Here is a 44,606-nt window from a genome sequence, read left to right on the forward strand (position 1 = left end):
GGAGCGAACTTGTTCGCGAGACGGCAGGCCTGACACACCGGGTAACCCGCCTCGCCAACAAGTTGGCTCCTACAGGGATTGGTCTTCAGCCGATCCAAAGCACGCAAACCCCGCCAAGCCTGCAGGAGCGAACTTGTTCGCGAGTCGTTAGGCCTGACACGCCGGGCAATCTGCCTCGCCAACAAGTTGGCTCCTACAGGGGTTGGTCTTCAGCCGATCCAAAGCACGCAAACACCGCCAAACCTGTAGGAGCGAACTTGTTCGCGAGACGGCAGGCCTGACACGCCGGGCAATCCGCCTCGCCAACAAGTTGGCTCCTACAGGGGTTGGTGTTTAGCCGATCCAAAGCACGCAAACACCGCTGAATCTGTAGGAGCGAACTTGTTCGCGAGACGTTAGGCCTGACACGCCGGGAGCACGCCTCGCCAACAAGTTGGCTCCTACAGGGATTGGTCTTCAGCCGATCCAAAGCACGCAAACCCTGCCAAACCAGTAGGAGTGAACTTGTTCGCGAGACGTTAGGCCTGACACGCCGGGCAATCCGCCTCGCCAACAAGTTGGCTCCTACAGGGGTTGGTGTTTAGCCGATCCAAAGCACGCAAACACCGCTGAATCTGTAGGAGCGAACTTGTTCGCGAGACGTCAGGCCTGACACGCCGGGAGCACGCCTCGCCAACAAGTTGGCTCCTACGAGGGCTTCAGAGCGCCAATACCATTCTCCGCTCATACGCCAAGCGCCCGCGATACGCGGTGCCGTTGTCAATCCAGCCCAGTTTGAGATAGAGCTGCATGGCCGCCTGATTCTCCGGGTCTACCGACAACATCAATTGTCGGGCATCCGGCCAGAAGGAATGTACCAGGCCCGGCAAACTGCGCAGACAATATTTGCCCAAGCCACGACCTTGCCATTCCACGTCGATCATCAACGCATGCAGCGTGACCGCATCGGCGTCTGCCCACGGTGGCAACAACCGTCCGCGCTTGAGCAGGAAAAAACCACGGGGCATATCGTCCACCAACAAGGCGAATCCACGAACGTGATCTTCGCACGCCGACACCAGCGTATTCAGCGCACCGAAAATATCCCCGGCGAACATCTTCTGCGCTTGGGGCAGTTCCAGCAATTCCAGCTCCTGGCGCTGAACTGCCCTTAGCGTCTTGTGATCCACTACTTCCAACTTCATCGCTTTGCGGCCTTCACTCTGTGCGCAGGCCGCATTATGACGTTCTGAGGCACTCATGTCGTAGCCGCCGCACTTATGGACTGCTGTGGCGGGCCGCCAATCCACCCATGGCGGGTGCGGCACCGCCGTCCGGGGACGCCAAAGTCCGGCAAACCCCCGGCACACAAGTGCTTGAGCCCTATCAAATTTTATTCCGAACGCAACGGTTGTAACTTCGTGTGAGACCGGTACAATGGCGCGGCTCGCCGACTGGCGAGTGTCGTTATGGTGACCCCATCGGTCCCCCCGCAACGATTACCCGTGAACCTGGTCAGATCCGGAAGGAAGCAGCCACAGCGGGAACATTGTGTGCCGGGGTGTGGCTGGTGGGGTTGCCTCCTATCTCTAAGTCCTTGATTTTTCAAGGATTTATCAGTAAAAAATCTCGAAGTGTGACAGCGTTTAAGTACACCTAAGTGGTGCACGTCACCGAGGATCATAGCTTGCCACGCCCTCGTGCTCCAAGTCCTTCCATCCATGCTTTGCGCTCATAATCACCCTTACACCCTCCGTGCTTTCCCTGAAGTAAGCTAGAAGCATGTGTCGTCTACACTTTGGTGGTGGTATCGTTGAGCCATCATTGATCTGGAAAGGGAGGCTGCATGAAAAGGGGACTGATTTTGGCTGCTGTGGCGGCATTGGCACTTTCAGGGAATGCTTTTGCTCGCGGAAGCAGTTTCGGCGGGCATACTTCGTACAAATCTAGTTATTCTTACGGGGGTCGTTCTGATCATACTATCAGTGGATATACGCGAAGCAATGGAACCTACGTCCGACCTTCCCATGCTACAAATCCGGATAACACTAGGAATAATAACTATAGTACGAAGGGGAATCTGAATCCGTACACCGGAAAATATGGCACCAAGCCTCGTGATTGATGATGTGATCAAGTTTTCATGTATCTGTCTGGAGGGGATTCAAATCCCTATCTCTCCGCCATACAAATGAAAGCCCCGTAGATCAAGGTCTACGGGGTTTTTTTGTTTTCTGATTGTACTACTCTGTTGTACTCCTGCCTGCTCGTTACTCAGTGTAGAAAATCGGCGAGGCAGTCGAGCCCTGCATGATCTGGATTGAGTGAGTGCAATCGCTGCGAGCCACGTAACTCTCGCTGCTTCGGGCGATCGCCTTCGCGTTACTGGCGTAGTAAATCCAGTACCACTGCCCCGAATTGTCTTTCTTCTCCCAATAGCATGGATATGTAACGTCTGCCATGTTGGTGTTTCCCTTCGCCCATTATTTGAGTCCGTAAGGTTAGCTGGGGTCGGGGGAATGGCAAGGTGCTACCACCATTCCTACATGGAAGCGTTCAGCTTTCAATGTGGATGCACGTCGCAGCGGGGCACTCGCCAGCAGCATCCCTATCACCCTGCCGTGGCACCCGAATCTCGGCCAGCGTAAGCTCCTACTAACGGTAAGGGTGATATGACGCGATGATCAAAGACTACTTGAGGGAAGAATTCGACAGGTTTGCTTCGAAGGTGGCGCAGCTGCATCAGCACAAGGCTCAAGTCAACAAGATATACACCGAGCAACACCAGTCGATCCAGAAGTTTCACGGCCAGCTTCCAGACTGGGCGCTTGAATCTCAATACGGGATCAAGCACTACTTTCATTTCAGGTCGCCATCAACCGGCGAAGACCTCTCGCATGATTCCCCGCCATTATCTCTGGAGGATCGGCTTGAGTTAAACGCGCTTCAGAAATTGAAAACTTATCAGTGGCTGCTTGTGGAAGCATACGAAGCCTTTGAAGACTTCCTTGAAAGGGCATACGCATACTGTGGCCTTGCTGGGATTAGCATATGGGTGCGTCCAGTCAAATGGAGTCACGAGGGTTCCAATGACATCAAGCACTACCACCAACTTCCTACACCCAAGGACCGGAAACCGTATGCACAGCTTCAGGCATTCCGGCGGGCGTCGAAGCATTTCGAGCGTTATGAATCCGAGAACCCAACAGGGGCGAATTACCGGGTGATACTTGTGCTGATCGAGAAGTTGAGGCACTTCATCGTGCACGATGGAGGTTACTACAACGACGCCGGTACTCTCGCAGGCAAGGTACAGCGAGAATTGCCGGGCATGGACATAAAAAGCGTGATGGGGTTCGTGAACTCATTCTTCATACCACACGCCCACAGCCAGATTGTGGACTTGCTGGAATACCCAGCAGACCCTAAAGCGGATAAGCCGTTAGGCACGTTCCATGACCCGATGCTTGGGTTCTTCAGGAACCTCATTGAGTATGGCCTTCTGATTTTCGAAACGATCCAAATGCAGCGTGAAGCCGAAAAGCGATAAGAAGGTGACTTTATGGCGAAAACCACCGCCGCCCGGAGAGACCTTGCATTCTTCGAACTACTTCGAATTTGGCTAGCAGAAATAATGGCCGGGGCGGTAGTCGGTCTGAACACGCCTCAAGGATGCGCAGCTTGAAAACACTATTAGTGGTGGCATTGGTTGGGATGTTCTGTAGCGGATCGGTCGTCGCTGGCTTCACTGGCGGGAATGCTCTGCTCGCACAGTGCCAAGGCGTGCTTCCTTATGTGGCTGGCGACGAAATCAAGGGTGGCCCAACTATGGCTGAAGGAATGTGCGTAGGACTCGTTGAAGGGGTTCTGAAAACAATGCAGAGCTTGAATAGCCACCTTCCGAACGAGTTTAAAACATGCTTTCCTGAAAGGTCTGTAACACTAGGCGAGGCAGTACAGGCAGTAGTCGATTACTTGCGGACTACCGAACTCAGGGACACTGATGACGCCACTTTAGCGATGTTTGCCATCCAAGATGCTTATCCCTGCAAGTGACATGGCATTCTCCAGACGAAAACGCAAATCCCGAGCCGCGAGAGTCATGCACTTGAGGGTGTTCTACGATTCAGCTCTAGGAAAAATAATGGCAGGGGCAAGACATTCCGAAGCCGGGGGTATCACGACAGGCTCTTAACGCGAACGCGGCCACCTTGTTTTAAAAGCTGGGAAAAATGGAAATAAGAGACGGACATCTTACGCACGGACTGCCTTCTGTGGCTGTCTGGGAGGCTCTTGGAGAGGCGATCTGGAGCGAGTGTATCAGCGTGGCTTGTAAGTGGAGTCAGGCGGTCTGTGACGGGGCGCTGTGATGACACGAAGCTGATAGCATGAGAAAGTCCGCTCAATGGCGGGCTACAAACGTTGGGGTACTGAGCCTATCGAACGACCGTGGCTTCTCGACCACCGAAAGGAAGGAAGCACCCGCCTGCGGTCTTCATAAGAAATCGCACCTTAAGCTGACTACCCTTCGAGAGGTCATATCCTGCCCGCTTGTCTGCAAAGTCGACCTGAAGATCTTGGGTGCCTACGCCGTCCACATTCAAGGAAACCTCATCTGACTCCAACAAAGCGATTTGGCCCTTCCAGGTCATCCAGTGATTCTTGTATTTCGCGTTAAATATGTCGTCTTTCTTCTGGTCGCTGTAGGTGCTCTTGCACCCGATTTCTTGGTTAACTTCAGCATACGTCGCTGCGCTTTCGGGATACTGTGCGGTAGACGGGGCGGTTGCTGTCGAGGTGGCTGGGGTTGACTATGCCTTTGATAACGACATAGGCAAGACCTATTGCGAGAATAATTCCGATAGTCCTTTTCGCTGACACAGCTCTTTCCTTGAAAGTGATGGAGAGGGCGTATGGTGGGAGGATGGCATGGCGAGCGTCCAGTACGTGGCGTAAGCTCTGGTGAATACAGCCACTGCATCAAGGACGTGGTATGACAAAACTTCAGGTGCAAAAGACCGCCAAGAAGAACATTCACATTCACAACGACATCTCCAACACGGCTCACTACCTCAAGACTCGAATCGAGGAAAAGGAGGCGGCAGAGGACCGACAAGGTATCGCTCTCGACATCACTGCCTGTCTCGTCATGTTGGCGTTCACTTTTGAATCGCGCCTTAACTTCATTGGCGAACAGAAGATGGCGGATTTTAAGGAACGGCGGTGGTTCGACAAAAAGGTTGAGAATGTGTTGAAGGCGCTGGGATTGGAACCTGACTTTTCAGCACGTCCGTACTCTTCCATCAAAGAGTTGAAAAACTTCCGTGACACCATTGCACATGGCAAGCCGGACACCATCGAGGTAGATGAAACGGTGGACTTTGAACCGGGGAAGAACTATGACGATTTCGATCTTCGAGGCGAGTGGGAGGCATTTTTAACCGTCGACTTCGTGAGGCAATGTTCCGACGACATCGACCAAATCTGGAGCGAATGGATTGCGACTGCTGAAATTGAATTGCATCAAACTCTGACCTACGGCGAATACAGCATTTCACTGATAGAAAAACCTACGGTCTTTGGTGGCTGATCGAGTTGTGTTGGGGAAGGCGACATAATGACCGGAGGTGTGTATGAATAGTGAAATTACTTGCAGTAAATGTGGCTCCATCTACAAGCTCACAGGAGAAAAATTCCCTGTACGAGATCCGGGCTCTATAGATTGCAGCGTCTGCGGTGAAGAGTTGAAACGCTGGAGCGGGTCTACAGACTGGACTACGGAACTCATTGAAAAGCACGAGAAGCACTTGCAGAAGTAGCCAAGACAGCAGGGAGAGCAACGCGTGAAGGAAACAATTTACAGCTTCTACTTGATTGCAGACGCACAAGAAAGGGTAGGCTTTCTCGGACATATACGCTACGAAGTTGATGGCACGGATGAAGACAAACTTGCGTACCTGAAAGCTTCGGTAGAGCGGGATTATCAAAAGGCAACACTAACGAAAGCTCCAGTAGGTTTGACAATCGGTGCATATACTGCACGCTGTCGCTTGGGTGCAGCGCTTGAACTATTCGAGCATGTATTTGAGCCGCACGAAACACGTACACCACTCTATGGAATCACAATAATTCTCGACGGACAGCCCTCGATAAATTATGTCTCGGATCACGCTCCGCTAGATATGGATGACGTGAATAAGGAGATGGGAGAAAAAAGCGTCATGGATGATTGGCTGGCAAAATATACAAGAGACAATACATTTCACTATGCCGATCTTATTAACGACGATTTTTTGTTGGCCTACAAACTCCTTTTCAATAACAAGCACTATGCATCTGCTGCCAAGCTATTCATGTCCTGTATCGACAGCATTGCACATGTTGAATATGGTTACGACAAGAAACCCTCAGAGCGTGCCGTGTTTAGCAGATGGCTTGACGCTTATGTTGACTTGAAGCCTATAGGCGTCACCGCCGACGAACTTTGGGAGATGAGAAATGGAATGTTGCATATGTCGAATCTCGATTCAAACAAGGTATTAAAGAAAAAGGCTCGACGAATTTCAATATCGATAGGAAACGTACCAGAGGAAGCACAAGGTGTAGGCGACACCTATTATTTCAATCTCCATCCATTCTATCTTGCTGTATGCGAAGGGATAGGCAAGTGGCTTCAAACATATGCGGATGACTACGATAAATTTCTGATATTCATTGAGCGATGGGATAGAACGATATCTGATTCAAGGATGGCGCTCTACGATCCTGGCAGATAGCACGAAGGCATCTGGAAATTATCCCACCCCCCGAATTTTTTTTGATGCGCTTCGATAGTCGTTTGGTTTTTTGGCTGGAAATATAATCTGGCGACCTACCACACCCGCTTAGCCTGACACGGGTGGCCCATTTAAAAGCTGACCATTTATAGAAATAACCTTGACGTTATCAAAACACAGAGACGACAAAACCCCGCATAGGCGAGGCTCTAGGGCGTTGTGTAAACTTTGTGGGGAGTCGTGGAAGTTATGCAGCGTTCGATTCTTTCTTGATCCTGTACACCGTAGCGACACCACAGTCAGCTTGCTTGGCGATCATCTCGGCGGACATGGTTGGATACTTTCGCATCAGCGCCTGCACCTCTGCCCACTTGGCAGCATTCCGCCCCCTACCCGATGGAGTCCAACTAGGATCAGCTGCCTTCTTGTTTTCCAGACCCTGCTTGATGCGTTCCACACGCTTCTCTTGATCGAGTCGTGCCATAGTTGCCATGAGGTCAATCAGCATGTTGTTGATCACATCCATGATTTGCCCAGTGATTCCTTTTGCTTCAACCAGCATGTGACTGGTTGGCAAATCAGCTACAACCAGACGCAACCCCTTGGCCTTGATCGTCGCTTTGAGAGTGTCCCAGTCAGCCTGTGAGAGGCGACTCAGGCGGTCTACAGACTCGACCAATAGCACGTCTCCACTCTCGGCAGTATCGAGCAAGGTAAGCAGCTCAGGACGGTTGAGCTTGGTCCCACTGATGTTCTCGGCATACACGCCAACGATGTTCAATCCCTTTTCACCAGCGAACAACTCCAAGGCAACTTTTGCACGGTTGGCGTCTTGGTCTTTGGTCGATGCACGGAGGTAAAGGTGGGTATTCATGGTTTGCTATCCTTTGTCATTCAATCTGATAGTAAAATGATAAACTACTCATATGGCTTTCTACAATAGTCTATTGATAGCGATTTCCTGACGGCTATCGCACTACCGGATAGGTCTACTTCATTGATAGCGACTGGAGGCTATTCACCAAGATGAGAGCGGCAGGATATTCACGGATGTAACGCTGTTCTTGTGTTTATGGGCACGGGTGTTCGTGCTCTGGCTGAATGATGGCTCAACCTCTGGAGCAATCAGAGAGATTTCCGCACCCACCGGGTTGTAACCATAACGGCCAAGAAACCCAGTACCCTTGGACGGCATAGCATGACATTCTCGACGGTGAGCGAGGAGATGCCAGCAAGCGAATTGGAGATACAAAATGCGCATGGTAGTGGATAGCAACCAACTTCAGAGTCCTCAGCTGAGAACCTTCCTTGAAGCCTCGACCTCAAATCGAGCGGTGCTAACAGACTATTCAGCAATGGAAGCTCTCCAAGGCGATGCGGTCAAGAGTATATGCAATGCCATGAGGATACTGGGGGACTACTCTAAGCAAGTGATTGTCCTTCGAAACACACAGCTGATCTGTCAACTCAGCGGTAGAGCTGCTGGGCTGCAAAGGCGCTTGATCCACGGTTGCCAGACATCTGGTTTTCCTGACTACATCCGCAAGCTCAACGAGGCAGAACGCGGCCACGCTCCTTTAATAGAGGAGATCAGGAAGATGGCTGTGGACGCCAGTGGGCAACTACACAGGATGCTTGCTGATGCAGCGGACTTAGCACAGATCTTTGATAGCCTCGCAATCGACTTCGACAAAGAAGAGCGTCGGAAGATACGAGACGGCGAGCGATTCACTGCAAAGATGGTAGACACATTGATCAAGGCAGTTATGCAGGTCTCCATGACACTATTCAGAAGCGATCCTCGGTCGCCACGAGTGCCGGTATTCAGGGAACTGCACAACACGTTCATTTTCCGAAACTCCCTGTGCTGCTACCTTCTCGCCCTCGAGTGGGCTGCTACTGGTGGTGCCAAGACTGCAAAGGATCATAAAATACGAAATGATATGGTGGACTCTCATTTTGTTACTTACGCAACCTACTTTGATGGGCTGCTGACAGATGACGCGAAAGCATTGCGGCTCTACAAAAGGGCAAAGGAAATTTTAGCGGCAGCGTTTGGTTAGCTTGATCAAACCGCATTGGCGAAAGGTTGACCCAGCAGGGCTACGAACGGTCGGAAACTACAGACTGGAAAACTACAGCGTGTAACACGGCACGTACCTGCGGTAGCTACTGCATACGTAAAGCGAAGCTTTGAGCATGATACCCTCCCAGCTCCGCTGAAGTGTTCGCACCGAAAACGTGAGCTTTCAACTGTACTAAGCTGCGGCGTGACCGCCGATGTTCCTTGGGATGTACTCCAGTAATTAAATGAATTTTACACAAAACCAGCTCTTCGCTTGTGATCTTGATTGTTGGTGCGTAAATGAATGCGGATGCATTCAGGGAAATCTCGTCAGCGGATGCTGACAGTTATGCACGTCACCTTCGGTGGAGCAGATCAAGAGCAAGAGCTTGGGTGTGTGTTGATTTCATTTAATTTACTGGTGTGCTGATCCGAAATCGGGACGATGCAGAAACGCTCGTACTGGTGCAAATTCACTCGCGTGTAACTGTGAGCTTCCCGTCCGGTGTCCGACCCTATACATATGGTGGGCGTGAGCCGGACAGGTCAGATTACTACGTGTTAGGTCGCTTATCCCAGCCAACCCTGAGACTCGACATATTCCAGAAACGGGTCATTGTACGAAGGTTCTGGGAAGTATTCGTCTCGTGCGTCTGGAATTTTTGGACAGATCATGTCAGGAACGCCATCCAATGAGTTCGTCAAGGCAGTCGTTCGCCCAAGTAGTTTGGCGACTGGTTCCGCACCAAGCCCGCTAACGATCTTCAGAATATGCTTTCGAGCAGCAAATGCCTGTTTACGTTGTGCCAATTCGGCATCTTCACTGTCCTCTGCCGCACGAGTACTATGGAGTTCCATGAACTGATTGATGCACTCATCTATCCTGCACATAAAGCTGAGTGCAGATTCTTCGAGGAAGAGACGACTTCCGGTTGGCGCCGTTTCATCTACCCAATCCATTACGAAGATGACGTTTGAGTCCTCCTTGGTCGCACGCTGTCGAACCCTTTCTTTGACTCGTTTGATTACGTCTGCGTCGAAACTACTGTAATAACGCCCTTCAGAAGTATCCCATTTACAACCGTATTCTTGATGCAGGATGCCGCGGAGCTCGTAGTCTTTAATTCCTTGGGGGCGACACCCGAGGTCATAAGTTCGACTCACGGACTTATCAAAGGGTGTAGAAATCCCCATTGGCACACCTTTAATCAGGGCTTTGACTCTGCGTTCAGGGTGTCCTGTGGCTTGCACAATTTTTGCAATGGATAGACCGTCTCGTCGTAGCTGTACAACTTGCTCTTCGATCGTCGGTGCATCAAGGGTGCGGCCAGAATCCAATTTTGTTGGGATCGGTGCGACTCCAGCTACAGTAGCCAAATCATCATTGGCCGAGGTGGGGATCAAATTCAAAACGAATGGATGTGGCATGGATAATTCTCCTGTTCAAGTTCATTTCATAGGCATGAGCCTCGTTGAGTGGTGATTGCCGCAAGTGAATGCTTGCGGCAGTACATCGTTACAATTTATTAGTCATGAATATGGCGCGTATAGCTGCGTAGTCGTTCAACCACGCGAGCATCAATCGACCCTTCGTACCTGTCTGCCAATTCATTGCAGTACTTCCGATGAGCAGCCTTATAGACCTCGAAAGCTTCGACGATGCTGTGGCATTTTCCCAAGTACACTGATTTTCCATACATCGAAAGACGAGATATGAAACCTTCCTCTCGCGACGCAACAGTTACGCCTATAGGGAGCTTCCCTCGCTGACTTCGAGTGTCTCGAAAAATCTGATTGATCACCCTCGGAACAAGCGAACAGAACTCCGGCGAGTACACTTTATTCAAAGGATCAAGAACATCCTTGTCCAGTTCCATGTCTGCCTCAAGTGCGTAAGGCTGATTCACAAACCAATCTGCAAACTCTTGGAAATCGTGCCATTTTGGGCAAACGGTGCAGCCAATGTATGCGCTAGCTCCAGACCTATAGCAGCGATTAAGCATGTCGACCCATCGGCGATGTGAACGACATGTCTTCTCGTGATAGGGCATACCACAAGCTTTGCGTCTCTCCGCCGAATCGTAGCCAACTCCGTAGAGCAGTTTGCCGTCCCGTGGTGGAGTAAAGAGTGGTGCTTCCTCCCCGAGGGAGTAGTCGAGGCGGATGCCTGCCAGTTGTGGCAATACGTAGATGGTCTTAACACGGTCATGCATGAAATCTTGGTTCATTGATACCTCCATAGGTTGAATTTTAGGCGAAAAAAAACCGACACGTTGGTCGGCATCATCGGCAGCATTTCTCTCTACAGAGGAGTAAATGAACTCAGCTTTCGGATGTCGTCGACCTCGAGGTTGGCTTTGCTTTCATTGCAATGGTCATGGCTATTTCTCATGGTTTGCATTGACCGTCGGTGGTGGTCAGCCAGTTTGCAGACAAAGCAACACCGATCATCTGGCACTGTATGGGTGCGGGACGTATTCAGTATGTTTTGTCGATACGAGGATCATCAGTCAAAGTGCTATCATTTGTCAAGCGTTATTTGTTGCGTGTACCAGCTACATGGTGTAGGCGTACCGCAAAAAACGATGGTTAAGCCGCGTCTAATATTCCGTTCGTAGAAAACCAATTTCCATCGGAAAGAAAGCGTCCTGCTTAGTCCAGACAGCCATGTAAGCCTGTAAACACTGGGCTGAACGACAGCTGTCCCTCAGAACATGACGAATCCAGTGCAGGTTATGCTCGGGTTTATCGATGGTTATTCGGGGTTATTGAATGTGCGTCAACGCCTCGGCCATCGCTTTGATCGGGATTCTGCTGCCATAGATGCCGAAGGTGACGGAGCTGTCTTCATGTCCCACCATTCGTTTGATCAGTGAGTCTTGCACGCCAGCATCACGCAGATCATCGATGAAGGTGTGGCGGAAACTGTGGAAGGTTTTGCGTGGATCGGTGATACCCAATTTCGCTTTATAGCGGCCAAACCATTTCGAGGCTGCGTGCCCGAGCTTTCCTCGCACTGCTTCCAGTTTGGGGAATAGGCGATCATCCCCATTTGCCCTGACTGAGTCAGCGTATTGCAACAAGCCCTGCTCGATCAGAGAAGGGTGCAGGGGAAGAACACGACGGCTGCTGGCGTTCTTGAGGTTCTGGCCATCACGACTGTCATCGATGCGGATGCACTGCATGCCCTGTTGCTCGATGAAGTCATCCACCCGCAATTGGCAGAGTTCTTCCAATCGTGCCCCAGTGGCTCGCCCTAGGAGCGGCAACCAGTAGCGCCATGGATGCTTTCGGGCTTCTGTTTTGAGTGCATCCAGATTGAGCAGGGTGGTCAGATCGTGTCGATCAAAGGACAACCGTGCCTCCTTGGCCGATCCAGTCATCACCTTCATGCCCGCCAAAGGATTATCCGCTACATATCCACCTGTCTTGCACCAGTTCAGGAAGGCAGAGAGCTTGCGTAAGCGATTGTTCACGGTAACGGCGGTGATGGTCTTGTAAGTGGCGCCTGACTCAACCACCTGCTTTAGGGTCTTGCCCTCGTACTCGGGGCGTAGGCCGAAGTATTGCGGGCAGCGACTCAAACGATCTTTCAACAGGCGGGCTTGCTGGACGTCGAATGCTTCCACGGGCATGTCACCCATCAGTTCGAACAAGTCTCGTAGTGAGCGTTCGACTTCGTGCGTGCTGACCTCGCGCCATGTGCCACCACGTTTTCCTTCTTCTATATAGAGTTTGGATAAGCTGGCGAGTGTAGGGCCGTCGCTGTTCCGCTTCATGGTGGCCGCTGGCGCCTTCCTTGGAGCAGTCTGGATTGGCTGCGTTGGGGTAGCATCTCGCCACTCCGAACACAGCCTACGCAGCGTCTGAAGGTCGGCCATGGGGTGGGCGTTCAAGTGGCTGTGGACTTGCTGGGCGAGTGAAGCAGCGAGGAACAGGGCGCTCTGCCGCTGCCGGATGTTCAGGCTCAAACGTAAAGTGTGACACCTCGGGAAGAGGTGCTTGGGTAGCTTGAGATTGAGGTAATAGAGCGCCCCGCGCTTGATCATGTAAGCCATGGGTGTGACACCAAAGTGTTACAGCAAAGTGTGACAGTGCTGGCTACACCCCCGAGTTTTTACTGCCCGTGCAGGGAGTTTGCACGGTAGAGATATTGCAACCAAAAGAGCCTGAAACCCTTGCTCCGTAAGGCCCGCAACGATTGCCGAGCATGCTTGCATGCCACCTGGTCAGATCCGGAAGGAAGCAGCCACAGCGGGAACATTGTGTGCCGGGGTGTGGCTGGTGGGGTTGCCTCCAATTATCCAGACCTGTTGAGACCATCAGGTAGGGATGTCGCAAAAGCCTTGAGTGTGACACCAGCGTGGTGCGCATGAATGGCTCGGTCCTAAGGGACTTTCTGATTCAATCTCGTTTTTCCAGCCTGCGCTTCTTGCCCACAGTGGGCAGACTTTGTCGTGCGTTGCACATCCTCTGTCGTCACTCGAATCGAGGCGCGAGAGGGCAGTGGCACCTGACGACTGCCAGCTATCGCGCCTCGGTCAGAGGGGTATTTCCAAAGTCGCTCTGCAGCCTCCCGATGGGGCGTTCTCCAACTGAATCTCTCCCCCCAAACGCTCGGCAACTGCCTGCACGATGGTTAGCCCCAGACCCACACCCTGATCGTTGCCAAGACTGTAGAAACGTTCGAACAGTCTGTCCTGTTCTGTCGCTTCGATGCCTGGGCCCTGGTCGGCGACGCTCAACAGAAAACGGTCGTCGTTGAAGTTGAGACCGACGCTGACCTGACCGCCTTCCGGAGAAAAATTGACCGCGTTGGTCAACAGGTTTTGCAGGGCTATATCGATGGCGGGGAAATCGCTGTCAATCCGATACGAAGTTTCTTCGCATTCAAAGACCAACTCCAGACCTTTGCTCAGTACCCAGGGCGTCATCTGTACCAGACTGGCGCGTACTTCCTGCACCAGGTCCCCCGACGTTTTCCTCACAGCGCCAGCGCCGGGCTCAAGGCGAGCAATGGTCAGCAATTGGTTGACCAGTCGCGTGGTGCGATCAACACCGACAATCAGGTAGTCGAGCGACTGTTTGCGCTGCTCTTCGTTGCGTGCTTCGAGCACGTTTTGCGCATGCACCCGCAGCACTGCCAGCGGCGTGCGCATTTCATGGGCGGCGTCGGCGATGAAGCGACGTTCGCGGCTCAACACCTCCTGGATTTGCCCCAACAACCGATTCAACGCCGCCTGCATGGGTTCCAGTTCGCTGGGCAGCGGTGCCAGTTGCAGTGGCTCAAGCGATCCCGGATGGCGGCCGCGCAACGTGTCGGCCAGATCAGCGAGGGGTTTGAGGCCCCAACCGATGGCAAGCCAGATGGCTACCATCAGCAGCAGGCTGCCGATCAGGTTGGGCAGCACGGTGTGACGCACGATGCGGTTGACCAGATCTGAACGCACGTCGTCACGCTCGCCCACCCAGATCAGCAAACCCTGTTCGACGTCTTTGAGGACGAACGCACGCCACTGATGGGTGCCCAGATCGGTGATGTTGGTGAAACCGATGTATTGCGGGGAATGGGTGAAGGTTGGGGCGCTGGCGGTGTGCACCAGCAGGTTGCCTTGGAGGTCCCAGACCTGAAAGGCGATCTTACTTTCATAAGGATGGCCATCGACTCGCGGATCTGCCTGGGCCAGCGCCTGATTGAACGCAAGATAGAGCTGCGCGTGTTCTTTGCGAGCCAGTGGCATGCGCATTACGCCTTGTAACAACCTGGCGTTTTGCGCCAGTTGCGCGTCGTAGACCTCGGCGATTTCGTGATTGCTGTCGTGCACATTGACCAGGGTAAGAATCAGCAGCCCGATCATCACCAGACCCAGGATGAGCGTGAGGGTACGCCGACGGATCGAATTCAAGCCTGATCCTCCACCAGGTAACCAACGCCGCGAACAGTGCGGATCAGCTCGCTGGAAAACTTCTTGCGCAGATGATGGATGTGGACTTCAAGCGTGTTGCTCTCGGCCTCTTCGTTCCAGCCGTACAGCAACTGGATCAAACGTTCGCGGGTCATCACTCGACCCGGCGGCGACAGCAATTCGTAAAGCAGTTGATATTCCTTGGGGGTGAGTGGCACTGGGGTGTTGTGGTAGCTGACCTGCTGCGTGGCGGGATCGAGCGTGATGCCCGCATGCTCGATCAATAATCGCGCGCGGCCTGCGCTGCGGCGCAAGAGCGCACGCAGGCGAGCCTTGAGTTCAGACAGGTCGAACGGTTTGATCAGGTAGTCGTCCGCGCCGGCGTCCAGCCCGGCGATCCGGTCTTCTGTGGCGTCACGGGCAGTGAGTATCAGCACCGGCACGGTGGACCCGCTTTGACGGAGTCGGCGCAGCACCGCCAAGCCGTCCATCTTCGGAAGCCCAAGGTCCAGAATCGCCAGATCGAACACTTCGCTCAACATCGCGTGCAGGGCGCTTGCCCCATCCTTGAGCCAGTCAACGGTGTAGCCCTCGCGACTCAGCGCCTGATGAATGCCTTCCCCCAACGCAACGTCATCCTCGATCAGCAGCAGACGCATGAACGCTCCGTCATTTGAGTTTTTTGTTCACATCGACCAGCAACAGCTGGATGTCTTTGCGCCGACCGGCGTCGGCAATCTCGCGACCTGGGCGGGGCGCGGCCTGCAACGCTTTGTTCAGCGCTTCTTTGGCTTGAGCATAGTGGCCCTGACGAAACAGATGGTCACCCCAAAAATACAGCGGATCGATGCCGTCGGGATTAATTTTCAGGGCTTGTTCGAGCAGCGTCTGCGCCTTGTCGGCGTCACCGAAACCAATGGGCCAACCCGGCACTCGGTCATACAGTGCGGCCAGGCTCGCATAGGCTGAGCCCTGCAAGGCATTGGGGTCCAGCGCCAGGGCTTTTTCCAGATCGGCTTTGGATTGCTTGACCTTGCTCAAGGCGCCGAGGCCACCTTGCGCACCAGCCCAACTGCTGGTGACGATGCCGTTCCAGATCCAGGCTTCAGCCACAGCGGGGCGATCCTGAGTAAACGCCGAGGACTGCACCGCCAGTTTTTCGAATGCGGGGACCCGCTGATCCTCGGGCAGTTGATACTGAATGCGCGCCCAATCCTGCTGGATGGCCGTCAGCCGCTGCTGATCCGGTGCATCCAGAGCCCAGAGCGGCAGGCTGATCATACACAGCAGTGTCAATAGAATCGTTCTCATGGTTTGGGCTTCTCTTCGAGTGTCCGGGCGCTGAGTCGGCGAATCAGCGGTAGGTGCTTGCGTAAACCTCGGTCAACCAGCGTCGGCAGGACGCTGTTGAGGCTGACGAAAAAGCGTTCCGGCCATCCCAGGTAAAGCTCTCGGCGATTACCGGCAATAGCGTGGACGACGGCTGCGGCAACCTGCTGCGGGTCGTCCTCATTGCTTTTGAGGGCGGTGTTGAGTGCTCGCGCAGCGGGGCCATTCATTGTGGTGCGAGTGGCACGCGGCGCCACGTAAAGCACACCGATCCGAGTGTCGGCCAGCTCGCGCCGTAGTGCCTCGGAAAACCCGCGAAGGGCGAATTTGCTGGCGCAATAAGCCGCATAACCGGCGTAGCCGATCGATCCGTAGGTAGAGCCGACATTGACGACCATGGCGCTATCGACCAGACGCAGCATCGGCAACATCAGGCGGGTAAGGTGAATGGGCGCGTGCAAGTTGATATTGAGCATCCCATCGATTTCGCTGGCTGGCAGTTGTTCGAGCATGGAGAAGTGATTCGTGCCGGCGGCGTTGATCAGCATATTGACGCCCTGCATCGCTTGCGCCGACATCAATACATGCTGGCGGCCTTCATGGGTGGTCAGGTCCGCCTGTACCCAGTGCAGCAAATGCGGGTATTGGGCCTGCAACGCCAGCAGCGGCTCGCGGTGCCGGGAAACCGCCAGCACCTCGGCGCCTTCGCTGCATAGCGCTCTTGCGATGGCGATGCCGATCCCGCCGCTGGCGCCGGTCAGCACCACGCGCGCTTCAGACAGACGCATGATTGGATTCCTTCGGCGCCTGGGCCGCGGCGTCGGGCAGCTGACGGAACATCTCGGTGTACAGCGCATACACCACTTTCGTCGCTTTGATGACCGCGGCCTGATCCGCCGGGTCCTGAAGTTGGTCCATCAGTTTGCGGTAGGTCTCCATGTGGCCGACATCCAGACTGCCGTGGGAATTCAGATAACTGAATGCGCTGGCGGGCAGGTCAAGACGCTGCTGAATGCTGCCGGCGGCATGAGTGGCCAACGCGATGCTGGTGCCTTCCAGCACATTGACCATGCCGAACAAACCCACCGGATTGCCGCGGGCGATCAGGTCATACAGGTACGCCACCATCAGCTCGATAGGCAGGCCAGGTGTACCATCGCGAACCGCGTCGGCGTTCGCGCCACACGCTCGCAAGTCATTGAGAATCCACTGTTCGTGACCGTATTCATCCTCAATGTATTCGCACACGGCGCCGCGCAGCCACTCCAGTCGGGTAGGCAAGCGCGCACCGCAGGCCATCATCAGCGGCACCGTATGCTGGACGTGGTAGTAGGCCTGTGTCAGGAAAGCCTGATAACTGTCCAGGGTGACCTGGCCGAACAGAGCGCGGTGGATGATAGGCAGATTGAATAAGGTTTCACGCTCGTTGCGTGTGGCATCTTGCAGCGTCTGAAAAAAGCTCATGATGTGAGAACTCTGGTTTGGGAGGATTCGCAAAAGTGATGCCGGAAGTGCGCCAGAATGGCGTCGCGGCGCGGTCGGCCGTTAGCGGTTGCCATGCCGTTTGCGGTGGTGAACGGATGTTCCAGACGGGTCCAGCCATGGACCCGGGCGTAGTCGGGCAGCGCGTGATTGGCCTGTGCCACGGCGGCGGCTATTTGCAGGTCAGTGGTGTCCGGGCGCAGCGGCCACAGCAATGCATGGTTGTGCGCCATGGCTTCGCCGTAGACAAATGCCTGGCCGATGATGCCGCGCTGGGTGAGCTCCGCTTCGACCCACTCGGGATTGACGTTGCGACCGAAGCTGGTGACGAACTGGTGCTTTTTTCGGCCCTTGAGATAGAGGTAGCCGTCCTCGTCGAATTCACCCAGGTCGCCGCTGGGCCACCACTCAGGCGCTGCATGGCTGTCGCCCAGATAACCCAGCATCAGCGCACCGCTTATCAGCACCTCGCCATCGTCTGCCAGCCTGACTTGCAGATGGGGCAGCGGTTTGCCAACGCTTCCAGGACGACTGGCTTCGGGTCGATTGAGCGCTACCACCGACGCGCATTCGGACAGGCCATACCCTTCGTACACCGGGATGCCGAGTGCTTCAGCCCGCAGCAGCAATTCCACGCTGACTTTGGCACCGCCAACCGCGACGAAGCTGAGCCCTTGCGCGTCGAACGCTCCGATCTCGCAAGCCGATACCAGCACCAACAGCAATTGCGGCACCAGGATCATGCTGTCAGGGCGGCGGATTTTCAGGCAATTGAGCAGGCGGGGCAGGTCGACGCCGGTGGCGCCCTGAATGCCCAAGGTCCGCTGACTGACGAGGCTCAGCGTCGCACCGGCATACAGCGCGGCATAACAACCGATGTTCTCCAGCAGTATCGCCATGGGCAGAATGGACAAATGATGACGCGGGCGTTTAGCCCGGCTGGCCTGGTACAGCGCTTGTGCCACGATCAGCATGCTGTCGGCGCTTAGGCAAACACCTTTTGGCGTGCCGGTGGTGCCGGATGTGAACGTCAGTTTTGCGGTGTTCGCCGGCATAGGGTGGGACGTGTCGGTTGTTCGGCACCAGAACCCTGAGCGGTGCGTGAATCCTGCGGTTTGGAATTCGCTTTCGTGTCCAGGTTGCGCAATGACCAGATCCGCCTGAGTCTGGTCAAGGCAATGGCGTCGTTGTTCGGCACTGAAAAACGGTGGCAAGATCAGGCACGCCAGTCCCTGGAAAAGTATCGCCAGATCCCAGACCAGCGCATCTGGACCGTTGTCCATCGCCAGCGCGACCACCTTGGCATCCATATCCCGGAGCAGCTGTTGGCGCAGCTCGATTTCTGCATCCAGCTCGGCGTAGGTCAGGCGCAACTCCTCTCCCCACAGCGCGCAAGTATGAGGGTTTTCAAGCGCCATATTCGCCAGATGCAGACGGAACGCATGCAGTTCACGCGACATGGCAGCATTGCTCCAGACTGAGCGGCAAGCCGAATCGTTCGAACAGCCCGGATCGGCTCAGGTGCTCAAAACCTGAGCGTACATCCCCGACATGCACGTGGGGTTGCGTGTCGTAATAGCTACCCCATGTGTGACGATCATCACCAAGACGCAGCGGATCGGCAGGGCCGAGAGTGACCGGACGCAACCCCAGGCGGTTGAAGCTGTTGACCAGGCCGGCGTTGCCAGTAAAGGAAACCCACTCCAGTCCACCCATGGCAAGAAGCCAGGTGACGGTGATGATGCTCAGCCGTGCGCTGCCAATGCTCGACGCCCCCAGATTGCCGACTTCGACGATGGCCTGTCGGTCGACGGATCTGCCGGCCGCACGTTCGACGGCTTGTTCGATAGGCTCGTCGAGATAGCGCTCCAGAAACAAAGACTGATGCGAGGCCTGGCGCACGCCGGCAACTGCGCACAACGAACCGCTGCCATCGTGAAGCCCGAATAGCTCGGGCATGAAGTGGCGTATTTGTGCGTTGTGGGCCTGCTGGAAGCGGTTTTGAATGAATGACTCGAACGCCTCGCGCATTGGCTCGCCAACCAAGGCCCGGTCCAGCACCAGTGCAGGCATGCCGGTGTGACCAAATTGAAGCGGTAAACAGATGTTCCAATCTCGGGCATGCATAGATAAACGCTCCACTCACGAGTAAGTGAAGCCAAAGTAGGGAGCAATTCTTAGGGAAGTCTGAAGGCGGCCAAATGAAATCCGGCACTCTTCAGAAAGCGTTAAGAAACCAGGTGCAAGGTTGCGGCACATTTACTCCAATGGACTGAATTCATGACTTCCGAACCTGGCGCACAGCGTTACGCAAAATTATCCATGACCCTGCATTGGCTCATGCTCGGGTTGTTTGTCGGGGTTTATGCCTGCATCGAACTCAAGGGTATGGTGCCCAGAACCAGCCAGCTCAAGAGCCTGTTTTTGGGGTTGCACGGTGTGTTCGGCCTCTCGATTTTCGTTCTGGTATGGATTCGTTTACTCGGACGACTCAAGCCTGCCCCGTCAATCTCGCCGCCATTGCCGTTCTGGCAGAAAGCGCTTTCCCGACTGGTTCACGTGGCGCTTTACGCGCTGATGATCGCAACACCGTTGTTGGCGTGGCTTATGTTGTCGGCCGGCGGTAAACCGATACCCTATTTCGGGATATTCCTGCCCTCACCACTGACCCTGGACCCCTCGCTGGCGCGGCAATTGAAGGGCTGGCATGAATGGGTGGGCAATGCTGGTTATTGGCTGATTGGACTGCACGCTGTAGCAGCGCTCTTTCACCATTACGTCTTGGGCGATAACACGCTGATGCGAATGTTGCCTGGGCGAAGTCGGCGGGTGAGTGCGCTGAAAGCGACCAGTAAGTGATTCATCATGTTTTCGGTATTTTCATTTTCGTCTGACCAATTTTTTACATAACGAACGTGATCATTGATCGCCGTAGTTGGCATTGGCTCACCCGCAATAACTTTTCTTTCAGGTAAATAAAAATGAATAAACTGCCGCAGATCACGCTTGCGTTCTGGGTGATGAAAATATGCGCCACCACATTGGGCGAAACCGCAGGCGATCTATTGTCTATGACACTGGACGTCGGTTATGCAGTGAGTTCATTGATACTGATCAGCGTCTTCGCAGCTTCGCTCCTTGGCCAACTGGCTTCGAGACGTTATCACCCAGCGCTTTACTGGTTTGTGATTCTGTCGACCAGCACCGCTGGCACTACTATGTCGGACTTCATGGACAGAACGTTGGGCCTGGGATATGCGGCAGGTTCCGCGATTCTCATTGCAATACTGCTCGCTATCTTTACTGCCTGGTTCTGGAGTGAGAAATCCCTGTCCGTCAGCCGGATCACCAGCCGCAAGGCCGAACTCTTCTATTGGTTCGCCATATTGTTCTCAAATACATTGGGAACAGCGCTCGGCGACTTCCTGGCAGATGATTCAGGCTTAGGGTTCATGGGCGGCGCGTTACTTGTCGGCAGTGCAATTGCGATTGTGGCCGTGCTGCATTACACGACTAAACTTTCTTCCGTGATGTTGTTCTGGATCGCTTTCGTATTGACGCGGCCCTTTGGTGCAACGCTGGGCGATGTCCTCACCAAACCTTACGCTAAAGGGGGGTTGGATTTCGGTACGGTAGGTTCCTCACTGGTGTTGCTGGTGATACTTCTGGTACTGGTTGCGGCGGCCACAGCCTTTAACCGCAAACGTGACCCCTCTTTCGAACAACTGCCCGACAGTTGAAACTCCTTAGGAATGTCAGGGCCGTCGGATGAAAAAGCTCATATTAAACAGTGCTGACGAAGCCATCAGGATTAATGCATCCGATGGCGCCGAACTTAAGTACTGGTCAAAAAAATTCGGAGTAAATAAAGATGACATCAGGCGTGCGGTGAAGGAGGTCGGTGACTCTCTCAGTGCGGTTAAAGATTACTTTGATCGAAAAGCGAAATAGTGTGACCGCGCGTCCAGTCCATTCCCTTGAATTGGGTGCCCACTCATAGTCCAGGCTGTTTCTTAAACAGTCATGCATCCAATCGGTGGTGTACTGTCTATCCATTGCGGTGCAACTGGCTGGTCGTCCATTTATTTCACGAAAATTTCACGAATAAACCTCACTTGGAAGCATGGCCTGTTAGTCTGAGCTTGCCTACTCAGGCAGGGAGAACGTGAATGGACAATCGCAGGCGCAGTCAAGGCACTGATGATATTAGAATAAATATTCAGGACAGCAGTGAACTGAAGTTCTGGGCTGATAAGTTCAGCGTATCCAAAGATGCAGTCCGGTGCGCAGTGAGTGAAGTCGGGGATTCATTGACCGACGTGCAACGACAACTCCAGCTCCAGCCTTCGCATCACGCGTAAGAATAACGCCCGGCTAAACGCCGGGCTTTGCATTTGAGCTCGCTAAAATTTCCGTCAGTGCGGCCGATACAACGGTATGAACTCTTATCGTTTCAATGCCAGCGATCTCTCTTATGCCTAAACAGTCCCCGTCCACAGTCGGCTTTGGTCCCCGTCGCTTAGGCGTGACGATCATCCGCGCGTCACTCTTCAAGTTCGTCGGTCTACTGACCGGCGTGTTTTTGCTCACGGGATACCTGCTTATCTACCTTGCCCACGACCTGGACCGGAACGAGGAGGTTGAGAGCGCCTTTTACACCAGTAAGGCGGTGCAGGCGCTGGAAAAATCCATCAGCGCTACGGTCAAGGATTATGCGTTTTGGGGCGACGCCTACAAACATCTGCATAGCGCCGTGGACACTGACTGGGCATACGTTCGGCAGAACGTCGGACCCACGCTTTATGCAGATTTTGGATTTCAGGGAATATTCGTCGTCGACGATGCTGATAAGACGGTGTACGCCGTCATCAACGGCGAATTGAAGTCCGTTGACGCTTCCAGTTGGCTAAAACAATCTCTATCGAGCGTATTAAGTAAGGCCCGAGCGGGCGCGGATGCAGAAACCCCCACAACCCTTTTCGTCAACATTGATGGCCTGCCAGCCCTGGTCGGTGCCGCAGCGATTACCCCAGGGACCGACCCTACGGTAGTACAAGATGATCGGCAGCCATCGGTATTGATTTTCGTCGACATCCTCGAAGCCTCCAGGCTTGAAACGCTGGGCAAGGATTACGGGGTAGATCAGTTGGGAGTCGCCACCGCAGACCAACTGCTCGGTAGCTCTCTCTTCCCTCTGGGCGAAAACGGAGTTGCCGGAAGCTTGCACTGGAATCCGCCCAAGCCGGGCGAACGCTTGCTTGGGCTTGGATTGCCGTTGGTGGGTATTGCCGCGCTGCTGGTCTGTCTGATGGCGTGGGCGATATTACGCCGCACGACGGCCAGTGCGCAGGCGCTCGATGCCAGTTACCAGTCGTTGCAAACCAGCCAGTGCGCGCTTGCGATCAGCGAAGCGCGCTTTCGCGATGTGGTAGAAGCCAGTTCAGATTGGGTCTGGGAGATCGACCACCAAGGGCGTTTTACCTACTTGTCCGAGCGCTTCGAGGATGTGACGGGACTCTCGACACATGCCTGGATTGGCGCATCAATGGATGACTTGCTGTCTACCGAGCTGGGTACGGTATCCCAGTGGCTGAGCATCCCCAATCGTCGCCCGGACATCAGCGTGCAGTGCTGCTTTGTCGACACCAAAGGTCAGCACCGTATTACTCGTCTCTCAGCCCGAGCAATGGCCGATCAAGGGTTTCGGGGTACCGCGACGGATGTCACAGAGGAGGTCGAGTCCCGTCGGCGCATTGAGTTCTTGTCCCAGCATGACTCCCTCACAGGCCTGCCCAACAGAACTCGTCTCAGAGAGTTTCTTGATGGAAAACTCAAAACCCAGCCAACAGCCGAGCAGCCGCTGGTCATGCTTAGCCTGGACCTGGATCGATTCAAACCGGTCAATGACCTGCTCGGGCACGCGGCGGGAGACATTGTCTTGAACGAAATTTCCAGTCGTCTGGGCGAGCGTATTCGTCATGGGGATCTGGTAGCACGTATCGGCGGTGATGAATTCGTGCTGATTCTGACCGACGTGAGTTGTCAGGAAGAGGTGGAAATGTTGTGCCAACGGCTTATCGAATCGATCGAGCGGCCCATTCAGATCGGCGAGCAGGAAGTGTTCATCAGTGCCAGCATTGGCATCGCAATGGCGCCAACCGATGCCAGCGAGGCCACCGAGTTGCTGCGTTACGCAGATATCGCACTGTATGAGGCCAAGTCGGGCGGCCGTAATACCTGGCGTTTCTATGCCGGGGACATGAACTCGAAAATCGTCGAGCGCCGCCGTCTGGAAAGTGACCTGCGTTTTGCAATCAAACACGGCGAACTGCGCCTGCATTTCCAGCCACGCTTTCGAATTTCCGACGGAAAAATGGTGGGCGCTGAAGCTTTAGTGCGCTGGCAGCACCCGGAGCGTGGTCTGATTGCCCCTGACACCTTCATCCCGATTGCTGAAGAAACAGGATTGATTCTGGCTTTGAGCAATTGGGTTATGCAGACCGCCTTTGAATATGCGTCTGGTTGGCCGGAACAGCTTTTTGTCTCAGTAAACCTTTCTCCCAGCGAATTCAAACGCGGCAATTTAGTGGAGCGCGTGCAGCGAGCCCTGCAGGCGTCCGGGATCGCACCTGGTCGTGTGGAGCTTGAAATTACCGAAAGTGTAATGCTGGATGATGCATCCGGCGCTCTGGAGATCATGCGAACATTAAAACGGCTGGGCGTGCGCATTGCCATGGATGACTTTGGCACTGGATATTCGTCATTGAGCTATCTGCGCACATTCCCATTCGACGGGTTGAAGATCGATCGAAGCTTTTTATCCCGACTGGGCGCAACAGAAGAGGACAGATCCATTATTGAAGCCATCGTCGGCTTGGGACATGCCCTCTCACTCACTGTGACTGCCGAAGGTATCGAAACCCAGGAGCACCTGGCGATGTTGAAGTCCGTGTTGTGCGATGAAGGCCAAGGTTACTTTCTCAGTCGCCCGTTGGACTTTGATGGCTTCAGCGCTCTGGTTCGAGTAACGGAGGGTGTCGTGGCCTCCGGCAACGTCTGATCGAAAGATACGAGGGACCCCGGCGAGATATTGGATAGGGCTGCGCGCCCCGTGACGTGCATTCCTGTGGCAGCACGCATGGAAGCAACCCGCAGCCCGGAGCGGTGACTGCAGGTTGCAACGCTCACGGCTCAACCGCGACAACCGCCAACTCTTACGCGTTGATGAACTCAAGCAACGCCGCATTGACTGCTCCTGCGCTGACGGTACACATGCCGTGGGCCGCCCCCGGGATAATTTTAAGCTGAGCTTTGGGGATGATTTTCGACGACAGATTTCCGGAGACACCGATGGGCACGATCTGGTCGTCATCGCCTTGCAGCACCAGCGCCGGGATGTCGAATTTTTTCAGGTCGGCGGTGAAGTCGGTTTCGGAGAACTGCTTGATGCACTCGTACTGACCCTGAATTCCACCCTGCATGCCTTGCAGCCAGAACGCATCGATCACTCCCTGATCGGGCTTCACGCTGGGGCGGTTGAAGCCATAGAACGGGATCGCCAGGTTCTTGTAAAACGCCGACCGGTTGTTGGACACGCCGCTACGGATGTCGTCGAAAACTGACTGCGGGATGCCGTTGGGGTTGCTGGCGGTCTTGATCATCAAGGGTGGGACCGCGCTGATCAGTACCGCCTTGGCCAGGCGTTTGGTGCCATGGCGACCGATGTAGCGGGCGACTTCCCCGCCGCCAGTGGAATGGCCGATCAGGATCGCTTGCTTAAGATTGAGCTTTTCGATGAGCGTCGACAGGTCGTCAGCATAAGTGTCCATGTCATTGCCAGTCCAGGTTTGCCCGGAGCGACCGTGGCTGCGACGATCGTGGGCGATCACCCGAAAACCGTGGTTGGCCAGAAACAGCATCTGACTGTCCCAGGCATCGCTGGTCAACGGCCATCCGTGCGACAGGACGATGGGCTGGCCGCTGCCCCAGTCTTTGTAGAAGATTCGTGTGCCGTCGGCCGTTACCACGGTTGAAGAGCCATTATCGGCGCCGTGGTGAGTCGTCGAAATGCTGGATTTGGGCGTCTTGGTCTCCGCTGCCAGCGCGGTGCCGGAAAACGCAGCCGCAGCCGCGACGCCGCTGGCGGTCACCAGAAAGTCGCGGCGAGAATGTTGCTCGTTCGAGGGAGAAGTCTGAGTCATTTCATGCTCCGCAAAGGGTGGGTGGATCGGAAAGAAGGCGGGGGATAAAGCGGTGGTGTCAGCCGGGGGATCGCAGTGCGGCCGAAACGCTCTGCGGCTGCGCCAGGTTGGCGCACACTGCCTGGCTGTCGACCATGGTCGCTTCCTCGGCGGCAATCAGGGGCGGCAGCGCATCACGCAGGAAGTCGATCCAGGTTTTAGTTTTCGCATCGACGAACTTGCGCGAGGGGTAGAGCGCAAAAAAGCTCAGCGATTTCATGCGGTAGTCCGGCAGCACGCGCACCAGCGTCCCTTGCGCCAGGCCCTCAATCGCGGCATACACCGGCTGCACGCCGATGCCCATGCCGTTGACGATGGCGGTAGTCATGGCGTCTGAGGTGTTCACGTTGAAAAACGAACTGTTGATCACCAGTGTTTCTTCGCCATCGGGGCCTTGTAATGCCCACTTTTCGGAAGGCGCCATCGGGCTGACCAATTTCAGGCAGTGATGGAGGTGAAGGGCCGAAGGGCTGCTCGGCGTACCGTGTCGTCGCAGGTACTCGGGGGAAGCGCACAGGATGCTGTAGGTTGATCCGATACACTGCGAGAAGAAGTTCGAGTCGGCCAGTTTGTCAGCGATCATTACGGACACATCGTAGTGCTCGCCAATCATGTCCGGGATCTTGTCGGTGATGGTGACATCGAACGACACCTCAGGGAACGTGCGCTGGTAAGCGGCGATGGCCTTGATGACGTAGTGCGAGCCCAGACAGGACATCGCGTGTACTTTCAGATTACCGATGGGCCGGGTGTGTGCTCGGGCGGCTTCGCACTCGGCGTCATGGATTTCGGCAAGGATTTGTTCGCAATGCTCATAGTAACGGGCGCCGGCTGAAGTGAGCGAGACCCTGCGCGTGGTTCGGTTGAGCAATCGGGTTTGCAGTATTTCCTCAAGCCTGGACACCGCTCTGGATATATTGGGTGTCGACGTATCCAGTTGCGTGGCGACTGCTTTGAAGCTATGGGCTCTGACCACAGATACGAAAATACGCATCATCTGTAACTTGTCCATCATGGCTGACCACCGACTAATGGAATGAGTTTAAGCAGCGGATTGCCTGGGTACTGGCGACGCAAGACTTAGCGTTCTTTCAAGTCCTAAGTTGCTGTGGTGTAGAGCAGTGATTTAATTAAGACAGTCAGTCTACTCAAAACCCTCGCAGATGATGAAGTTGATTTTGTTATACCTTCGTATAGCGCGAATATGCTTAGGGACGAGTGTCTGTAAATGGCCTGAAGTTTAAGATGCGCTTGTATTTGACGTTTTCGGACTCAACTAACGCTATGCACAATGGGGCCGCACTGTGAGCAATGGATCTTCTTTCGGGCACAAGGTTTATCGCATTGGTTTAAGCGGAGATGTGGAATATGGGTTGTTGCCGGGCCTGCTCAGCCGTCTTCGTCAGGAGGCCCCGGGTGCTACGTTCATCGTTCGTCGGCTAGAGCATGATCAACTGGTGGCAGATTTACGCTCTGGCGAGATATCAGTAGGCCTGGGTTACAGCAGGGAAATGCCCAAAGATGCCCATCGGGTGTATTTGCGAAGCCTGCAGTTGAGGCTGATCCGCAGTGATCGCTGCCCCGATGACTTGGGGCTGGAGGAGTATTGCCGACGCCCGCATGCGCAAGTGTTGTATTCAGGGGATGTGAGCAGTTACATCGACAGTGAGCTTGAGCGGTTGGGACGCAGTCGCCGGATTGATATTTCGCTGTCGCAGTTCAGTAGTCTTCCTCTATTGATGGCCAATACCGATTTGCTGGCCACGGTGCCTGATTACGTCGCCGATAGTCTGGCGGCGTATGGTGGCCTGCGGGTTCAGCCTTTGCCGTTGAAGTTGCCAACCATCGAACTTTCCATGACTTGGGATCGATCCTGCGATGATCGGCCACAGGAGCAATGGTTGAGGTCCCGTCTGAAGATGCTGTTGCAAGATCAGGACGATTACGCCAAATAAGTAACGGGCAACCGGTGGTGCAAGCCCTATACTCGGAGCATCAATCGACGACCGCTGGTCATCAGCGGGACGACGTAGTTTTCTTTATTGATCAGGCACGGTTTTATGAGTAACGCCAATCACTGGCTTAAGTATCTGACTGCCGAAGGGATTATCCTGGCGCAGACCCGGGTGGCCGGTGATTGGGGTGTGCATATCAATCACCGGGACGCGACCTTCTTTCATCTGATGATCAAAGGAACTGCGTTCATTAGCACCGAAGGCCTGGACCCTGTTGAGTTGATGTCTGGCGACATCGTGTTATTGACCCGAGGGTCGGCCCATCAGTTACGTCACTCGCTGAACAGCGAAGTGGTGCCATTGATTGAGTTCTTGCAGAACAACAACGGCGTATTTAGCACCGAGCCTGAGGCTGCAAATGTCATCTGTGGCTCGTTCGGCATTGATCGCTACATGGTGCTCCCGGCGCTCAAATCGCTGCCGCCGGTGCTGCACTTCAAGGCCAACGCTTGCAGCGACGATTCGCAGGTAGCGGCCACCCTCAATCAGCTGCGCAAAGAGCTTGAGTATTCGGGCCTCGGCAGCCAGATCATCGTGCGCCACCTACTCTCCACCTTGTTCATTTATATCTTGAGAGAGTGGGCGGATACGGCGCCGGCGAAGATGGGCAGCTGGTTTTTCGCCATGCAAAGCCCCCATGTAGCAAGGGCGCTGGCCTGCATTCATGAACACCCCGGCAAACAATGGAGCTTGAGCCGTCTGGCGCAAGAGGCGGGGCTTTCCCGGGCAGCGTTCGCCAAACAGTTCCGCCTTTCGGTGGGCGAGCCGCCCCACAGTTACCTGACCCGCTGGCGCATGGGGATTGCTGCGCAGTTGCTTGAACATACCGAGCTGAGCCTGGCCGAAGTCGCAGGCAAAGTGGGTTACACCTCCGAGTACTCGTTCAGTCGGGCGTTCAAGCAGGCCAGGGGCATGTCGCCCACTCGGGACCGGGCACAAAAACGCCTTGAGAAAATCGCCTGAAGCTAGCGCGCCAATGCCGTTTCGATACAGGCAATCAGCACGCTGGCGTCGAACGGTTTTGCCAGAAAACACACCGCACCTCGCCCCAGTGCCCGCTGTGCAATAGTGGGTTCCGGATACGCCGTGACAAAGATAATCGGCAATGTGCTGCCTTGCTCAAGAAGTTGGTGCTGCAAGTCGGTGCCGCTTAATCCGGGCATCTGTACATCGGTAATCAAACAGTCGGACTGCGCCTGGCACCCCGAAGCAATAAAGGCATTGGCAGAACTGAACACCAGGCTTTCCATGCCCATGGAACGGACCAGACTGCTAATGGCGTTTCGAACTGATTCATCGTCGTCCACGATTGATACAGTTTTAACTGGAGACACAGTGATCACCTGTTGTTCAGGATGAATCCCATGAGTGTGCTGTCATCCTGTCTGCTGGTTACCTTACAAGCAATGGATGCGCTGAAAAACTATACCCGGGTATACGCTCTTTAAACCAGATTCAAGTCATTGCCCATCTTCACCAATTCTGCGAACGATCTGGCACCCATTTTAATCATTGCACTACGCCGATGTGTTTTTACGGTGATCTCGCGCAAGTCGAGTTCAGCGGCAATGTTTTTATTCATCAGGCCGTTAACGGCCAACGTCATTATTTGTCGTTCACGGGTGGTAAGTTTTGCGTAGCGTTCTTCAAGTTTCAGGTGCGCATGCGAACTTTCCCGGGACAACCGGCTGCTGGTCAAGGCACTGGCCACGGCATCCAGCAGGTCCTGTTCGCGAAACGGCTTGGGCAGGAAGTCCAGCGCGCCGGCCTTCATGGCGCGCACGGTCATCGCAATGTCGCCGTGCCCGCTCATGAAAATGATCGGCAGCTTGTCTTTCAGGTCCGACAGTTGAAGTTGCAGGTCCAGGCCGCTGATCCCTTGCAGGCGCACGTCCAGCACCAGACAGCTGGGCACTTCCGGCAGATCATGTTTCAGCAATTCTTCGGCCGAGGAAAAGCTCTGTACGTGAACGCCAACGGAGCGAAACAGACTTTCCAGTGCGCCTCGCAGTGAGTCGTCATCGTCAATCACATAGACGATGGGCTGATGCGTTTCAACGGCGGCCAGCGGGCTTAAACTGTTCATCGCGCACCTGTGACCGGTAAGGAAATCTGAATGAGGGCCCCTGGGCAATCGATTCTGTTCTGCGCCCCAATCTCACCGGCGTGGGACTCTATGATCGATTTGCAGATTGACAGTCCCAGACCCAAGCCTTCGCGTTTGGTGGTGAAAAACGCGTCGAACAGATGCGGCAGTTGATCTGGAGGAAAACCTGGGCCGGTATCGATGAGGGTCATGAGCGCCCGACCGTTCTGGCGACGGGTGCGAATGATGATTTCCCGAGGGCGCGCCGTTGCACCGTTGATGGCCTGCACCGAATTGATGATCAGGTTGATCACCACCTGCTGTAACTGCACGCGGTCACCTGTGATTTCGATAGGGCAGGGATCGAGGTCACGCACCAGCGAGATGTTTTTTCGTGCCAGCTCGCGGGTAAGCAGAGCCAGTGATTCATCGACCGTCGCGTTGAGGTCAAGGGAAGCGTGAACGGCGTCGCTTTTGCGAGACAGCGCGCGAATCCGGCGAATCACCTCGCTGGCTCGCCTGGAGTCGCTGATCATTTTGGCAACCGCCTGACTGGCCTCGACTATGTCGGGCGTATCGCGTTCAAGCCAGCGCAAACTGGCGGCGCCGTAGGTAGATATGGCGGCAAGCGGCTGATTGATTTCATGGGCGATGGAGGCCATCAGCTCCCCCAACATGGTGATGCGGGTGGCGTGAGCCAGTTGTGCCTGGGACTGGCTGAGCGCTTCTTCGGCCTGCCTGAATGCCGTGATGTCGTTGCTGGCCGAGATGATCGCCCTTGCCACGCCCCTGGCGTCACGGCGTACAGTCCAGCGACTGGAGACGTGGAGCTTGACGCCGTCGCGCCGGTCGTAGACTTCCTCACCTTCCCAGCGATCCGAGTGCAGCAATTGCGGTGATAACGGCCTGCGTGACGATTGTCCGTCGGTGCTCAACAGGCTGTAGCAGGTTTGCCCCAGAGCCTCTGCGCTTGACCAGCCGAACAGTGTGCAGGCGCCCTGATTCCAGTGGGTAATCCGGTACTCCATGTCGCGCACGATAATGGCGTCGTGGGTTTGCTCAAGGATGCGGATCTGGTCAGCAAGGCTCACCGCTGCCGCTTGATGGCGCAGTACCAGGAAAGTGGCAATTGCGATGGTGATGATGCTCGTCAGGCAGTGCATCCAGGCTGCACCGGATTTTGCGGTTTGAGCTTGATCTGCGTTGAGATCGGCCGCGAACGTCAGGGCGATGCACAGACAACCCAGAATCAAGATGGCGCTTCGGGACAAAACGTTGGTGGCCATGAACAGGACCAGTACGTAGAGCACGGCGATGGTGATGTGCAAAGTCGTGAGGTAATCGAGCAGGCAGATAACGCAGATGCTCAACATGATGGCGACGACATGCAGTGATTTTTTCGAGTCGTCTCTGGCACCGATTGATTGACTTGTCATTACGGTTTCCTAGGCCACGCAAGCATGCAGTGTCGGCAACTCATGGTTGGCTTCGTCCGAGGGCAAGCGGCCGGTAAGCCGCGATCCAGACAGGTCAGAGCTTAGGCGGCCGTCAAAAGTGAAGCAATGGCAGAAAGTCTTGGAAAAATAACCAATCGTCTCAATCGGAGCTGTTATCCGCAGCGCATCATGAAACGTTCATCGCCCTGGCCAAGATATCCATTGGCGTAGTCCGGCTATACAAAGGCATAGCTGGTTGCGACGGGACAAGCGCTCCATAGTCGGCATCAACATGCGTGCCGTTATCGACTACAAGGAGCGGTCGTGGATGACCAGTCGCTCGATCTTTTTGGCTGTTGTCGCCGTTGTCGTTGCCTGCTCGTTATCGGGTTGTGTGTACCCGCCTTCGATCAACGTGATCGGTGCTTATTTTCCGGACTGGCTGTTCTGCTGGGTGGCGGGGGTGCTAGCGACGCTGCTTTTTCATGGGCTGTTCATCGGCTTGAATCTGGGACGTTTCATCCCGTCGCCGCCGCTGACCTATTCGCTGCTGACAGCCTTTTTTTCGCTCGGTGTCTGGTTGTTGTTTTTCCCCTCTTGAACCCGGAACGGTGTCATGTCCGATAGTCTTTCTGCGCGGTGGTTAAAACGAATGCTATTGCTGGGGCTGCTAGTCGCAACGGCGCTGCTATTGGTGCTGGTAATAGTGCGGCTGGACCAGCGGCCTCGCACTGATGACGCCTACGCCTATGCCGATACGATCAATGTCACGCCTCAGGTCAACGGCAACATCATCGATTTGGCGGTGCGCGAGAATCAGCAGGTGAACGAAGGCCAGGTGCTATTTCGCATCGATCCCCGGGCCTACGAGCATGTATTGGCACAACAGAAAGCTGCTCTGATTGCCCTTGATCAACAGATCGTTCTGACCCAGCGTTCGGTGGACGCGCAACGCCTGAGCGCCGAGGCCTCGCGTGCGGGAGTCGACCGGGCGCGGGCTATTGCCAAGCAGACCGGCGATACCCTGCGACGCAATCAGGCCCTGATGCCCAAAGGTTTTGTATCTGCCGAGGCGCTGGATCAACTGGGCACTGCCGAACGCAGCGCCAGGGCCGATCTCACCGTTTCGCAACTGCAGGCGCGGCAGGCGTTCGCCGGCATCAGCGGAGTGGATGCGCTGGTGGCGCAGCGGGAGGTGATAGCCGCGCAAATCGCCAGTGCCGAGCTGAACCTGGAATACACCGTGGTGCGCGCACCCTTCGCCGGCAAGGTGGTCGGCCTCACCAGCGCCGTGGGGCAATACGCGTCAGCCGGCCATCCGCTGTTCAACCTGATCGACAGCCGACACTGGTACGTCGTGGCGAACTTTCGCGAGACAGAGCTGGACAGCATCCGGCCTGGGGCAGCGAGTACGGTGTATCTGATGGCGGACACTGGCCGAACCTTCAGCGGCACCGTGGCCTCGATTGGTTATGGCGTGTATCCCGACGACGGCGGTGCCGAGGTCAATGGCCTGCCCAAGGTGGCGCGCTCGATCAATTGGGTTCGGGTTTCCCAGCGCTTTCCAGTGCGCATCTTGATCGACGCGCCGGGGCCTGAGCTATTTCGTATTGGCGCGTCTGCCGTGGCGGTGATCAACACCGGGCAGGCTGAGTAGTCATGTCTGCCGCTGCTAAGTCGGGCCATAAACCGGGGCGTCTGTCGCTGATCGGCTTTTTGCGCCACGAACTGGCGCCGTTCCCCGGCAGGCTCAATCCAGTGCTGCGCACCTTGGTTTCCTGCACGCTGGTCATCGTGATTTCCATGACCCTGCAAATCCCGTTTCTGGCGCTATCGCTGATCATGGTGTTCTTCATCACCCAAGCCAACGCTGCGGTGACGCGGATGGTAGGCATGATGTTCGTGATAGGCATTCCAGTGAGCACGGCCATCGGTGCGTTGCTGCTCAAATACACCTTTGGTTATCCGTTGATTCGGATCGTCGCGGCGAGCGCAATATTCTGCGGCTGCATGTTTTTCCTGCGGGTCAGCCGCTTCAGCCTGGCATTTTTTGTGATCGGTTTCGTTACCATCTACGTGCAAAGCCTGGTGGATTTGATGCCAGATCCCGAGGCTTTGCTGCGTATCAATCTGTGGGTCGGCGCGGCCACGCTGTACGCCGTGATCATCACGCTGCTGGTGAACACGTTCTTCCTGCCGATTGAACCTGTTGCGCAACTGAACGCGTTGATGCAACTGCAAGTGGCGCGTGTCCGACGGCAATTGCAGAGCAGGGCGGTGATCGCTCCAGAAGAGGTGCAGAAAGCGGTCCTGGGGCTGCACAAGCTGTTCAGGTTCTCATCAGTGCGCGACACAGATTACGTTCGTTACGGTGCGTATTATCAGGCGTGCATCACTGCAATTTGCAGGCTTCTGATTGCCGGTGCCAATCTTCCTGTCGATGCCACTTTCACCGCGCTTGAGCAGGCAGTTTTGCGGGACAACCTCATTGCATTGGACCGCGCGATAGCCGATCGACAAACCTTCCTCGCCGAGGGTCTGGACTCATTGTCCACTGACGTACCGGCGCTGCACGAGATGCGCTGCGCTCTGCTCGATCTGTCGCGAACCCAGGCAGTCGCCGACTCGGAGCGCAGGCCAGCCAAAGAACCGTTCATGGTGGCCGACGCCCTGACCAACCCCAAGTACCTGAAGTTTGTACTCAAAACCTTCTTCGCGACGTTGCTCTGCTACGTGTTTTACAACGGCGTGGACTGGCCGGGTATCCACACGATCATGCTGACCAGCGTCATCACCTCGCTGCCTAACCTGGGGGCGTCGTCACAGAAGGGCGTGCTCAGGGTCGGCGGATGTCTGGCTGGCGCGGCGCTGTCAGTGTTTGCCATGGTGTTCGTGGTGCCGCAGCTGGAAACGCTATTTGGCCTGTTGCTGATGAGTCTGTCGGTGGTCGCGTTGTCCGCGTGGATCTGCGCCGGCTCCGACAAGATTTCCTACGCCGGTACCCAGATCATTTTCTGCTTCGCCCTGGCGCTGCTCGAAGACTTCGGGCCGGTTTACGACCTGACGATCATCCGCGACCGATTAATTGGCATCGTACTGGGCGTGGTGATCACTACAGCGATTCAGACGTTCATCTGGCCGGAGCAGGAAGACGGGGTATTGATCAAGAAGCTCGCCACGCTGTTGCAAAATATCGCCAGCCTGTTAAAGCTCGCGCCGTCGCCCACTACTTCGCTGATGACCCTCGGTTGCTGGAATCAGGTGGCCGATTGCGAGGCGATGTCGGTACGTGTGCAATTCGAGCCTGGTGTTACGGGAAAGGTAATCAATTTGCCGCTTCAGGCTCGGGAAATTCTGCTGAGATCCCGAAGGTTGATCCTGATTGCCCACGACCTCGCTGCCGCCAAAGCGCTGATGGCTAAAGACTCAAGGCGCGTGGAGGACGCTTTGCTTGATCAGGCTGTGGGTTGCCTACAGTTTTATGCCGAGCAGCTTGACGGTGCCGAATCTGTGGAGGATCGATCTTTTTACGTCTTGACCGGAAACCTACGGGCGCAACTTATGGAGCTACAAAAAACCGCACGGGCCGTCGATGAACTCAATGTATTGAGTAGTATTGAGAAATTGATATTTCAACTGGAAAACTTACCTGCGCTCGAGGGTTAATCATTCACAGCTCTGAACTGTTACGTCTACGCTCCCACGTCATTGCTTAATAGCAGTCACTATCTTTTGGTATGTCCCAAATAGGCTTAGGTATAGTCGCCAGCCAAGTTAGGCACCGTTAGGATGGTTTTATCGTTGTTTGTCAGATAACACTTTTTTCAATACTTAGCCCCAGCATTTCAATTCAAAATGGGAGTCGATGAACGTGTCTGATTTGTCCTTTCGCGCGCTGTTGCTCACACGCCCCGCTGACACCAATATTCCCTCAGTAGTTGAACTCCACGAACGCGATCTGCCAGCGGGCGATGTACTGATCCGGGTGAAATATTCCACCGTTAACTACAAGGACGGCATGGCGATCTCGGGTAACGCCCATCGCCAGATCGTTCAGTTCTTCCCATTCGTGCCGGGGGTGGATTTTTCCGGGGTGGTGATCAACTCCGAATCCCCAGACTATCAGCCTGGCGATGAAGTGATCCTCAATGGCTGGGGGGTGGGAGAGAAGCACTGGGGCGGTTTCTCAGAACTGGCCAGGGTTCGCTCGGAGTGGCTGGTGCCGCTGCCCAAAGGCATGACCCTCAAACAGTCGATGGCCCATGGCAGCGCCGGGTTGTCGGCCATGCTGTGTATCAATGCGCTGGAAAAACACGGCATCGACAAAAGCAAGGAAGTACTGGTCACCGGTGCCAGCGGTGGGGTAGGCAGCGTGGCGCTGATGCTGCTGAAAAAGCTCGGTTATCGGGCGGTTGGCTCAAGCGGTCGGCCTGAACACACCGACTACATGCGGTCTCTTGGCGCTGATCGGGTGGTGGATCGCGAGAGCATTTCGGCGCTGCCTGAAACACCGTTGCTCGACGAGCGCTGGGGCGCGGTAATCGACAACGTCGGCGGCACGACTCTCAGCAACGCCTTGGCCAGTATGGCTTACGGGGGCGCTATCGCCTCACTGGGCCTGGTCGGCGGACGCGATCTGAACACAACAGTGCTGCCCTTCATCATGCGCGCGGTCGCACTGATTGGCGTCAATTCGGTGTACTGCAGCAAAGAGGATCGCGTCTACGCGTGGAATCGCCTCGCCCAACTGCTGCCTGACGGGCTGCCGGGCGACGTCATTGATGAGATCAGTCTGGAAGAAGTGCCGGAGCGCGCGCTTGAAATCATCAAGGGCGGTGTCAGGGGACGAACGATTGTCGTGCTCTGAATCACCCGAAACAGCGTCCTGCTTTTGCACCAACCAGCGCGGAGTTTCCCATGAGCGATCCTGTTTACCCTGTGGCCACGTCGGCGTTGATCCTGGTCGATGTGCTGAACGAGTTTCTGGCCGAAGATGGCAAGTTGAACGGTGCCATCGCCCCGATGCTTGAACAAACCCAACTGAAAGCCAATTTACAGCGTCTGCTCGATGGCGCGAGAGCAAAAGGGGTGAAAGTGTTCTTTTCGCCCCATGGTCTGGACGAGCACAGTTTCGACGATGTGAAGTTTCTTCATCCACGCTTCCAACAGGCCGTGGCGAACAAGATGTTCTGGATCGGCTCGCCGGGCGGCGAGTTTTATAGACCGCTGGCGCCTCGGTCCGATGAATTCGTGGTCAGCCACCACCGGGTGTTCAGTTCTTTCCATGGCACCGACTTGCAACCGCTGCTTCAAGCCAACGGCATCGAAAAAGTGATCATCGCGGGTTTGACCTCACAGACCTGCGTTGAAGGCACCGGCCGTGATGCGCTGGAGGCCGGCTACCACGTGACGTTCCTCACCGACGCCGTAGCGGATTTCACTGAGGCCGCACACCGCGCGGCCCTGGACATTTCATACCCGACCTTCGGCCACGAAGCCCTGAGCGTCGATGCATTCCTTGCGGCGGTCCAGACCGCCTGACGACTTTTTTTAACCCGGCATCCAGCACAGAGGGGAGCGATCATGGGACTTCTGAAAGGCAAAGTAGCACTCGTTACCGGCGGCACCTCCGGCATTGGCCGAGCCAGCGTGCTGCTGTTTTCCAAGGAGGGGGCAAAAGTTGCGTTCACCGGCCGCAATGTCGCAGCTGGCGAAGAGTTGCTGTCGCAGATTGTCGCGGATGGCGGCGAGGCGCTGTTCATCGAGGCGGACTTCGACAAGGTCGACAAAATCCCCGAGATCGTCAGCAAAACCGTCGCGCGCTTTGGCCGTCTCGACTGCGCGTTCAACAACGCTGGCATGAGCGGAGGCGGGCCACTGGAAACCCTGAACGAAGCCAAATGGGATTCGCTGCTGGACACCAACACCAAGTCGGCCTTCTTTTGCTTGCAGGCTCAGGCGGCACAAATGAAGCAACAGGGCAGTGGGGCCATCGTCTTCAACGCCTCTGCCCTGGCGTTCATCGGCTTTCCCGGCAGTTCGGTTTACGGCGCCAGTAAAGGTGCGCTGGTGTCTCTGGCGCGTGCGGCGGCAGTGGAATTGGGGCCGTTTGGTATTCGTGTCAACTCGGTCAATCCTTCGCTCACCCGCACCCCTATGACCGAAGGCCGTATCACCAAAGACGCTGAAGGCCGCGACTCTCATCCCTACGCCCAAGGCATCCCGCTCGGGCGTATGGCCGAGGCCGAAGAGGTAGCCAAGGCGGCGCTGTTCCTGCTTTCGGACCTGGCGTCCTACGTCACCGGTCACGCGTTGTTGGTGGACGGTGGGCAGAGCGCCAATTAAGGCTGTTTTTCTCGAGGATTTTGTCATGAGTGTTTCATCGGAAAACCCTGCTTCCCTTGGATTCATCGAACACCGTGTGCAGCGCGGCGAAGGCCAGTTGTATGTGCGTGATTACCCAGGTCAGGAACCGGCGTTCGTGCTCATGCACGGCTTCCCGGACAACCTGCACATCTATGACGATCTGGTGCCGCACTTGCAGGCTGGCGCAAGACGGGTGGTGACTTTTGATTTTCTGGGCTTTGGCAAGTCCGACAAACCGGCTGGTGCGACTTACAGCTTTGAGCAACAGGTCGGCGATCTACTGGCGGTGGTGCAAGCGCTGGATCTGGGCAGGATTGTCCCGGTTGCACACGATTCATCAGGTCCGGCGGCCGTCAATTTCGCACTGGATTACCCTCAGCACGTCAGCGCGTTGTGCATCTTGAATGCGCTGTACGGCGATGCGCCGACGTTGAAGCTGCCGGAGCTCATTGAGTTGTTCGCCACGCCTAGTCTGCGGGCGCTGACCAGCGCCATTCTGCAAAGTCCGGAGCAATTTGGCTGGGTGTTGAATTTCCAGCGCAGCCAGTTTCAGCAGCATCTGCCTGAGGATCAAAAGGCTCATTACGCTGCTTTTCTGGGGCCCTTGATCGATAACAACTTTCGGCAAACGCCCAGCTCCGGTCCGGCCTTCGGGCAGATGACGGCGCAGCTGTTCGCTGAAGTTGACCGTAATACCCGGCACCTGGAACAGGTCAATAGACTGGATATTCCGGTCACGTTGATCTGGGGCGAAACTGATCCGTATCTCAATACCGGTGTGGCGAAGGACCTCCAGGCCTCGTTCAAAAACGCCACGTTGCATCTGTTGCATGCCGGACATTGGGTGCAAATCGATATGCCGCAAAAGGTAGCCGAGATCATGCTGGACGGCGCTTGATGTGTTGATCGTTCAAAGCCCGCGTCAACTGTTTAGCCTGCTCCCGGCCGGTGTCAGGCTGTCGCTCAGCGCGCTCAGCAGCGCGCTAACTTTGGGCAGTGCCTGGCGACTCTTGAGCCACACCAGATTCATCGGCAGCCCCTCGGTTGCCAGATGCGCGAGGACTTCCACCAGTGAGCCGTCGTCCAGTTGGCGCTTGACCGCCCAGGTCGGCAGCTGAGCGATGCCGTGTCCGGCAACCACTGCGATGGCCTGACTTTCGCCGTCGCCGATGGCGATCCGGCCGCTAAACACCCTGCGTTCCATGTCGCCCGCTTGGGTTCCAGCAATGTGCCAAGGGTTCACCAGACCATCGCTCCTGCCGTAGACCACGCAGCTGTGCTGCTCCAGATCACGGTCGGTCAGCGGTTCGCCGTGCTTGCGCAGATAGGCTGGCGATGCGCAGAAAATCAAACGCTCGGCACCAAGATACTGGTGGCCAAGCGCAGCAGGCCAGACGTCCGGGCCGCCAATGCGCACTACGATATCGATGCCTTCTTCGACCGGATCGACGAAGCGGTCCGAAAATGAGATGTGCGGCAGCAGCATGGGGTGATCTGCGACGAACTTCAGGATCACCGGCAGCGCATGCAAACGACCGAATGAGGCAGGCAGGTCGATGCGGACCTTGCCCCGGGGTTCGGCGCTTTCGGCGTGCAACGAGAGTTCTGCTTCTTCGAGATCAGCCAGCACGCCGGTACAGGTGCGATAGAAAACGGTGCCTGCGTCCGTCAGAGAAAGCCGTCGTGTGGTGCGCTTGAACAGCCTCGCATTAAGTCTGGTTTCAAGCCGCGCGATGCTTTTGCTGACGGCCGAGCTGGTCAGGTTCAATCGCTCGGCGGCGGCGGTAAAACTGCCCAGGTCCGCCACGCTGACGAACACATCAATGCCTTTGAGGCGTTCTGATGAAAACATGTGGCCGTCCTATTGGTGAATCTGGTTCCCGATATTCCGGAGAATATAGCCTCAATGCGCGTTGGATTCTTGAATAAGCTTGCGCACTGAAATTTCATTGAGTGACGGCTTATGCAAAACCCATCTCTGGCAGCTGATGCCGCCCAACCCCACACCGGTTCACGATCGGGGCTGCAGATCCTGATTATGGCGGTAGCAGCCTTCGTCATCGTGACCACTGAGTTTCTGATTCTGGGATTGCTTCCGGCGCTGGCGCGGGACCTGAATATTTCCATCGCTACGGCCGGGCAGGTGGTGACGCTGTTCGCTTTCACGGTGATGATATTTGGTCCGATCCTCACCGCCCGGCTTGCGCACATTGATCGCAAGAAGCTCTTTACTTTCATCCTGGTGGTGTTCGTTGCAGCCAACGCGCTGGCCGCGTTGTCGCCGAATATTTGGGTATTGGCGCTGGCGCGTTTCATTCCGGCGTTGATGCTGCCAGTGTTCTGGGGCACCGCCAGTGAAACGGCGGGGCAGCTGGCCGGGCCGGGTAATGCCGGGAAAGCGGTGGCCAAGGTTTACCTGGGGATTTCTGCTGCGCTGGTGTTCGGCATCCCTTTGGGCACGCTGGCGTCTGATGCCGTCGGCTGGCGCGGCAGTTTCTGGATTCTGGCCGGGTTGTGCCTGGTGATTGCGGTGTTGATTCAGCTGTACATGCCTAAGCTGCCGTCATCGCCAGCCCGTGCTGAAGGCGATAAGCAAACGCAGATTCTCCAGGAACCGCGTTTTCTGGCTCACGTTGCGCTGTCTACGCTGGCGTTCACGGCGATGTTCACCGCTTACACGTATCTGGCGGACACCCTTGAGCGGCTTGCGGCAATTCCCTCGGGGCAGGTTGGCTGGTGGCTGATGGGCTTTGGTGCCGTCGGCATGATTGGCAATCAGATTGGAGGCCGACTGGTTGATCGCAGCCCATTGGGTGCGACGGTGTTGTTTTTGATCGTGCTTGGCGCAGGCATGCTGTTTGCGGTGCCTGCGGCATCCCATCATGCGTGGTTGATTGTTGCGCTGATTGCCTGGGGCGTGGCGTACACCGCATTGTTCCCGATCTGTCAGGTGCGAGTGATGCAGGCGGGCGCCAAGTCCCAGGCACTGGCAGCATCGATGAACATCTCGGCGGCCAATGCCGGGATTGGCCTGGGTGCGATTTTCGGTGGGCTGGGCATCGAACACTTTGGGCTTGAGTCGCTAGGGATCATCTCAACCGCGATTGCGGCGGTTGCCGTCGTATTTGCACTGCTGATGATGCGCGGCAAGGCCAAATAAGACTGAGTAGGCTTTTGTAGGACCAAGTTGTGTGTCGTTTGCCAGATCCGGCGGTATTCCGGCCATTTGAGACGTAATTACGCTGTTCGCTGTGGTAGCAGGGTGCCACAATACCCGCTGTTCTGGGCTCAAGATCTGGCGGATCAAATGGATGGGCTTGAAATTCAGTGTGACCCGGATGCTGTGATCGCACAGCAAGTACGCACTGATCGATTGCAGCAGCTGTTTCGCCAATCGGTCTTTGCAGTTGCCGGCAGCTACTTTGCCGCGCTCATGCTGTGCTGGTTGTGCTGGGAACGTTTCGATCACGACGCGATGGTGGGGTGGCTGTCGATACTGACGGCATCGACGCTGCTGCGTATCGTCATGTTCATCGCGTATTTCCGCAGCCCTGAGTATGAGCGAATCCCGCAACGCTGGGAGCTTAAATACTGGACCACACTGGTGTTGTCTGCTGGCGTGTGGGGCATCGGAGCATTCGTAGTGATGCCAGCGCAGGATTTGCTGTCCCAGGCGCTGGTCATGTTGTTCACGGTTGGCATGTCGGTGGCGGCGGTCTCGTGCTATTCCGCCTATCGCCACATGACCTTGGTATCGATGGCGCTTGTGTTGCTGCCGTGCTCTGTGTGGCTGCTTTTTCAGCCTTCGACCATGCAAGCGGGAATGGCTATTTCGGCATTGATCTTCGCCTGCTTCGTGATCAGCGCGACCCGTACGCTATCGGAGGCGCTGGAGCAGGCTTTCCGGCTGACCCGGGAAATGGAGCGCGCTCACAGCATCTCCAACTATGCCGCGCAAACCGATGACCTGACCGGCCTGAAAAACCGCCGTGCTTTTTTCGAAGGTGCGCAGGAATTGTTCAGCCAGTGCCGTCGCGGCCAACGTCCTTTGTGCGCCTTGATGCTGGACATGGATCACTTCAAACAGATCAACGACACCTTCGGTCACCAAGCGGGAGACCGGGTTTTGCAGCAGATCGGTAGGGTCATTGCCGCGTCGTTTCGCGCATCAGACCTGCATGGCCGGATGGGCGGTGAGGAGTTCGCCGTGCTGCTTCCCGACACCAGGCCGGAGGTTGCCATGGCGATCGCAGAACAGGTCGTTCAGGCCATCGCCATTATGAAAAGCGAGCCCGTACACCGCATGACCGCCAGTGTGGGCCTGGCTTTTTCCGAAGTCGGTGACAAAGACCTCTATCACCTGATGAACCGCGCCGATCAAGCGCTGTATCTCGCCAAAGCACAGGGGCGCAATCAGGTGGCAGTTTCCGGCTGAATTCGTCGCTCAATCAGGTCGGCGGAATGGTTGCAAGAATACCAATACCGATGGTCAACGCTAAAAATCCGGCGAGAAAAATGGCGAGCTTGGTCATTTTGCGTTCCTGGCAGGGGAGGCCGCGTGGGCAAGGGTCGCAGGCATCTTTGTCCGCGCGACCGTTGTTGCCATTGTCAGTCCATAGCTGTTTTCGATACAGAGCCAGATTGGGATTAAAAATACGGATCAGATGCGTCGGTCGGTTATCCGGTAAGAGATTGTTCAGAGCAAAAAAATCGCCCGGATGGGCGATTTTTTTATGCGCGGCTCGTTGCTATTTCACTGAGGCCTGACCGGCAGTTTCCAGTTCGGGCGAATGAAATGGCAGGTGTAGCCGTTGGGAATGCGCTCCAGATAGTCCTGATGCTCAGGTTCGGCTTCCCAGAAGTCACCTGCTGCAGCGATTTCGGTTACGACTTTGCCCGGCCAGAGCCCGGAAGCATCAACGTCTGCCACGGTGTCTTCAGCGATACGCTTTTGCTCTTGGTCGAGATAGAAGATCGCTGAGCGATAACTCACGCCCAGGTCGTTGCCTTGGCGGTTGGCAGTCGAGGGATCGTGGATCTGAAAGAAGAACTCCAGGATCTGCCGATAGCTGATCTGGCTTGGATCAAACTCAATTTCGATGGCTTCGGCGTGAGTGCCGTGGTTGCGATAGGTAGCGTTTGGCACATCGCCGCCGCTGTAACCGACGCGGGTCGACAGCACGCCGGGGTAGCGTCGCAGCAAGTCCTGCATGCCCCAGAAGCAGCCGCCTGCGAGCAGGGCGGTTTCGGTTTGCGTTGTCATTTCTCAATCCTTCCATCAGTGAACATGGCGGCCGAAGACGTCAATAGTCGGCCAGTTTGCTCGTGGGTAATTGGTTCGCGCAAGGGTCTGGATAGCTTCGCGCCTCGGACGTTCAATCCCGTCGACACGTTGCTCAGGCGTGGGTGGCCAGGTACACCAGGCTCTCCGGCTGACCGGGCACGTCATCAAGTGAGTCAATGCGCTGCATTCCGATCTTTTCCAGCACGCGGATGGACGCCTGATGGGCTGGCCGGACCACTGCGAAAACTTGCTTCACGCCCAGCTCATCGAAGCCATACTCCAGCGAGGCAATGCTCAATTCGGTGGCATAGCCCATGCCCCAGCCGCTGACCGCAAACCGATACCCGAGATTCAGACGCTCGACATCGAGATACATGCGCATCGACAGGCCGCCGAAACCAATGATGTTTTGCGGATCGTCGCGGCTAGCTATTGCCCACTGCCCATAGCCTTTTTCTTCCCAGTGCCTGAGCCAGTCACTGAGCACTGACGCAGCCTGACTGATGTCGGTCATGGGCCCGGAGGGGTTGTACTGGTTGGTCGCAGGATCGCTGTGGATGGCGAAGATGCTGGCCAGATCATCGGCACGGGGCGGTCGCAAGATCAGGCGCGAAGTGGTGCGGTGCATGGGCCTGTGAGTCCTGGCAGTGGGTGGGGTGGTTGTGGGGTTTTTACTCTACCGCAATCTGCTGGGAGCAAGCTCGTGGTTTTGAATTGTGCGGCGTCTCTCAAGTTTGATGTAGGAGTTATCCTTTAACTTACCCAGAACTTTCCTGATGATGTTTTTGGGGTGGATTTGTTATTAGTACTCACCTACCGTGCAGAGCATTGATCAAACAGCACACAATTTACGGCTGTATGTTTAATACAGGTTTTACAAGTTATCGATTAAACACTTTGTTTAAAAATTGCCGCCTATGTTTGGCATTTTACATTAAGGCGGATGTTTGAGTGTTTATCAAATTAAACATCAACCTGTTTAAGCTCATCGCCAAGGAGGCCTGAAATGCTCAATCCACCGCGCACGTTCTTCGACCACAGCCGCCACACCCTCATTGTTCGCGGCATCGAAGCAACGCTCGACGTGCTGGCCTTCGATGGCGAGGAACAACTGAGCCAGCCGTTCAAATACCGCATCGAATTCACTTCCAGCGATCACGATATCGCTGCCTCGGACATGCTCAGGCGCCAAGCTGATTTCAGCCTGCATGCCGCCCCCCACGATTTGCCGCCGGTGATGCCATGGGACAGCGGCAAAGTCGTACCGCCATTGCGCACGTTGCATGGGGTGATCACTGGCTTCAAACGCCTGTCCGGCTCAAACGACGAGGCGCGGTACGAAGTCACGTTGCAGCCGCGTCTGGCCTTGCTCGAACGCGGTCGGCAGTTCCGCATTTACCAGCACCAGTCCGTGCCGGAAATCGTCGAAAGCATCCTGCGCTGCCGTCATCAGTTCGAAGGGCAGGACTTCCTGTTTGATCTGGTGCGCGAGTATCCGAGACGCGAACAGGTGATGCAGTACGGCGAGGATGACCTGACCTTTATCCGCCGCTTGCTCGCCGAAGTCGGGATCTGGTTTCGCTTCACGGTTGACGAGCGTTTGCGTATTGAGGTGGTGGAATTTCACGACGATCAGCGCCAC

43 protein-coding genes and 1 other RNA gene are annotated in these 44,606 nt (G+C 55.6%); 23 read left to right on the top strand and 21 right to left on the bottom strand.

Annotated features, from left to right (window positions below; translation table 11 throughout):
• Positions 1–698: 698 nt before the first annotated feature.
• On the bottom strand, positions 699–1,184 hold the full coding sequence (locus tag ACWKV9_RS18080; protein ID WP_483837546.1) for a GNAT family N-acetyltransferase: 486 nt from the start codon (positions 1,182–1,184) through the stop codon (positions 699–701).
• 274 nt (positions 1,185–1,458) lie between these two features.
• Here ACWKV9_RS18080 and ffs point away from each other — a divergent pair.
• Positions 1,459–1,555, top strand: an RNA gene (gene ffs / locus ACWKV9_RS18085) — signal recognition particle sRNA small type.
• A 694-nt stretch (positions 1,556–2,249) separates the two neighbouring features.
• On the opposite strand, the gene ACWKV9_RS18090 is transcribed toward ffs, so the two are convergent.
• Positions 2,250–2,441 (bottom strand): DUF1508 domain-containing protein, encoded by a 192-nt coding sequence (locus ACWKV9_RS18090; RefSeq protein WP_200667875.1) that lies wholly within the window; start codon positions 2,439–2,441, stop codon positions 2,250–2,252.
• A gap of 218 nt (positions 2,442–2,659) precedes the next feature.
• On the opposite strand from ACWKV9_RS18090, the gene ACWKV9_RS18095 reads away from it, so the two are divergent.
• The 4 genes from ACWKV9_RS18095 to ACWKV9_RS18110 all read left to right on the top strand — a co-directional run bounded on the left by ACWKV9_RS18095 (position 2,660) and on the right by ACWKV9_RS18110 (position 6,755).
• Entirely contained in the window at positions 2,660–3,529 is an 870-nt protein-coding gene (locus ACWKV9_RS18095; protein WP_483837499.1) for a hypothetical protein, read from the top strand.
• Positions 3,530–3,660: 131 nt separating this feature from the next.
• The gene (locus ACWKV9_RS18100; protein WP_483837500.1) at positions 3,661–4,035 is read left to right on the top strand and encodes a Rap1a/Tai family immunity protein; all 375 of its coding nucleotides are present in this window, start codon (positions 3,661–3,663) and stop codon (positions 4,033–4,035) included.
• A 937-nt stretch (positions 4,036–4,972) separates the two neighbouring features.
• Entirely contained in the window at positions 4,973–5,569 is a 597-nt protein-coding gene (locus ACWKV9_RS18105) for a hypothetical protein (protein WP_483837501.1), read from the top strand.
• 253 nt (positions 5,570–5,822) lie between these two features.
• Entirely contained in the window at positions 5,823–6,755 is a 933-nt protein-coding gene (locus ACWKV9_RS18110) for a hypothetical protein (RefSeq protein ID WP_483837502.1), read from the top strand.
• Positions 6,756–7,002: 247 nt separating this feature from the next.
• Here the strand turns inward: ACWKV9_RS18110 and ACWKV9_RS18115 are convergent, their stop codons facing one another.
• Complete coding sequence (locus ACWKV9_RS18115) at positions 7,003–7,629, bottom strand: recombinase family protein (protein WP_483837503.1); 627 nt, start codon at positions 7,627–7,629, stop codon at positions 7,003–7,005.
• Between the two features lie 379 nt (positions 7,630–8,008).
• On the opposite strand from ACWKV9_RS18115, the gene ACWKV9_RS18120 reads away from it, so the two are divergent.
• Positions 8,009–8,818, top strand: coding sequence for a hypothetical protein (locus ACWKV9_RS18120; RefSeq protein ID WP_483837504.1), 810 nt, complete (start codon positions 8,009–8,011; stop codon positions 8,816–8,818).
• 572 nt (positions 8,819–9,390) lie between these two features.
• Here ACWKV9_RS18120 and ACWKV9_RS18125 read toward each other — a convergent pair.
• The 10 genes from ACWKV9_RS18125 to ACWKV9_RS18170 all read right to left on the bottom strand — a co-directional run bounded on the left by ACWKV9_RS18125 (position 9,391) and on the right by ACWKV9_RS18170 (position 19,664).
• Positions 9,391–10,248: a hypothetical protein gene (locus ACWKV9_RS18125; protein ID WP_483837505.1), complete on the bottom strand. Its 858-nt coding sequence runs from the start codon at positions 10,246–10,248 to the stop codon at positions 9,391–9,393.
• A gap of 98 nt (positions 10,249–10,346) precedes the next feature.
• Positions 10,347–11,048, bottom strand: a complete 702-nt coding sequence (locus ACWKV9_RS18130; RefSeq protein WP_483837506.1) for a hypothetical protein — start codon at positions 11,046–11,048, stop codon at positions 10,347–10,349.
• A 537-nt stretch (positions 11,049–11,585) separates the two neighbouring features.
• Positions 11,586–12,878: a site-specific integrase gene (locus ACWKV9_RS18135; RefSeq protein WP_483837507.1), complete on the bottom strand. Its 1,293-nt coding sequence runs from the start codon at positions 12,876–12,878 to the stop codon at positions 11,586–11,588.
• A 483-nt stretch (positions 12,879–13,361) separates the two neighbouring features.
• The gene (locus ACWKV9_RS18140; protein ID WP_483837508.1) at positions 13,362–14,726 is read right to left on the bottom strand and encodes a sensor histidine kinase; all 1,365 of its coding nucleotides are present in this window, start codon (positions 14,724–14,726) and stop codon (positions 13,362–13,364) included.
• Positions 14,723–15,385 (bottom strand): response regulator, encoded by a 663-nt coding sequence (locus tag ACWKV9_RS18145; RefSeq protein ID WP_483837509.1) that lies wholly within the window; start codon positions 15,383–15,385, stop codon positions 14,723–14,725. Before ACWKV9_RS18145 ends, ACWKV9_RS18140 begins: the two co-directional genes overlap by 4 nt.
• A 10-nt stretch (positions 15,386–15,395) precedes the next feature.
• Positions 15,396–16,037 (bottom strand): tetratricopeptide repeat protein, encoded by a 642-nt coding sequence (locus tag ACWKV9_RS18150; RefSeq protein ID WP_483837510.1) that lies wholly within the window; start codon positions 16,035–16,037, stop codon positions 15,396–15,398.
• Complete coding sequence (locus tag ACWKV9_RS18155; protein WP_483837511.1) at positions 16,034–16,843, bottom strand: SDR family oxidoreductase; 810 nt, start codon at positions 16,841–16,843, stop codon at positions 16,034–16,036. The genes ACWKV9_RS18150 and ACWKV9_RS18155 overlap by 4 nt, the downstream gene beginning before the upstream one ends.
• Complete coding sequence (locus ACWKV9_RS18160) at positions 16,830–17,519, bottom strand: iron-containing redox enzyme family protein (RefSeq protein ID WP_483837512.1); 690 nt, start codon at positions 17,517–17,519, stop codon at positions 16,830–16,832. Before ACWKV9_RS18160 ends, ACWKV9_RS18155 begins: the two co-directional genes overlap by 14 nt.
• The gene (locus tag ACWKV9_RS18165) at positions 17,516–18,997 is read right to left on the bottom strand and encodes an AMP-binding protein (RefSeq protein WP_483837513.1); all 1,482 of its coding nucleotides are present in this window, start codon (positions 18,995–18,997) and stop codon (positions 17,516–17,518) included. The genes ACWKV9_RS18160 and ACWKV9_RS18165 overlap by 4 nt, the downstream gene beginning before the upstream one ends.
• The gene (locus ACWKV9_RS18170) at positions 18,987–19,664 is read right to left on the bottom strand and encodes a thermostable hemolysin (RefSeq protein ID WP_483837514.1); all 678 of its coding nucleotides are present in this window, start codon (positions 19,662–19,664) and stop codon (positions 18,987–18,989) included. The genes ACWKV9_RS18165 and ACWKV9_RS18170 overlap by 11 nt, the downstream gene beginning before the upstream one ends.
• Positions 19,665–19,817: 153 nt before the next feature.
• On the opposite strand from ACWKV9_RS18170, the gene ACWKV9_RS18175 reads away from it, so the two are divergent.
• The 5 genes from ACWKV9_RS18175 (at position 19,818) to ACWKV9_RS18195 (ending at position 24,597) form a co-directional block, all read left to right on the top strand.
• The gene (locus ACWKV9_RS18175; protein ID WP_483837515.1) at positions 19,818–20,396 is read left to right on the top strand and encodes a cytochrome b; all 579 of its coding nucleotides are present in this window, start codon (positions 19,818–19,820) and stop codon (positions 20,394–20,396) included.
• Between the two features lie 122 nt (positions 20,397–20,518).
• The gene (locus ACWKV9_RS18180; protein ID WP_483837516.1) at positions 20,519–21,277 is read left to right on the top strand and encodes a COG4705 family protein; all 759 of its coding nucleotides are present in this window, start codon (positions 20,519–20,521) and stop codon (positions 21,275–21,277) included.
• 28 nt (positions 21,278–21,305) lie between these two features.
• The gene (locus tag ACWKV9_RS18185; protein ID WP_483837517.1) at positions 21,306–21,488 is read left to right on the top strand and encodes a DUF3606 domain-containing protein; all 183 of its coding nucleotides are present in this window, start codon (positions 21,306–21,308) and stop codon (positions 21,486–21,488) included.
• A gap of 218 nt (positions 21,489–21,706) precedes the next feature.
• Positions 21,707–21,898, top strand: a complete 192-nt coding sequence (locus ACWKV9_RS18190) for a DUF3606 domain-containing protein (RefSeq protein WP_483837518.1) — start codon at positions 21,707–21,709, stop codon at positions 21,896–21,898.
• 113 nt (positions 21,899–22,011) lie between these two features.
• Positions 22,012–24,597, top strand: a complete 2,586-nt coding sequence (locus ACWKV9_RS18195; protein WP_483837519.1) for a bifunctional diguanylate cyclase/phosphodiesterase — start codon at positions 22,012–22,014, stop codon at positions 24,595–24,597.
• A gap of 154 nt (positions 24,598–24,751) precedes the next feature.
• Here the strand turns inward: ACWKV9_RS18195 and ACWKV9_RS18200 are convergent, their stop codons facing one another.
• Positions 24,752–25,738, bottom strand: coding sequence for an alpha/beta fold hydrolase (locus ACWKV9_RS18200; protein WP_483837520.1), 987 nt, complete (start codon positions 25,736–25,738; stop codon positions 24,752–24,754).
• 58 nt (positions 25,739–25,796) lie between these two features.
• Positions 25,797–26,789 carry a LysR family transcriptional regulator gene (locus tag ACWKV9_RS18205; RefSeq protein WP_483837547.1) on the bottom strand — a complete coding sequence of 331 codons (993 nt, stop codon included), beginning with the start codon at positions 26,787–26,789 and terminating at the stop codon, positions 25,797–25,799.
• 292 nt (positions 26,790–27,081) lie between these two features.
• Between ACWKV9_RS18205 and ACWKV9_RS18210 the strand changes: the two genes are divergently transcribed.
• Positions 27,082–27,732 (top strand): LysR substrate-binding domain-containing protein, encoded by a 651-nt coding sequence (locus ACWKV9_RS18210; protein WP_483837521.1) that lies wholly within the window; start codon positions 27,082–27,084, stop codon positions 27,730–27,732.
• A gap of 105 nt (positions 27,733–27,837) precedes the next feature.
• Positions 27,838–28,755 (top strand): AraC family transcriptional regulator, encoded by a 918-nt coding sequence (locus tag ACWKV9_RS18215; protein WP_483837522.1) that lies wholly within the window; start codon positions 27,838–27,840, stop codon positions 28,753–28,755.
• Between the two features lie 2 nt (positions 28,756–28,757).
• Here the strand turns inward: ACWKV9_RS18215 and ACWKV9_RS18220 are convergent, their stop codons facing one another.
• From ACWKV9_RS18220 to ACWKV9_RS18230, 3 genes are all read right to left on the bottom strand, one after another.
• On the bottom strand, positions 28,758–29,126 hold the full coding sequence (locus tag ACWKV9_RS18220; RefSeq protein WP_483837523.1) for a response regulator transcription factor: 369 nt from the start codon (positions 29,124–29,126) through the stop codon (positions 28,758–28,760).
• Between the two features lie 110 nt (positions 29,127–29,236).
• Positions 29,237–29,878 carry a response regulator transcription factor gene (locus ACWKV9_RS18225; RefSeq protein ID WP_483837524.1) on the bottom strand — a complete coding sequence of 214 codons (642 nt, stop codon included), beginning with the start codon at positions 29,876–29,878 and terminating at the stop codon, positions 29,237–29,239.
• Positions 29,875–31,314 carry a PAS domain-containing sensor histidine kinase gene (locus ACWKV9_RS18230; protein WP_483837525.1) on the bottom strand — a complete coding sequence of 480 codons (1,440 nt, stop codon included), beginning with the start codon at positions 31,312–31,314 and terminating at the stop codon, positions 29,875–29,877. Before ACWKV9_RS18230 ends, ACWKV9_RS18225 begins: the two co-directional genes overlap by 4 nt.
• A 292-nt stretch (positions 31,315–31,606) precedes the next feature.
• Here ACWKV9_RS18230 and ACWKV9_RS18235 point away from each other — a divergent pair, with 292 nt between their 5' ends.
• From ACWKV9_RS18235 to ACWKV9_RS18265, 7 genes are all read left to right on the top strand, one after another.
• On the top strand, positions 31,607–31,915 hold the full coding sequence (locus ACWKV9_RS18235) for a YtcA family lipoprotein (RefSeq protein ID WP_483837526.1): 309 nt from the start codon (positions 31,607–31,609) through the stop codon (positions 31,913–31,915).
• Positions 31,916–31,930: 15 nt separating this feature from the next.
• Positions 31,931–32,971 carry a multidrug transporter subunit MdtN gene (mdtN, locus tag ACWKV9_RS18240; protein WP_483837527.1) on the top strand — a complete coding sequence of 347 codons (1,041 nt, stop codon included), beginning with the start codon at positions 31,931–31,933 and terminating at the stop codon, positions 32,969–32,971.
• A gap of 2 nt (positions 32,972–32,973) precedes the next feature.
• Positions 32,974–34,980: an FUSC family protein gene (locus tag ACWKV9_RS18245; protein ID WP_483837528.1), complete on the top strand. Its 2,007-nt coding sequence runs from the start codon at positions 32,974–32,976 to the stop codon at positions 34,978–34,980.
• Positions 34,981–35,185: 205 nt separating this feature from the next.
• Positions 35,186–36,181 carry an MDR family oxidoreductase gene (locus ACWKV9_RS18250; RefSeq protein WP_483837529.1) on the top strand — a complete coding sequence of 332 codons (996 nt, stop codon included), beginning with the start codon at positions 35,186–35,188 and terminating at the stop codon, positions 36,179–36,181.
• A 50-nt stretch (positions 36,182–36,231) separates the two neighbouring features.
• A complete protein-coding gene (locus ACWKV9_RS18255) occupies positions 36,232–36,855 on the top strand; it encodes a cysteine hydrolase family protein (protein ID WP_483837530.1) in 624 nt (207 codons plus the stop codon).
• A 42-nt stretch (positions 36,856–36,897) separates the two neighbouring features.
• Positions 36,898–37,659: an SDR family NAD(P)-dependent oxidoreductase gene (locus tag ACWKV9_RS18260; protein WP_483837531.1), complete on the top strand. Its 762-nt coding sequence runs from the start codon at positions 36,898–36,900 to the stop codon at positions 37,657–37,659.
• A 25-nt stretch (positions 37,660–37,684) separates the two neighbouring features.
• Positions 37,685–38,578: an alpha/beta fold hydrolase gene (locus ACWKV9_RS18265; RefSeq protein ID WP_483837532.1), complete on the top strand. Its 894-nt coding sequence runs from the start codon at positions 37,685–37,687 to the stop codon at positions 38,576–38,578.
• 24 nt (positions 38,579–38,602) lie between these two features.
• On the opposite strand, the gene ACWKV9_RS18270 is transcribed toward ACWKV9_RS18265, so the two are convergent.
• Entirely contained in the window at positions 38,603–39,532 is a 930-nt protein-coding gene (locus ACWKV9_RS18270) for a LysR family transcriptional regulator (protein WP_483837533.1), read from the bottom strand.
• Between the two features lie 111 nt (positions 39,533–39,643).
• Between ACWKV9_RS18270 and ACWKV9_RS18275 the strand changes: the two genes are divergently transcribed.
• Complete coding sequence (locus tag ACWKV9_RS18275; RefSeq protein ID WP_483837534.1) at positions 39,644–40,840, top strand: MFS transporter; 1,197 nt, start codon at positions 39,644–39,646, stop codon at positions 40,838–40,840.
• Between the two features lie 147 nt (positions 40,841–40,987).
• Positions 40,988–42,115, top strand: coding sequence for a GGDEF domain-containing protein (locus tag ACWKV9_RS18280; protein WP_483837535.1), 1,128 nt, complete (start codon positions 40,988–40,990; stop codon positions 42,113–42,115).
• Between the two features lie 318 nt (positions 42,116–42,433).
• On the opposite strand, the gene msrA is transcribed toward ACWKV9_RS18280, so the two are convergent.
• Together msrA and ACWKV9_RS18290 are read right to left on the bottom strand one after the other, a co-directional pair.
• Positions 42,434–42,943, bottom strand: a complete 510-nt coding sequence (gene msrA, locus ACWKV9_RS18285; protein WP_483837536.1) for a peptide-methionine (S)-S-oxide reductase MsrA — start codon at positions 42,941–42,943, stop codon at positions 42,434–42,436.
• A gap of 133 nt (positions 42,944–43,076) precedes the next feature.
• Positions 43,077–43,592, bottom strand: coding sequence for a GNAT family N-acetyltransferase (locus ACWKV9_RS18290; protein ID WP_483837537.1), 516 nt, complete (start codon positions 43,590–43,592; stop codon positions 43,077–43,079).
• Positions 43,593–43,970: 378 nt separating this feature from the next.
• Here ACWKV9_RS18290 and vgrG point away from each other — a divergent pair.
• On the top strand, positions 43,971–44,606 hold a 636-nt coding region (vgrG, locus tag ACWKV9_RS18295), incomplete at its 3' end, for a type VI secretion system tip protein VgrG (protein ID WP_483837538.1).

The sequence above is a fragment of the Pseudomonas corni genome, assembly GCF_057128765.1.

Bases quoted from the DNA above. Each gene is read 5' to 3' on its own strand.
- ACWKV9_RS18080 (WP_483837546.1), bottom strand. From the start codon at position 1,184: ATGAAGTTGGAAGTAGTGGATCACAAGACGCTAAGGGCAGTTCAGCGC.
- ACWKV9_RS18090 (WP_200667875.1), bottom strand. From the start codon at position 2,441: ATGGCAGACGTTACATATCCATGCTATTGGGAGAAGAAAGACAATTCG.
- ACWKV9_RS18095 (WP_483837499.1), top strand. From the start codon at position 2,660: ATGATCAAAGACTACTTGAGGGAAGAATTCGACAGGTTTGCTTCGAAG.
- ACWKV9_RS18105 (WP_483837501.1), top strand. From the start codon at position 4,973: ATGACAAAACTTCAGGTGCAAAAGACCGCCAAGAAGAACATTCACATT.
- ACWKV9_RS18115 (WP_483837503.1), bottom strand. From the start codon at position 7,629: ATGAATACCCACCTTTACCTCCGTGCATCGACCAAAGACCAAGACGCC.
- ACWKV9_RS18120 (WP_483837504.1), top strand. From the start codon at position 8,009: ATGCGCATGGTAGTGGATAGCAACCAACTTCAGAGTCCTCAGCTGAGA.
- ACWKV9_RS18125 (WP_483837505.1), bottom strand. From the start codon at position 10,248: ATGCCACATCCATTCGTTTTGAATTTGATCCCCACCTCGGCCAATGAT.
- ACWKV9_RS18130 (WP_483837506.1), bottom strand. From the start codon at position 11,048: ATGAACCAAGATTTCATGCATGACCGTGTTAAGACCATCTACGTATTG.
- ACWKV9_RS18135 (WP_483837507.1), bottom strand. From the start codon at position 12,878: ATGGCTTACATGATCAAGCGCGGGGCGCTCTATTACCTCAATCTCAAG.
- ACWKV9_RS18145 (WP_483837509.1), bottom strand. From the start codon at position 15,385: ATGCGTCTGCTGCTGATCGAGGATGACGTTGCGTTGGGGGAAGGCATT.
- ACWKV9_RS18150 (WP_483837510.1), bottom strand. From the start codon at position 16,037: ATGAGAACGATTCTATTGACACTGCTGTGTATGATCAGCCTGCCGCTC.
- ACWKV9_RS18155 (WP_483837511.1), bottom strand. From the start codon at position 16,843: ATGCGTCTGTCTGAAGCGCGCGTGGTGCTGACCGGCGCCAGCGGCGGG.
- ACWKV9_RS18160 (WP_483837512.1), bottom strand. From the start codon at position 17,519: ATGAGCTTTTTTCAGACGCTGCAAGATGCCACACGCAACGAGCGTGAA.
- ACWKV9_RS18165 (WP_483837513.1), bottom strand. From the start codon at position 18,997: ATGTCGCGTGAACTGCATGCGTTCCGTCTGCATCTGGCGAATATGGCG.
- ACWKV9_RS18170 (WP_483837514.1), bottom strand. From the start codon at position 19,664: ATGCATGCCCGAGATTGGAACATCTGTTTACCGCTTCAATTTGGTCAC.
- ACWKV9_RS18175 (WP_483837515.1), top strand. From the start codon at position 19,818: ATGACTTCCGAACCTGGCGCACAGCGTTACGCAAAATTATCCATGACC.
- ACWKV9_RS18180 (WP_483837516.1), top strand. From the start codon at position 20,519: ATGAATAAACTGCCGCAGATCACGCTTGCGTTCTGGGTGATGAAAATA.
- ACWKV9_RS18185 (WP_483837517.1), top strand. From the start codon at position 21,306: ATGAAAAAGCTCATATTAAACAGTGCTGACGAAGCCATCAGGATTAAT.
- ACWKV9_RS18190 (WP_483837518.1), top strand. From the start codon at position 21,707: ATGGACAATCGCAGGCGCAGTCAAGGCACTGATGATATTAGAATAAAT.
- ACWKV9_RS18195 (WP_483837519.1), top strand. From the start codon at position 22,012: ATGCCTAAACAGTCCCCGTCCACAGTCGGCTTTGGTCCCCGTCGCTTA.
- ACWKV9_RS18200 (WP_483837520.1), bottom strand. From the start codon at position 25,738: ATGACTCAGACTTCTCCCTCGAACGAGCAACATTCTCGCCGCGACTTT.
- ACWKV9_RS18205 (WP_483837547.1), bottom strand. From the start codon at position 26,789: ATGGACAAGTTACAGATGATGCGTATTTTCGTATCTGTGGTCAGAGCC.
- ACWKV9_RS18215 (WP_483837522.1), top strand. From the start codon at position 27,838: ATGAGTAACGCCAATCACTGGCTTAAGTATCTGACTGCCGAAGGGATT.
- ACWKV9_RS18225 (WP_483837524.1), bottom strand. From the start codon at position 29,878: ATGAACAGTTTAAGCCCGCTGGCCGCCGTTGAAACGCATCAGCCCATC.
- ACWKV9_RS18230 (WP_483837525.1), bottom strand. From the start codon at position 31,314: ATGACAAGTCAATCAATCGGTGCCAGAGACGACTCGAAAAAATCACTG.
- ACWKV9_RS18235 (WP_483837526.1), top strand. From the start codon at position 31,607: ATGCGTGCCGTTATCGACTACAAGGAGCGGTCGTGGATGACCAGTCGC.
- mdtN (WP_483837527.1), top strand. From the start codon at position 31,931: ATGTCCGATAGTCTTTCTGCGCGGTGGTTAAAACGAATGCTATTGCTG.
- ACWKV9_RS18245 (WP_483837528.1), top strand. From the start codon at position 32,974: ATGTCTGCCGCTGCTAAGTCGGGCCATAAACCGGGGCGTCTGTCGCTG.
- ACWKV9_RS18255 (WP_483837530.1), top strand. From the start codon at position 36,232: ATGAGCGATCCTGTTTACCCTGTGGCCACGTCGGCGTTGATCCTGGTC.
- ACWKV9_RS18260 (WP_483837531.1), top strand. From the start codon at position 36,898: ATGGGACTTCTGAAAGGCAAAGTAGCACTCGTTACCGGCGGCACCTCC.
- ACWKV9_RS18265 (WP_483837532.1), top strand. From the start codon at position 37,685: ATGAGTGTTTCATCGGAAAACCCTGCTTCCCTTGGATTCATCGAACAC.
- ACWKV9_RS18270 (WP_483837533.1), bottom strand. From the start codon at position 39,532: ATGTTTTCATCAGAACGCCTCAAAGGCATTGATGTGTTCGTCAGCGTG.
- ACWKV9_RS18275 (WP_483837534.1), top strand. From the start codon at position 39,644: ATGCAAAACCCATCTCTGGCAGCTGATGCCGCCCAACCCCACACCGGT.
- ACWKV9_RS18280 (WP_483837535.1), top strand. From the start codon at position 40,988: ATGGATGGGCTTGAAATTCAGTGTGACCCGGATGCTGTGATCGCACAG.
- msrA (WP_483837536.1), bottom strand. From the start codon at position 42,943: ATGACAACGCAAACCGAAACCGCCCTGCTCGCAGGCGGCTGCTTCTGG.
- ACWKV9_RS18290 (WP_483837537.1), bottom strand. From the start codon at position 43,592: ATGCACCGCACCACTTCGCGCCTGATCTTGCGACCGCCCCGTGCCGAT.